The organism is Kitasatospora albolonga, assembly GCF_039535905.1.
GTDB lineage: Bacteria > Actinomycetota > Actinomycetes > Streptomycetales > Streptomycetaceae > Kitasatospora > Kitasatospora albolonga.
The window spans coordinates 1-56,299 of record NZ_BAAAYB010000136.1; the positions used below are offsets into that span (position 1 = coordinate 1).

53 protein-coding genes and 1 pseudogene (1 of these 54 cut by a window edge) are annotated in these 56,299 nt (G+C 73.0%); 30 read left to right on the plus strand and 24 right to left on the minus strand.

Translation table 11 applies throughout. The annotated features are described in order from the left end of the window. Positions 1 to 354: 354 nt before the first annotated feature. The 5 genes and pseudogenes from ABD946_RS32890 (at position 355) to ABD946_RS32910 (ending at position 3,035) form a co-directional block, all read left to right on the plus strand. A complete protein-coding gene (locus tag ABD946_RS32890; protein ID WP_345289307.1) occupies positions 355 to 528 on the plus strand; it encodes a hypothetical protein in 174 nt (57 codons plus the stop codon). Further along, positions 525 to 665 carry a hypothetical protein gene (locus ABD946_RS32895; protein WP_345289308.1) on the plus strand — a complete coding sequence of 47 codons (141 nt, stop codon included), beginning with the start codon at positions 525 to 527 and terminating at the stop codon, positions 663 to 665. The genes ABD946_RS32890 and ABD946_RS32895 overlap by 4 nt, the downstream gene beginning before the upstream one ends. Positions 666 to 733: 68 nt before the next feature. Next, positions 734 to 892, plus strand: a complete 159-nt coding sequence (locus ABD946_RS32900) for a hypothetical protein (protein WP_345289309.1) — start codon at positions 734 to 736, stop codon at positions 890 to 892. A 330-nt stretch (positions 893 to 1,222) separates the two neighbouring features. Beyond that, a pseudogene (locus tag ABD946_RS32905) lies at positions 1,223 to 1,923 on the plus strand (glycerophosphodiester phosphodiesterase). Positions 1,924 to 2,087: 164 nt separating this feature from the next. Further along, on the plus strand, positions 2,088 to 3,035 hold the full coding sequence (locus ABD946_RS32910; RefSeq protein WP_345289310.1) for a phospholipase D-like domain-containing protein: 948 nt from the start codon (positions 2,088 to 2,090) through the stop codon (positions 3,033 to 3,035). A 287-nt stretch (positions 3,036 to 3,322) separates the two neighbouring features. Here ABD946_RS32910 and ABD946_RS32915 read toward each other — a convergent pair whose 3' ends face one another. From ABD946_RS32915 to ABD946_RS32925, 3 genes are read right to left on the minus strand one after another with little or no spacing between them, the layout of a single operon-like run. Then, a complete protein-coding gene (locus ABD946_RS32915; protein WP_345289311.1) occupies positions 3,323 to 4,192 on the minus strand; it encodes an alpha/beta fold hydrolase in 870 nt (289 codons plus the stop codon). Then, positions 4,189 to 5,118, minus strand: coding sequence for a GNAT family N-acetyltransferase (locus tag ABD946_RS32920; protein ID WP_345289312.1), 930 nt, complete (start codon positions 5,116 to 5,118; stop codon positions 4,189 to 4,191). Before ABD946_RS32920 ends, ABD946_RS32915 begins: the two co-directional genes overlap by 4 nt. Positions 5,119 to 5,153: 35 nt before the next feature. Beyond that, positions 5,154 to 5,330 (minus strand): hypothetical protein, encoded by a 177-nt coding sequence (locus tag ABD946_RS32925; RefSeq protein WP_345289313.1) that lies wholly within the window; start codon positions 5,328 to 5,330, stop codon positions 5,154 to 5,156. Positions 5,331 to 5,459: 129 nt separating this feature from the next. On the opposite strand from ABD946_RS32925, the gene ABD946_RS32930 reads away from it, so the two are divergent. Beyond that, positions 5,460 to 5,888 (plus strand): DUF6221 family protein, encoded by a 429-nt coding sequence (locus ABD946_RS32930; RefSeq protein WP_345289314.1) that lies wholly within the window; start codon positions 5,460 to 5,462, stop codon positions 5,886 to 5,888. A 67-nt stretch (positions 5,889 to 5,955) separates the two neighbouring features. Here ABD946_RS32930 and ABD946_RS32935 read toward each other — a convergent pair whose 3' ends face one another. The 3 genes from ABD946_RS32935 to ureA are packed head-to-tail and all read right to left on the minus strand — an operon-like array spanning position 5,956 to position 9,511. Continuing rightward, a complete protein-coding gene (locus ABD946_RS32935; protein WP_345289315.1) occupies positions 5,956 to 6,999 on the minus strand; it encodes an agmatine deiminase family protein in 1,044 nt (347 codons plus the stop codon). A gap of 45 nt (positions 7,000 to 7,044) precedes the next feature. Further along, positions 7,045 to 8,745, minus strand: a complete 1,701-nt coding sequence (locus tag ABD946_RS32940) for an urease subunit alpha (RefSeq protein WP_345289316.1) — start codon at positions 8,743 to 8,745, stop codon at positions 7,045 to 7,047. Positions 8,746 to 8,800: 55 nt separating this feature from the next. Continuing rightward, positions 8,801 to 9,511 carry an urease subunit gamma gene (ureA, locus tag ABD946_RS32945; RefSeq protein ID WP_345289317.1) on the minus strand — a complete coding sequence of 237 codons (711 nt, stop codon included), beginning with the start codon at positions 9,509 to 9,511 and terminating at the stop codon, positions 8,801 to 8,803. Between the two features lie 239 nt (positions 9,512 to 9,750). On the opposite strand from ureA, the gene ABD946_RS32950 reads away from it, so the two are divergent. The 3 genes from ABD946_RS32950 (at position 9,751) to ABD946_RS32960 (ending at position 13,573) form a co-directional block, all read left to right on the plus strand. Continuing rightward, positions 9,751 to 10,215 (plus strand): MarR family winged helix-turn-helix transcriptional regulator, encoded by a 465-nt coding sequence (locus ABD946_RS32950; protein WP_345289319.1) that lies wholly within the window; start codon positions 9,751 to 9,753, stop codon positions 10,213 to 10,215. 224 nt (positions 10,216 to 10,439) lie between these two features. After that, on the plus strand, positions 10,440 to 10,955 hold the full coding sequence (locus ABD946_RS32955) for an ATP-binding protein (protein WP_345289364.1): 516 nt from the start codon (positions 10,440 to 10,442) through the stop codon (positions 10,953 to 10,955). Positions 10,956 to 11,338: 383 nt separating this feature from the next. Further along, on the plus strand, positions 11,339 to 13,573 hold the full coding sequence (locus tag ABD946_RS32960) for a SpoIIE family protein phosphatase (protein WP_345289320.1): 2,235 nt from the start codon (positions 11,339 to 11,341) through the stop codon (positions 13,571 to 13,573). A gap of 285 nt (positions 13,574 to 13,858) precedes the next feature. On the opposite strand, the gene ABD946_RS32965 is transcribed toward ABD946_RS32960, so the two are convergent. The 5 genes from ABD946_RS32965 to ABD946_RS32985 form a co-directional block, all read right to left on the minus strand. After that, the gene (locus ABD946_RS32965) at positions 13,859 to 14,950 is read right to left on the minus strand and encodes a DUF2637 domain-containing protein (RefSeq protein ID WP_345289321.1); all 1,092 of its coding nucleotides are present in this window, start codon (positions 14,948 to 14,950) and stop codon (positions 13,859 to 13,861) included. Between the two features lie 171 nt (positions 14,951 to 15,121). Then, positions 15,122 to 15,958, minus strand: coding sequence for a (2Fe-2S)-binding protein (locus ABD946_RS32970; protein ID WP_345289322.1), 837 nt, complete (start codon positions 15,956 to 15,958; stop codon positions 15,122 to 15,124). A gap of 143 nt (positions 15,959 to 16,101) precedes the next feature. After that, positions 16,102 to 16,914, minus strand: a complete 813-nt coding sequence (locus ABD946_RS32975) for a hypothetical protein (protein WP_380148939.1) — start codon at positions 16,912 to 16,914, stop codon at positions 16,102 to 16,104. Positions 16,915 to 17,043: 129 nt separating this feature from the next. Beyond that, positions 17,044 to 17,898 (minus strand): hypothetical protein, encoded by an 855-nt coding sequence (locus tag ABD946_RS32980; protein WP_345289323.1) that lies wholly within the window; start codon positions 17,896 to 17,898, stop codon positions 17,044 to 17,046. Between the two features lie 140 nt (positions 17,899 to 18,038). Next, positions 18,039 to 18,629 (minus strand): nucleotidyltransferase family protein, encoded by a 591-nt coding sequence (locus tag ABD946_RS32985; RefSeq protein WP_345289324.1) that lies wholly within the window; start codon positions 18,627 to 18,629, stop codon positions 18,039 to 18,041. A gap of 216 nt (positions 18,630 to 18,845) precedes the next feature. Between ABD946_RS32985 and moaA the strand changes: the two genes are divergently transcribed. Next, positions 18,846 to 19,841 carry a GTP 3',8-cyclase MoaA gene (gene moaA, locus ABD946_RS32990; RefSeq protein WP_345289325.1) on the plus strand — a complete coding sequence of 332 codons (996 nt, stop codon included), beginning with the start codon at positions 18,846 to 18,848 and terminating at the stop codon, positions 19,839 to 19,841. Positions 19,842 to 20,002: 161 nt separating this feature from the next. Here moaA and ABD946_RS32995 read toward each other — a convergent pair whose 3' ends face one another. From ABD946_RS32995 to ABD946_RS33010, 4 genes are all read right to left on the minus strand, one after another. Beyond that, positions 20,003 to 21,601: an alpha/beta hydrolase gene (locus ABD946_RS32995; RefSeq protein WP_345289326.1), complete on the minus strand. Its 1,599-nt coding sequence runs from the start codon at positions 21,599 to 21,601 to the stop codon at positions 20,003 to 20,005. A 40-nt stretch (positions 21,602 to 21,641) separates the two neighbouring features. Continuing rightward, the gene (locus ABD946_RS33000) at positions 21,642 to 22,400 is read right to left on the minus strand and encodes an HNH endonuclease family protein (RefSeq protein WP_345289327.1); all 759 of its coding nucleotides are present in this window, start codon (positions 22,398 to 22,400) and stop codon (positions 21,642 to 21,644) included. Between the two features lie 162 nt (positions 22,401 to 22,562). Next, on the minus strand, positions 22,563 to 24,734 hold the full coding sequence (locus ABD946_RS33005) for an ArnT family glycosyltransferase (RefSeq protein ID WP_425558762.1): 2,172 nt from the start codon (positions 24,732 to 24,734) through the stop codon (positions 22,563 to 22,565). A gap of 225 nt (positions 24,735 to 24,959) precedes the next feature. Then, entirely contained in the window at positions 24,960 to 26,078 is a 1,119-nt protein-coding gene (locus tag ABD946_RS33010) for an alpha/beta hydrolase (RefSeq protein WP_345289329.1), read from the minus strand. 126 nt (positions 26,079 to 26,204) lie between these two features. Between ABD946_RS33010 and ABD946_RS33015 the strand changes: the two genes are divergently transcribed. Continuing rightward, entirely contained in the window at positions 26,205 to 27,221 is a 1,017-nt protein-coding gene (locus ABD946_RS33015; protein WP_345289330.1) for a LacI family DNA-binding transcriptional regulator, read from the plus strand. Between the two features lie 108 nt (positions 27,222 to 27,329). Here ABD946_RS33015 and ABD946_RS33020 read toward each other — a convergent pair whose 3' ends face one another. Then, positions 27,330 to 28,709, minus strand: a complete 1,380-nt coding sequence (locus tag ABD946_RS33020; RefSeq protein WP_345289331.1) for a hypothetical protein — start codon at positions 28,707 to 28,709, stop codon at positions 27,330 to 27,332. 174 nt (positions 28,710 to 28,883) lie between these two features. Between ABD946_RS33020 and ABD946_RS33025 the strand changes: the two genes are divergently transcribed. The 3 genes from ABD946_RS33025 to ABD946_RS33035 are packed head-to-tail and all read left to right on the plus strand — an operon-like array spanning position 28,884 to position 31,968. Beyond that, complete coding sequence (locus tag ABD946_RS33025) at positions 28,884 to 29,669, plus strand: sporulation protein (protein WP_345289332.1); 786 nt, start codon at positions 28,884 to 28,886, stop codon at positions 29,667 to 29,669. 30 nt (positions 29,670 to 29,699) lie between these two features. Further along, positions 29,700 to 30,578, plus strand: coding sequence for a polysaccharide deacetylase family protein (locus tag ABD946_RS33030; protein ID WP_345289333.1), 879 nt, complete (start codon positions 29,700 to 29,702; stop codon positions 30,576 to 30,578). 37 nt (positions 30,579 to 30,615) lie between these two features. Further along, positions 30,616 to 31,968 carry an acyltransferase gene (locus ABD946_RS33035; protein ID WP_345289335.1) on the plus strand — a complete coding sequence of 451 codons (1,353 nt, stop codon included), beginning with the start codon at positions 30,616 to 30,618 and terminating at the stop codon, positions 31,966 to 31,968. 75 nt (positions 31,969 to 32,043) lie between these two features. On the opposite strand, the gene ABD946_RS33040 is transcribed toward ABD946_RS33035, so the two are convergent. Together ABD946_RS33040 and ABD946_RS33045 are read right to left on the minus strand one after the other, a co-directional pair. Further along, positions 32,044 to 34,599, minus strand: coding sequence for a discoidin domain-containing protein (locus tag ABD946_RS33040; protein ID WP_380148833.1), 2,556 nt, complete (start codon positions 34,597 to 34,599; stop codon positions 32,044 to 32,046). Between the two features lie 359 nt (positions 34,600 to 34,958). Next, positions 34,959 to 36,185, minus strand: coding sequence for an ROK family transcriptional regulator (locus tag ABD946_RS33045; RefSeq protein ID WP_345289336.1), 1,227 nt, complete (start codon positions 36,183 to 36,185; stop codon positions 34,959 to 34,961). 163 nt (positions 36,186 to 36,348) lie between these two features. Here ABD946_RS33045 and ABD946_RS33050 point away from each other — a divergent pair, with 163 nt between their 5' ends. The 6 genes from ABD946_RS33050 to ABD946_RS33075 all read left to right on the plus strand — a co-directional run bounded on the left by ABD946_RS33050 (position 36,349) and on the right by ABD946_RS33075 (position 43,309). Continuing rightward, positions 36,349 to 37,659: an ABC transporter substrate-binding protein gene (locus ABD946_RS33050; protein ID WP_345289337.1), complete on the plus strand. Its 1,311-nt coding sequence runs from the start codon at positions 36,349 to 36,351 to the stop codon at positions 37,657 to 37,659. Positions 37,660 to 37,705: 46 nt separating this feature from the next. After that, on the plus strand, positions 37,706 to 38,740 hold the full coding sequence (locus tag ABD946_RS33055) for a carbohydrate ABC transporter permease (protein WP_380148937.1): 1,035 nt from the start codon (positions 37,706 to 37,708) through the stop codon (positions 38,738 to 38,740). Continuing rightward, the gene (locus tag ABD946_RS33060; RefSeq protein WP_345289338.1) at positions 38,733 to 39,575 is read left to right on the plus strand and encodes a carbohydrate ABC transporter permease; all 843 of its coding nucleotides are present in this window, start codon (positions 38,733 to 38,735) and stop codon (positions 39,573 to 39,575) included. Before ABD946_RS33055 ends, ABD946_RS33060 begins: the two co-directional genes overlap by 8 nt. A gap of 35 nt (positions 39,576 to 39,610) precedes the next feature. After that, the gene (locus ABD946_RS33065; protein ID WP_345289339.1) at positions 39,611 to 40,948 is read left to right on the plus strand and encodes a GH1 family beta-glucosidase; all 1,338 of its coding nucleotides are present in this window, start codon (positions 39,611 to 39,613) and stop codon (positions 40,946 to 40,948) included. A 136-nt stretch (positions 40,949 to 41,084) separates the two neighbouring features. Next, on the plus strand, positions 41,085 to 41,453 hold the full coding sequence (locus ABD946_RS33070) for an effector-associated constant component EACC1 (protein ID WP_345289341.1): 369 nt from the start codon (positions 41,085 to 41,087) through the stop codon (positions 41,451 to 41,453). Next, the gene (locus ABD946_RS33075) at positions 41,450 to 43,309 is read left to right on the plus strand and encodes a caspase family protein (protein WP_345289342.1); all 1,860 of its coding nucleotides are present in this window, start codon (positions 41,450 to 41,452) and stop codon (positions 43,307 to 43,309) included. Before ABD946_RS33070 ends, ABD946_RS33075 begins: the two co-directional genes overlap by 4 nt. 27 nt (positions 43,310 to 43,336) lie before the next feature. On the opposite strand, the gene ABD946_RS33080 is transcribed toward ABD946_RS33075, so the two are convergent. Next, positions 43,337 to 44,386 (minus strand): M4 family metallopeptidase, encoded by a 1,050-nt coding sequence (locus ABD946_RS33080; protein ID WP_345289343.1) that lies wholly within the window; start codon positions 44,384 to 44,386, stop codon positions 43,337 to 43,339. 215 nt (positions 44,387 to 44,601) lie between these two features. On the opposite strand from ABD946_RS33080, the gene ABD946_RS33085 reads away from it, so the two are divergent. Together ABD946_RS33085 and merB are read left to right on the plus strand one after the other, a co-directional pair. Further along, entirely contained in the window at positions 44,602 to 45,009 is a 408-nt protein-coding gene (locus ABD946_RS33085) for an effector-associated constant component EACC1 (protein WP_345289345.1), read from the plus strand. Positions 45,010 to 45,049: 40 nt separating this feature from the next. Beyond that, complete coding sequence (gene merB, locus ABD946_RS33090; protein ID WP_345289346.1) at positions 45,050 to 45,679, plus strand: organomercurial lyase; 630 nt, start codon at positions 45,050 to 45,052, stop codon at positions 45,677 to 45,679. A gap of 75 nt (positions 45,680 to 45,754) precedes the next feature. Here merB and ABD946_RS33095 read toward each other — a convergent pair whose 3' ends face one another. Beyond that, positions 45,755 to 46,141, minus strand: a complete 387-nt coding sequence (locus tag ABD946_RS33095) for an SHOCT domain-containing protein (protein WP_345289348.1) — start codon at positions 46,139 to 46,141, stop codon at positions 45,755 to 45,757. Between the two features lie 390 nt (positions 46,142 to 46,531). Here ABD946_RS33095 and ABD946_RS33100 point away from each other — a divergent pair, with 390 nt between their 5' ends. The 5 genes from ABD946_RS33100 (at position 46,532) to ABD946_RS33120 (ending at position 49,274) form a co-directional block, all read left to right on the plus strand. Beyond that, a complete protein-coding gene (locus ABD946_RS33100; protein WP_345289349.1) occupies positions 46,532 to 47,344 on the plus strand; it encodes an SDR family NAD(P)-dependent oxidoreductase in 813 nt (270 codons plus the stop codon). Positions 47,345 to 47,363: 19 nt separating this feature from the next. After that, positions 47,364 to 47,828, plus strand: a complete 465-nt coding sequence (locus tag ABD946_RS33105) for a hypothetical protein (protein WP_345289350.1) — start codon at positions 47,364 to 47,366, stop codon at positions 47,826 to 47,828. A 34-nt stretch (positions 47,829 to 47,862) separates the two neighbouring features. After that, entirely contained in the window at positions 47,863 to 48,567 is a 705-nt protein-coding gene (locus tag ABD946_RS33110) for a hypothetical protein (RefSeq protein WP_345289351.1), read from the plus strand. 105 nt (positions 48,568 to 48,672) lie between these two features. After that, complete coding sequence (locus ABD946_RS33115; RefSeq protein WP_345289352.1) at positions 48,673 to 49,026, plus strand: hypothetical protein; 354 nt, start codon at positions 48,673 to 48,675, stop codon at positions 49,024 to 49,026. Next, positions 49,023 to 49,274 carry a hypothetical protein gene (locus ABD946_RS33120; RefSeq protein ID WP_345289353.1) on the plus strand — a complete coding sequence of 84 codons (252 nt, stop codon included), beginning with the start codon at positions 49,023 to 49,025 and terminating at the stop codon, positions 49,272 to 49,274. Before ABD946_RS33115 ends, ABD946_RS33120 begins: the two co-directional genes overlap by 4 nt. Before the next feature lie 31 nt (positions 49,275 to 49,305). Here the strand turns inward: ABD946_RS33120 and ABD946_RS33125 are convergent, their stop codons facing one another. After that, positions 49,306 to 49,746, minus strand: a complete 441-nt coding sequence (locus ABD946_RS33125; RefSeq protein ID WP_345289354.1) for a DUF3052 domain-containing protein — start codon at positions 49,744 to 49,746, stop codon at positions 49,306 to 49,308. A gap of 148 nt (positions 49,747 to 49,894) precedes the next feature. Between ABD946_RS33125 and ABD946_RS33130 the strand changes: the two genes are divergently transcribed. Beyond that, positions 49,895 to 50,440, plus strand: coding sequence for a Uma2 family endonuclease (locus ABD946_RS33130; protein WP_345289355.1), 546 nt, complete (start codon positions 49,895 to 49,897; stop codon positions 50,438 to 50,440). Between the two features lie 107 nt (positions 50,441 to 50,547). After that, entirely contained in the window at positions 50,548 to 51,216 is a 669-nt protein-coding gene (locus ABD946_RS33135; RefSeq protein ID WP_345289356.1) for a hypothetical protein, read from the plus strand. 27 nt (positions 51,217 to 51,243) lie between these two features. Here the strand turns inward: ABD946_RS33135 and ABD946_RS33140 are convergent, their stop codons facing one another. Beyond that, positions 51,244 to 53,271: a CocE/NonD family hydrolase gene (locus ABD946_RS33140; RefSeq protein ID WP_345289357.1), complete on the minus strand. Its 2,028-nt coding sequence runs from the start codon at positions 53,269 to 53,271 to the stop codon at positions 51,244 to 51,246. Between the two features lie 19 nt (positions 53,272 to 53,290). After that, positions 53,291 to 54,772, minus strand: a complete 1,482-nt coding sequence (locus tag ABD946_RS33145; protein WP_345289358.1) for a peptide MFS transporter — start codon at positions 54,770 to 54,772, stop codon at positions 53,291 to 53,293. A 207-nt stretch (positions 54,773 to 54,979) separates the two neighbouring features. Here ABD946_RS33145 and nicT point away from each other — a divergent pair, with 207 nt between their 5' ends. Beyond that, positions 54,980 to 56,086 (plus strand): Nickel transporter NicT, encoded by a 1,107-nt coding sequence (gene nicT, locus ABD946_RS33150; protein ID WP_345289359.1) that lies wholly within the window; start codon positions 54,980 to 54,982, stop codon positions 56,084 to 56,086. 55 nt (positions 56,087 to 56,141) lie between these two features. Here nicT and ABD946_RS33155 read toward each other — a convergent pair whose 3' ends face one another. Next, positions 56,142 to 56,299, minus strand: the final stretch of a protein-coding gene (locus ABD946_RS33155; protein ID WP_345289360.1) for a helix-turn-helix transcriptional regulator. Its footprint extends 829 nt past the window's final position; 158 of the gene's 987 nt are visible here — the last part of the coding sequence; its start codon lies beyond the right edge, outside the window — the gene reads right to left on this strand; it ends in the stop codon at positions 56,142 to 56,144.

Consider the following 56,299-nt stretch of genomic DNA (forward strand, 5'->3'; position numbering starts at 1 on the left):
TGCACGTGCGAAGGGCTGCTGGCCCTCGCGTTCAGCTCGGTCCTGGCCCTGACGGCCGTCTCGACCACCGGTGCCACCGGCGCGGCCCTGCGGCCGGCAGCCGGGGCCTGGAGATCGCGGTGCCGGCGTACGTCTGGCCGGGCGACCCGATGACCCACGCCCTGCAGGGCACCTCGCCCGCCGCCTCGGTGGTGGTGCTCAACCCGGGCAACGGCGACAGCCCGTTCACCGCCGCCTGGCAGGCGCAGGCCGACGCGCTGCGCGCCGGGGTCACGCGACCGGCGCGCACACCAAGGTGCTCGGCTACGTGCACACCGGCAACGGCACCCGCTCGGCGGCCGCGTGAAGGCCTCGGTGGACAACTACCTGAAGACCGCCGACGGCAAGCTGCACGTGGACGGCATCTTCTTCGACGTGGTCAGCCGGGACTGCGGCGCGGGCAACGCGACCCGCGACCACTACCTGGCGCTGCGTCAGTACGTCCAGTCCACCGTCGAGTCGGTGGCGCCGGCACCGACGAGCTGGTGATCGACAACCCCGGCACCGCGATCGCCGACTGCTACCTGGAGCCCGGCCACCGCACCGCCGACACCTTCGTGACGTACGAGGGCACCTACGCCGGCTACACGGAGGCGGCTGGCTCGGCGGCAACGTCTTCAACCTGACGGCCGGCTACTACTCGGGCGCCTCCTTCGACCCGAGCGGTACGGCCTTCTGGCACCTGGTCTACGGCGTGCCCGGCCAGGTGGAGATGAAGAGCGCGCTGGACACCGCGTTCGCCCGGGGCGCCGGCTACGCCTACGCCACCGACGACACCCTGCCCAACCCCTGGGACGCGGCGCCGGGTTACGGCTTCGCCGCGCAGACCTCGTACGCCGCGACCATCGGCTGACGGAGCCGTCCCGCGGGCTGCCGGGAGCGGGCCGCCCGGCGGCCCGCCGTGGGCGTGCACGCGGGGTGAGCGCGCCGTCGGCGCTCACCCGTTCGTCTGATTGTCCGCCGGTTCCGGGCCGGGGAGGCCCTGACGGGTCATCACTGGACGCATGGGACGAACCGGTTACCGTGCTCCTCACCTCGCTGCTCGCGCTCGCGGCCAGCCCTGCCGATCTCCTCCGACGTGGTGCCGGCGGCCACCACGGGGGCGGGGGAGCGGGCCACCGCCTGCTCCCGGGTCCCCGTGGTGGGGCACCGCGGCGCGCCCACCGTCGCGGCCGAGAACACCATGGCCTCCTTCGAGGCCGCCCTCCGGGAGGGTGCCGACTGGCTGGAGACGGACGTCCTGGTCAGCAGGGACGGCGTCCCCGTGCTGATGCACGACCGACCGTGGACCGGGTCACCGGCGGCACCGGCCACGGCGCCGTCGCCGACCTGCGGATCGCCGAACTGGACCGGCTGCGCGTCACGGTGGGGCCCGGCGGCCCGCAGTCGATCCCGCACCTCACCGAGCTGCTGGACCGGCTGCACGGCACCGGGGTCCGGCTGCTGCTGGAGATCAAGGACGTCGGCAGCCGGAGGAGGGCCGCCCTGATCGGCCGGCTGGCGGGTGCCGCGGCCGCCTCCGGGACGGAGGTGGAGCTGTACTCCTTCCACCCCCAGTACCTGCGGGCCGCCCACGCCGCCGCGCCGGACCTCCCGGTCACCCTGCTCCAGGCCTCCTGGTCCGCCCGCGAGCCGGAGGAGCTGCCGCTCTACGCCGTCTCGCTGGAGCAGGTGCTCGCCACCCCCGAACGGATCCGGGCCGAGCACGCCGCCGGCCGCCGGGTCTACGTGTGGACCGTGAACGACCCGGACGGCTGGAGCCGTGCGGCCGAGCACGGGGCGGACGCGGTGATCACCGACACCCCCGGGGCCGCCCGTGCCCGGCTGGATCGCGACTGCCCGCGCGGCGGCCACCGGTGGCGGAGCCTGACGGCGCGTCAGTGAGCCGCGGGCTGGTCTAGAGTGGCCCGCCATGATCACCGAGAGACTGACCCTCAGGGCGCTCGGCGCCACGGCGCCGAAGGCCGCAGGCTGCTGCCCGCGCTGCTCTGCGGCCTGCTGCTGGCCACCGCCGTCCGACCGCCGCGGTCGCTGAGCCGACCACCTACGTGACCACCGGACCGGTCTTCAACAACCCGAAGGCGCCCGACACCGCGGGCCAGAACGCGATACTCGGCCACCTCGGCCGGCTCACCGGCGGGGCGCTGCCCGGCTCCACCGTCCGGATCTCGATCTACTCGCTGCGCTCCGACTGGTACGCGGGCAAGCTGGCCGAGGCGCACCGCAACGGCGTCAACGTCCAGGTCCTGGTGGACCACACCAGCATCGAGGCCGACGGCTCCGGGGCCACCCCCGGGTTGAAGGTGAAGAACACCTGGACGCCGCGTTCGCCGAGACCGCACCCGCCGGGAAGACCTACGGCACCTCCTGGATCCGGGTCTGCGCGCCGGACCAGGCTGCCTGGCGAAGACGCCGAGCAGTACGCGCCGTTCAGCAACAACCACAACAAGTTCTTCCTGTTCTCCCGCACCACCGGCAGCGGCTCGCCCACCCTGGGCGTCCCGCTGGACGACGTGACCGTCCAGTCCTCGGGCAACCTCACCGTCTGGGACCTCAAGTACGGCTGGAACGATGCCATGACGGTGGTCGGCAACGCCGAGCTGCACGCCGCCTACCGCACCTACTTCGAGAAGCTGACGGCCTCTCAGGCCGCCCCGGACGGCTCGCTCCAGACCAAGGACTACCCGTCGAGGTGCAGGCCGGGGCGGCCGGGCCTACTTCTTCCCGCGCGCCACCTCCGACCCGATCGTGGACCTCCTCAACACGGTGGACGACCCGATCGGCACTGCCCCGGTCTGCTACTGGCAACACCAGGACCGCCGAGAACCCCGAGGGCCGCACCGTCATCCGGATCGCCCAGCACCAGATCTCGCGGGCGGCCGTCGCGCAGAAGCTCTGGGAGCTGGCCGAGGCCGGCTGCTACGTGGACGTCGTCTACCGCCTGCTCAACGACTGGGACGCCCCCGGCCCGCAGCGCGACATCGGCTTCTGGCTGACCCGGTCCACCAAGAACGGCAAGATCTCGCTGCACCGCCTCAACAACGACACCCGCGGCGGCTCCGCCACCCACACCAAGTACCTGCTGGTGGAGGGCGGTTACCAGGGCCAGGCCGACCAGAAGCTCGTCTTCACCGGCAGCCACCCCTACACCAACATGGGCCTCACCGAGACCGACGAGGCCCTGCTGAAGTACCAGGACGCGGGCCGTCCACGACGCCTACCTGAAGAACTTCCGCGACCAGCGCGCCGCCGCGGTCGCCGAGGACGCGCTCGGCGGCGTGGCCTAGCCGGAGGTCTCGCCCGGAGCGGCGGCGGGTCCGCCGTCCCGGGCGAGGAAGTCCAGCAGTCGGCCGTCGAGCGCGCTCGGGTCGGCGGTCGGGATCGCGTGGTGCGACAGGCCGGGCAGCAACGCGACCTCGGCGTGCGGCAGTTGACGCCGGGCCCGGGCGGCGAGGGCGGCCGCGTCGTGGGTGCGGCTGCGTTCGGCGAACAGCACCAGGGTGGGGACGGCCGGGCCGGGTGGGCGGGTGGTGCGGCCGCTGACCGGGCGGCCGACCCTGGGTGCGGTGGCGCCGAGCACGTAGAGATCGGCCCAGGCCGGGTCGGGAGCCGAACTACCGGTCTCCCAGCGGAGGTAGTCGCGGACCCGGGTCTCGGTCGGGCGCAGCAGCACGGGCAGCGCGCGCAGCAGGTAGCCGGGGCGGAAGCCGCCGAACACCTGGGTCGGGTCGAGCAGGGCCAGCCTCGTCACCCGTTGCGGGGCGTGCCGTGCGAAGGTGACGGCCAGCCAGGCGCCGTAGGAGTGGCCGCAGACGGCGGTGGCGGAGAGCCCGAGGCCGTCCAGGACGGAGCCGAGCCAGGCGGTCAGGTCGGCGGGGCGGCGCAGCGGCCGGCCCGCGCGGACGCTGCGTCCGACGTCGCCGAGGATGTCCACGGCGTAGAGCCGGTGGTGCGCACCGAGCGCCGGCGCGTTGGCGTACCAGACGGTGCCGGTGGCTCCGCCGCCGTGCAGCAGGAGGAGCGGGGCGCCGTCCGGCGGGCCGTACGCGTGCACCCGGGTCGGCCCGTACGGGGTGGGGACGGTCAGTTCGGCCGTGCCGGCGGGCCAGCGGGCGAGCAGGGCGTCGTAGGCGGCGGCGAAGCGTTCGGTCACGGTCCCTCCGGGGTGTGGCTGATCTCCTTGCGGTGGACGGTGGAGCTGTGGCGGACCCGCATGCCGACGTGCAGGTAGAGGTCGAGGGCGCCGGTCTCGGAGTGGGTGCCGAGGATGGTGGTGGGGCGGCCCGCCCGGGTGAAGGCCTGGAAGGTGGCGGCCAGCAGGTGGCGGGCCAGGCCGCGGCGGCGGTGGGCCGGGTGGACGGCCAGCTGTTCGATCCAGCCCTCGTCCGGCTCGGGGGAGTCGAGGGAGACGGTGGCGCCGGTGAGGTGGCCATCGGTGAACGCGAGCAGGGTGGCGGCCGGGGCGAAGGACGGGTGGGCGAGGGTGTGGGCGGCCCACTCGTGGTAGCCGTGGCGGCGCTGCTGCCACTCGTCGAAGCCGTCCTGGACCAGGGCGTGGAGTGCCGGGCCGTCACCCTCCCGGTACGGGCGGACGGTGCTGCCGGGCGGTGCGGGCGGGAGGTCCGCAAGGGTCGCGGTGTGCTCCAACAGCCATTCGGTGACCCGGGGCCGGTACCCGCGCGAGCGGACCAGGAAGACGGCCGCGGCGTCGGCGTCCGGCACGACCTGGGTGATCTGCTCCCCGCCGGCCGCCCTGGCCCGGGCCTCGGCCCAGTCGAGCAGTGCCGCCCCGAGTCCGAGCCCCCGGTGCTCCGGATGCACCCGCACCACGGACCGCCGGTCCACCCAGGCCCAGCCCGCCACCGCCCCGGCCGTCTCCCGCACCACGACGGTGTCCAGCTCGGCGACCAGCCCCGGCCGCGCCAGGTCGGCCGTCACCTGCCCGGCGCCGTGGCCGGCCCTGCCGTACAACTCCTGTTCGCAGCGGGCCAGGAGGGCCTCGACCTCGGGTACGTCCTCGGGTCGGACGGGGTGGCTCCGGTACCCGGCGGGCAGCAGCGGTTCGACGTGTCCCGACATGCCGTCAGCCTAACCGGCCCAGGGTGGAGGGGAGTTCAGTCCCCGACGTAGATCTGCTGCTGCGGGTCGAGGTGCTCGGCGACCGGGGTGGTGTAGTTGGCGTAGGGGGTCACGCCGCTGAGGACGTGGGCCACCGAGGCGGAGGTGGCGTCGGTGAGGCAGGCCGCCATGGCGATGGCGGCCGCTGCTGCGGCCATGGCGCGGATGTTCATCGGGACCCCCGTGATCCTTCCAGCCCGACCGCACCGGTCGGGCTGGTGATCTTCGCAGGCCGACGTCCCGCCGCACAAGGGTGGTCCGAAACGGCCTGCGGTTGTGTCAGGTCAGGGGATGATGTCCGCATGACCGAGGACCTGCCCGCCTTCCTGCGGGCCCGCTTCGCCGAGGACCGGCAGGCCGCCCTGGAGGCGCACCCGCAGGCGGCGTCGGGGTGGTGGGCGGCCGACGCCGCGACGCCGGTCGAGCGGTACCTGGCCCGCTGGAGGCCCTCGCGGGTGCTGGCCGAGACCGCCGCCAAGCAGCAGTTGCTGGAGCTCGCCAACGCGGAGTGCGCACCCGCCTGCCGGGTGGAGCACGCCTTCGACGCCGGGTGCGGCCTGCGGTGGATGGGGCCGCTGCACGTCGAGGAGGACGGCGGCCGCTGGCTCCGGGACGACACCGGGGCCCGCTTCGCGCCGCCGCCGGTGACCCCGCTCGCGACCCTGCGCCTGCTCGCCCTGCCGTACGTGGACCACCCGGGTTACCGGCGGGAGTGGGCCCCGGGGCTCTGAGCTTCGAACGGCCGAGGGCCGTCCGGCACGTGGTGTGCCGGACGGCCCTCGTGGCTCTGGCGGGGCGTCAGGGCTTGGGCTGCTGCTGGGTGATGCAGTGGATCCCGCCGCCGTTGGCGAAGATCTCGCGGGCGTCGACCAGCTCGACCGTGCGGCCCGGGTAGGCCTCGGCGAGCAGCGCGGCGGCGACCTGGTCGCGCGGGTCGTCGAAGGCGCAGAGGACGACGGCGCCGTTGGCGACGTAGTGGTTGATGTAGGAGTAGTCGACCGGCTCGCCCTCCTCGTCCAACAGGACGGTGGGGGCGGGGAGTTCGATGACCTCCAGCTGCCGGCCCTGGGCGTCGGTGGAGGCCCGCAGGATGGCGACCAGCTCCTGGCAGACCTCGTGGTCCGGGTGGGCGGGGTCGGGCTGGACGTGGGCGACGACCACACCGGGGCGGACGAAGGAGGCGACGATGTCGATGTGGCCCCGGGTGCCGAAGTCGTCGTAGTCGCGGGTGAGTCCGCGCGGCAGCCAGACCGCCTTGGTGGTGCCGAGGTGGGCGTGCAGCTCGGCCTCGACCTGCTCCCTGGTCCAGTCGGAGTTGCGGCCCTCGCCGAGCTGGACGGTGTCGGTCACCAGCACGGTGCCCTCGCCGTCCACGTGGATGCCGCCGCCCTCGTTGATCAGGCGGGAGGCGAAGCGCTGCACCTCGGTGAGCTTGGTGATCTCCTCGGCGATGTGCTGGTCGTTGTCCCACCGGGCCCAGGACTGCGCGCCCCAGCCGTTGAACACCCAGTCGGTGGCCGCGAGTTCGCCGGAGCCGTTGATCAGGAAGGTGGGGCCGATGTCCCGCATCCAGGCGTCGTCCAGCGGGCGCTCGACCAGCTCGACCGCGCCGTCGACGTAGCGGCGGACGGCGTCCAGCTCGCCGGTGTTGACGATCATCGTGACCGGCTCGTAGCGGACGATGGTGTTGGCGACCCGGGCCCAGGCCTCCCGTGCGGCGTGCAGCTGCTCGGGGGTGTCGAAGGTCTGGTTGTCGGTGGGGAAGGCCATCCAGGTGCGGTCGTGCGGGTGCCACTCGGCGGGCATCCGGAAGCCGAGCTGGGCGGGGGTGGCGGCGGTCATGGGTGTGAAGTCCTCGGTGGGTGACGGGGGTTGGACGGGGGTTGGTCAGAGGAAGTAGAGGCGGCTGAGCGAGACGGAGTCGGCCGGGGCCGAGCGGATCGGTTCGCCGTCGAGCGTGACCAGGCCGGTGGTGGCCTCGACCTGGACGGTGCCGGTGCGGGCGTTGCGGACCATGTCGGCGGGGCCGATGCCCCGGGTGCCGCGGACGGCGACCCGGCGGCGCCGGGTGGGCATGGCGTCCCCGTTCTCGACGGCGGCCCGGGCCACGAAGGCCACCGAGAGGTCGGCGGCGGTGGCCCCGTGGGCGCCGAACTGGGGGCCCAGGACCAGGGGTTCGCAGCGGTCGGTGGAGGCGTTGGGGTCACCGGTGACGCCGTAGGCGGGGAAGCCGGACTTCAGCACCAGCTGCGGTTTGGCGCCGAAGTGGTCCGGGCGCCAGAGCACGATGTCGGCGAGCTTGCCCACCTCGATCGAGCCGACCTCGTGGGAGAGGCCGTGCGCGATGGCGGGGTTGATGGTGAGCTTGGCGACGTAGCGGAGCACCCGCTCGTTGTCGTCGCCGGCCTCGGTGGTGCCGAACCCGCCGTCCAGCGGCCCGAGTTCGAGCTTCATCTTGCCGGCCATGGCGAAGGTGCGGCGCACCGTCTCGCCCGCCCGGCCCATGCCCTGGGCGTCGGAGGAGGTGATGCCGATGACGCCCAGGTCGTGCAGCACGTCCTCGGCGCCCATGGTGCCGGCCCGGATCCGGTCGCGGGCCATGGCGGCGTCGCCGGGGAGGTCGACCTTGAGGTCGTGGGCGGAGACGATCATGCCGAAGTGCTCGCCCAGGGCGTCCCGGCCGAACGGGAGGGTGGGGTTGGTGGAGGAGCCGATGACGTTGGGGACCCCGGCCATCTTGAGCACGTTGGGGACGTGCCCGCCGCCGCACCCCTCGATGTGGAAGGCGTGGATGGTACGGCCGTCCAGGACGCGCAGGGTGTCCTCGACCGAGAGGCACTCGTTGAGGCCGTCGGTGTGCAGGGCGACCTGGACGTCGTGCTCCTCGGCGACCCGCAGCGCGGTGTCGAGCGCGCGGGTGTGGGCGCCCATGTCCTCGTGCACCTTGAAGCCCGAGGCACCGCCCTCGGCCAGTGCCTCGACCAGCGGGGCCGGGTCGGAGGACGAACCGCGGCCCAGGAAGCCGATGTTGACCGGCCAGGCGTCGAAGGCGTTGAAGGCGTGGCGCAGGGCCCAGGGGGAGTTGACGCCGACGCCCCAGACCGGGCCGAACTCCTGCCCGATGACCGTGGTGACGCCGGAGGCGAGCGAGGCCTCCATGATCCGGGGCGAGAGCAGGTGGACGTGGGTGTCGATCGCGCCGGCAGTGGCGATCAGGCCCTCGCCGGAGACGATCGTGGTGCCGGTGCCGACCACCACCTCGACGCCGTCCAGGGTGTCCGGGTTGCCGGCCCGGCCGATCGCGGCGATCCGGCCGCCGATCAGGCCGATCGAGGTCTTGCGGATACCGAGGACCGCGTCGATCACCAGCACGTTGGAGATGACGACGTCACAGGTGTCGCGCACGGCGGCGGGCTTGAGGTGCAGGCCGTCGCGGGCGGTCTTGCCGAAGCCGGCCAGGAACTCGTCACCGGGGGCCTGCGAGTCGGAATCCACCCGGACGATCAGCCCGGAGTCGCCGAGCCGGATCCGGTCGCCGGCCCGGGGGCCGTGCACAGAGACGTAGTCGTGCGGGGTGATGGCGGTCATCGGCCGGCCTCCTGGAGCAGGGCAGGGGCAGGAGCGGGGGCGAGCTCGGGCGCCGTCACGAGTCCAGCTCCGCGTCGTCGAAGCCGGTCAGGTAGCCGGTGGCCCGGGCCTTGGCGAGCGCGGCCTCGCGGGCGCCGGGGGCGTCCAGCGGGCCGTCCACCAGGCCGGCGAAGCCGATCGCCACCCGGGCCCCGCCGATCGGCACCAGGCCGACCTCGACGGTGGCGCCCGGGTCGAAGCGGACCGAGGAGCCGGCCGGTACGGCGAGGTGGGTGCCGTAGGCGGCGGAGCGGTCGAAGGCGAGCCGCGGGTTGGCCTCGAAGAAATGGAAGTGCGAGGTGACCGAGATCGGCACGTCCGAGGTGTTGTGCACCGGGAGCAGCAGGGTCTCCTCGATCGGGTCGTACCCCTCGCCGCTGCCCGGCAGCGCACCGCCGGGGGCCTCGTCGCCGAGCGAACCGGCGCCCCGGAAGGGGTCGTTGACCACGGCGAGGCGGGTGCCGTCGTCGAAGACCGCCTCCACCTGGACCACCGTCACCACGTCGGCCACGCCGGGCAGCACGTCCGCGGCGGAGAGCACGGTGCGGCCGGCCTCGACGGCCTCGGCCAGCCGGCGGCCGTCCCGGGCGGCCTCGCAGACGGCGTCGGCGATCAGGGCGGTGGCCTCGGGGACGTTCAGCTTCACGCCCCGGGCCCGCCGGGCGCGGGCGAGTTCGGCGGCCGTGAAGATCAGCAGCCGGTCCCGCTCGGTGGGGGTCAGTCGCACGGTGCCTCGCTCTCCTCGCCGTGGCGGCGGCCGCTCAACTTAGAACGCCGTTCAAACTCTCTGTCCGGCCATTGAACCCGGACGGCGCCGCCGTGTCCAGCCTTGTCCGTTCCGGGGTGTTCTGCGCGCCGGGCGTCGCAATCGTGTGGCGGATGCTTGCGGGAGGGCCGGACACCGCGGGTGGCGCGGGTCGATACTGGGGCCGTCCGTGCACAGCCCAGTGAATGGAGCCCCGGCTGATGAGTGCCGCCACCGACCCCGCCGTCCTGCTGGCCGGACCGAAGGGGGCGCGGCTCCGCCTCGGCCCCGCGATCAGGCAGGCCGAGCAGAGCGTGACGGCCGCCAAGGTGGAGGCGCTGCGGGGCCTCGGCCTGACCGTGCCGCAGTACGCCGTGCTGCTCCAGCTCGCCGAGCGGACCGACCGCTCCGGCGCCCAGCTCGCCCGGGGCGCCGCCGTCACCCCGCAGACCATGGCCGGTGTGCTGGCGAACCTGGAGACCAAGGGCCTGATCGAGCGTCAGCAGTCCGAGGTGCACGGCAAGGTGATGCTGGCCCGGCTGACCGAGGCCGGGGAGGGCCTGCTCGCCGAGGCCGACGACCGCGCGGTGGGGGTGGAGGCCGCGCTCTGGTCGGCCTTCGCCCCCGAGGAGCGCGAGCAGCTGTGCGCCCTGCTGCGGCGGGCGGCGACCGCCCTGCGCCCGTAGCGGTCCACCGGCAGGGGGCTGGTGGCGGTCCAAACCTCCCGGCAGCCCCGGAAAGGATCACTCGGAGCCCCCTGAGCCCCGCTTCACCACAGGTGACCGTCCGCACACTGTTGCGTGTCCCCGCCAGTGGGCATGAGGATGGTCGTCGGTATCGGGACAGTCCGCCAGCGGGGGACGCGACGCGGCCAACTGTCCGTGAGAAGGGCTGTGGGGGGCGTTACGTGATGGAAGGCAAGGCCAGGTTCCCGCGTCAGCGGACGGCTTCGAGCAGCACGGCGGCCGGCGGGGACTCCGCCCGCGCCAGGGGCCACGACCAGCACACCCACGAGGGGCGGGCGCCGCAGGAGCCGGGCTGCGCCCTGCACCGCAGGCTGCACGCGGCGCTCAGCCCGGCCGACCTGACCGGAGTCGGCGCCGTCCGCCGCCGCCTGCGGGCCGCCCTCGACCTCTGGGGCGTCCCCGAACTCGCCGACACGGCCGAGCTGTTGACCTCCGAGCTGGTGACCAACGCGCTGCTGCACACCGAGCGCGGCGCGGTGTTGGACGCGGTGCTCAGCCCCGAGCACCGGCTGCGGATCGAGGTCCAGGACGGCACCACCCGGCTCCCGGGCCGCCGGATCGCGAGCGAGACCGCCACCTCCGGGCGCGGCCTGCAGCTGGTCGAGGCGCTGGCCGACGACTGGGGCGTCCAGCTGCGCGGTGACGGCAAGGTCACCTGGTTCGAGCTCGGCGCCGCCTGAGCGGTTCCGCCCCGCCCCTCCCGGCCCGACCCCTCCCCGCCCGCCCCTCCCGGCCGACCCCGCGACCGTCCCCCGTGCATATGCCGCGTCACCGCCCGGTCACGAAATGCACCCGGCTCATTGCCCGCACCGCCGTCCTGTGCTCATCTGGTCCTGGCCTTTCGGGTACGTCCCGCGCGTGCGGCCGGCCCCGTCACCCGAAAGCCCGCTGGTGAGGCGGTACTAGTAATCTTTCGGCAGGATAGTGAGAATGTGTGCCCGGGAAGGCAGCGGGGAGATCCGAGCCTCGACTGACCGCCCTCGACCCGAGCACCGCCCACCCACTCGGCACACGGCTGTCACGGTCCGCCCGGACCGGACGGCACGGCAGCGGCAGGAGAAAAATGGCGACTGAGCCCGAGTCCGCGGGGCCCGCACGCCGCACCCCGCCTGCCCAGTCGGCCCGCGGCACGGCCGGCCACGGCCGGTCGGCGGTCAACGCGCTGCGCCCCGCCGCCGCCGGCAGCGGGCTGGCGGCCGGCCGGATCGCCCCGGTGGTCCCGCGCGGCCTGCCCACCAGGACGGGCGACTCCACCCCCGACTGGCTCGAACCCGCGATGGCCGCCAACGGCATCGGCTCCTTCGACTGGGACATCCGCCGCGACGTGCTGGAGGGCGATCCGCGCGCCTGCGCCATCCTCGGCCTCGACCCGGGCCGCTTCGACCGCAGCGCGGCCTCCTTCCTGGCGATGCTGCACCCCGAGGACGCCCCGGTGGTCCGCCGCCGGGTCGAGCGGGCCGTCGCCGAGCTCGGCCAGTGCGGCGCCTACTACCGCACCGTCTTCCCCGGCGGCGAGCTGCATGCCGCCCGCTTCCGCGGCCGGGTGCTGGCCGACGCCTTCGGGCGGCCGTCCCGGATGGTCGGCTTCGTCTGGGACGCCACCGTCGAGCTGCACAAGCGCGAGCGCGCCGGGGCGATGGCCGCGCTGCGCGAGGAGCGCTCGCGGTTCATCAAGGAGGCGGCCAGGGCGCTCTCCGAGGCCGTCACCGTCCGGGACGTGGCGCGGGTCTTCACCGAGCTGCCGCTGCCCGGCCTGCCGCCGGACGGCCTGATCCTGGCCTCGCTGGAGGCCGGCCGGTTCCAGGTGCTCGGCGCCAGCGGCTACCGCGACGGCGACCTGCGCCAGTACGACCGCGCGCCCGTCCCGCCCGGCCACCCGGCCGCCGAGGCGATCCGCAACCGCGCCCCGGTCTTCATCTCCAGCCGCGAGGAGTACCGCGAGCGCTACCCGGACGCCTACCCGCAGATGGCCGAGAACGGCCAGCGCAGCGCCTGGGCCTTCCTGCCGCTGGTGGCCAGCGGCCGGGTGACGGGCGTCTGCGTGGTCGGCTTCGACGACGACCGCGAGCTGGACGCCGACGAGCGCACCCTGCTCTCCACCCTGGGCGGCCTGGTCGCCCAGTCGCTGGCCCGGGCCCGGCTGCACGACGCCGAGCACGAGCTGGCGGCCGGCCTGCAGCGGGTGATGCTGCCGCGCACCGTGCCCTCGGTCTCCGGCGTGACCACCGCCGTCCGCTACCTGGCGGCCGGCTCCGGCCTGCAGATCGGCGGCGACTGGTACGACGTGGTGCCGCTGCCCGGCGGCCACGTCGGCCTGGTGATCGGCGACGTGCAGGGCCACGACGTGCACGCGGCGGGGATCATGGGCCAGCTGCGGATCGCGCTGCGCGCCTACGCGGCCGAGGGCCACCCGCCCGCCGCCGTGATGGCCCGGGCCTCCCGCTTCCTGGCCGACCTGGACACCGACCACTTCGCCACCTGCACCTACGCCGAGGTGAACGTGGACTACGGCGTGGTCTACGCCGTCCGGGCCGGCCACCTCGACCCGGTGGTCCGCCGGGCCGACGGCACCGCCACCGCCGTCCCGGTGGCCGGCGGGCTGCCGCTCGGCGTCTCCCCGGACGAGGAGTACCGGGTCACCCGGTTCTCGCTGGATCCGGGGGAGACGGTGGTGCTCTGCACCGACGGCCTGGTCGAGGCCCGCGACATGGACCTGGACACCGGATACGCCCGGCTCTGCGACACCGTCGCCCGCGAGCTGCCCGGCCGGGGCGAGGGCCCGCGCGACCCGCTGGACGAACTGGCCGACCGGATCGCCTCGCTGGCCGCCGACTCGACCGAGCGCGAGGACGACATAGCGCTGCTGCTGCTCCGCTGGGACGGCCCGGCGGGCGGGCTGGCCGCGCAGCAGCTGCGCCGCCGGATCGGCCAGGCCGACCTGGCCCGGATCTCCGAGCTGCGCGGCGAGCTGCGGGACGCGCTGCGCCGCTGGGGCGTGGCGGAGCTGGTGGACTCGGCCGAGCTGCTCGCCTCCGAGCTGGTCACCAACGCGATCCGGCACACCGACCGGGACGCCATGTTCACCGCCCGGCTCTACCGGGAGGGCTCCGGGGAGGGCCGGGCCCGGCTGCGGGTCGAGGTGGAGGACGAGTCCGACCTCTGGCCGACCAGGCGCACCCCGGGCGAGCAGGCCTCCTCCGGGCGCGGCCTGATGCTGGTGGAGGCGCTGGCCGACGCCTGGGGCGTGGAGCCGCGCGGCAGCGGCAAGCGGATGTGGTTCGAACTCTCCGCCGACTGAACCGGACGGACCGTCAGGCGGCGGCCGCGGCAGGACCGGGCCGTGGCCTGATCGGTCCGGTCAAGGGTTGCGCCGGGGGCGTGGGGGGCCAACCACGCGCCGCTGCCCGACGCCCCGCGGCCTAGGGGCTGTCTCCTTGGTGGGGCCGGGCGGCCGCCGCCGGGGCACGCACCTCGCCACCTTCTCGGTCAGTCGCCGATGCTCCGCATGGACTCCTTCCTCGGCGGCGCCGAGCCACGCACCCCAGCGACGCCCGCTGATCCGACCCCACCAAGGAGACAGCCCCTAGCCGCGCCCGGCCGGAAGGTCCGTCAGCCGAACTGCTGCTCCAGGTCCTTGAGCTTCTGCTCCAGGGAGTCCAGCCGGGGCAGCGGCATGGTCTCCTCCTCCGGCGTCAGGTCGATGCTGCGCCGGACCGGCAGCGCGCCCTCGGTGGCCGGAGCGGCGGGGGCTGTCGCCCCGGAGCCCCGGGAGTTCGGGGAGCTCGGGGAGCTCGGCGATCCCTGCGAGTTCTGCGACGGTTCTATGACGGGCTCCGAACTTCCCGGCGTCAGCTGCCGGTTGGCCCCCCCGGGCCCGCCAGGCACTGCCGGGCTGGCGCCCGATGGCGCGGATCTCGGCCCGCTCCCGGCGGCTGGCCATCCGCTGGCGCTCGCGGTCCAGTGCGGCCTGCCGCTTGTCGTCGCGGACCTCCTCGACCGCCTCGTCCAGGCTGCGCACGCCCTCCAGCAGCATCAACGACCAGGCGGCGTACGTCTCCAGGGGCGCCCGCAGCCAGCGGACCACCCGGATCTGCGGCAGCGGCCGCGGCACCAGGCCCTGCTCGCGCAGGGCGGCCCGGCGGGTCTGCTTCAGCGCGCGGTCGAAGAGGATCGCGGCCGAGAGCGACATCCCGGCGAAGAACTGCGGGGCGCCGACGTGGCCGTAACCCCTGGGCGCGTGAACCCAGTTGAACCAGGCGGAGGCGCCGGCGAACAGCCAGACCAGCAGACGGGAGCCGAGCGCGGCGTCACCGTGGCTGGCCTCGCGGACGGCGAGCACCGAGCAGAACATCGCGGCGCCGTCCAGGCCGAACGGCACCAGGTACTCCCAGCCGCCGGAGAGCCCGAGGTTCTGCACCCCGAAGCCGACCAGGCCGTGGAAGGAGAGGGCCGCCGCCACGCCCGCGCAGCAGAAGAGCAGCGCGTAGGCGGAGACCCCGTACATCGACTCCTTGCGGCGGCGGCGCTCCTCGCTGCGCTCCCAGGAGTCCGTCGCACCGGTGGCGGCCGCGGCGGCCGCGGTCCTGGTGCGCAGGAAGGTCACCAGGACGGCGACCGCCACCAGACCGGCCACGCCCGTGACGGCCCAGCCCAGTGGAATATCGGACAGTTTCATGGCCGGAACCAGCCTCGCTTTCCCGCCTTGTGATGGCGAGTCACCACTATGGCCGATGACTGACGGCCTTTCGGCCGATTCCGGGCCAATGCACCGAGGAGAGGGAATTCCGAAGTCGTTGAATCCATACGGTCATATGAAATGGTCGAGCTGATTCCGACCCGGAACGCGCTATTCCGGACAGCTCCGCGGGCAGGTGAGACAGGTTTCTTCCGGACGCACCGTGTAGAACAGGCAGCAGCTCACCCGGGTCCTGGTCCGGGCGGCCGGGCCGTCCGTCAACCGCCTGAAGTCCGCCCCGCCGACGAACGGGCGCTCGGACGGGCCGGGCAGCAGTTCGGTCACCGCGGCGGCAGCCCGCTCCTCCTCGCCGAGCAGACCCCCGAGGAACCAGAGCCCCTCGATCACGTCGTCGGTGGCCATTCCCCACAGGGTGCGCGAGCCGCGTCGCATGGCCGGGCGGAAGGCGTTCAGCGTCGGGGTGAGCAACTCGGTCAGCGCGGAGCGGAGTTCGGCCCGCAGGGCGGCCTCGTCCGGCACCACCCGGGCGCCCGGCAGGTGGGCCGCGGGATCGTCCGGCAGGCAGGCGAAGCCGTCCGGGTCGACGGCGAGCTCCCCGGCCGCGCGGTCGATCGCCACCCGGTCGGCGGGCAGCCGGGGCACCCGGCGCTCCAGGAACCACGGCAGGGTGAAGGCCAGTGCGGCGGGCCAGACGAAGCGGTGCAGGCAGAAGCCGGCCGCCACGTCGGGCCGCAGCAGCTGCCCGTAGTCGGCCAGGGCCAGTGACTGGTCGTGGGCGATGAGCTCCTGGCGGACCGATTCCTCGCCGACCAGCGCGGTGGCGGAGACCCAGCCCCGGCCGGTGGGCAGCGGGCCCGCGAGGATCCGCAGGGCCGGGAAGACCAGGTGTTGGCGGGCGTAGCTGCCGAGCAGCGGCGGGCCGTCGGCGAGGGGGCCGGGGCCGGGGCCGGGGCCGGTGGGGCGGGCCTCGGTGCTGCTGGCGGTCATGCGGGCCCCCGGAGGTGGGCCGGCGCTCGGGGAGCCCGGGACGGCGGTACGGGCCGGCCCGCACGGGCGAGCCGGACCTGCCCGGGGTGGGTCCCACCGGGCAGGTTAGGCTCACCTTAGCTGATGCCCCTTCCGACGTCCCGTCAGCTTCCGCCGTCCGGGGGAGTCGCCGGAGCGGGCACGGTGTCCAGCCGCCGCGCGAGCCAGACCGGCACGCCGCCGAGCGCCTGCACCAGCCGGGCGGCCTCCGCCCGCAGCCGGGCCGCCTCGGCCGGCTCCGAGACCTCGGCCAACGCGGCCAGGGCCGGTGCCACCCCCACGGTGAAGCCGAGCTCCTCACGGATCGTCAGCGAGGCCCGGAAGCCCTCCCGGGCCTGTTCGGCGTCGCCCGCCGCGAGCGCCAGCGAGGCCAGGTGGCGCCAGGTGTAGGAGCGCAGGAGTTCGTCACCTCGCTCGGCCGCGCCGTCGTGCGCGCGCCGGTACGCGATCCAGGCCGCCTGCCGGTCGTGCAGCAGGTTCTCCGCCACCAGGCCGCGCCGGAAGTCCAGCAGGGGACGCCCCGGGGCGTCCGGCGGGAGCAGGGCCGAGGTCCGGCCGAGCGCGGCCTGGGCCTCGTCCAGCCGGTCCCGCGGGCCCAGCACGCTGGCCACGTAGGCCAGGAAACCGCGTGCGCAGGCGGCGGCGGCGCGCTGGTCGGGGGAGGCGGCCAGGGCCTCCGCCGCGCGCAGCGCCTCCTCGCCCTGCTCCCAGTGCGCGGCGGTGAACATGCACTGCTCGATGAGGAGTTCGGCCCGGGCCAGGGCCGTCGAGGGGTCGTCACGGGCCGCCGGCAGGAGCAGTTCGGCGGCCTCCTGCCAACATCCCCGGGACCGTAGCCGCCAGACCGCGTCCGTCTTGCTGCCCCCCAGGGCCGTTCCGTGCTCCGACAACGCCACCTCCTTGTGCGCGGTGTCCAGCGAGCGGGCGTGGCCGCTGTGGCGGCAATTCAACACGGGGGTGAGCTTGTGCACCAGATCACGAGCGCGAGATGATCCGGAATCAGCTCCTCCTGATCGACTGGTCCAGACCGCCGGAGCGGCGGTGGATCAGGAGGTCCACCCCGTCTCCAGCAGGGCCTCCGCCGCTCCGTTGGCCGGCTGCGGGATGCCGGACTCGTCGAGGCGGAAGAGCGCCACCAGCAGTTGCTCGCCCCGCACCAGCGCCTGCTGGGTGAAGCCCGAGCGGCTGAACAGTGCCGCCGCGATCTCCTCCGCGTGCAGGGTGCGCAGCCAGAGGCACTCCACCGTGCGGAGGTCGGCCGGCGCCCCGGAGCCGTCCACCTGGGCCACCATCCGGCCGCCCAGCAGGGTGACCAGAGAGGTCTCCTGATCCTCCGTCATCTCCAGGTCGTCGAAGCCCAGCCAGCGGAGGTAGCGGGCGGCGGTGAGCACCGCGTCGTCCTCGGAGCGCACCGGGTGCGGGCGGAACGGCGGCCGGTACTCCCAGGCGGACGGCCCGCCCTGGACCGGGACGCTGGGCCGCCGGTCGGCCGGCAGTCCGTCCAGCCCGTCGAGCGCGCGGCTGTCCAACGGCCGGTGAGCGGCCGGGCGTTGGTGCCCGGGGCCGGGGCCGGCGCTCTGCAGCCGGGGTGCCCGGTCCACCGGGAGGCGGACGGTGGCGCCGCAGTTGCAGGTGAACTCCGGCTGGGGCCACTGGTCGTCCCGGCCGCAGTGCGGGCAGCGCATGCTCAGCCAGGAGTCCTCCCAGGAGCGGAAGCGGATCTGCACCGGTATGCCGCCGCGCAGCAGCGGCACCCGCAGCCGGGCCCCGCAGGGGCAGGGCAGGCTCGGCGGGTCGTACAGGTGCTCGCGGCGGCAGGCCGGGCAGCGGATCGGGCTCGCACCGTGCGGCCGGTCCGCCGCCGGCTCGTCGAAGTCGTCGGGCAGCGGTGCTCCGGGCATCGTGCACACCGTCCGTTCTGGTCGCCTGGCCTGGTCGGTCCCATCGTCCCCGATCCGACCGGCCGTCGGCCCGGATATCGGCAATCCTCAGGGAGAGACCAGGGGCACGTCAGGGGCGCACGGTCCCGTCGGGCGGGGGTTCAGCCCGCGCCCCAGCGGGCCAGGTCCTCCGGGGTGTCCAGGTCGTCCGGGACGGCCACGTCGCCGCACTCGACCAGCTCGACCGGATGGGCGGCGAGCAGGGCACGGGCCCCGGCGTCGCCGACCGCACCGGCGGCCGCCTCGGCGAAGTGGCGGGCACCGATCAGCACCGGGTGGCCGCGCCGCCCGTGGTAACCGGCGGCGGCCAGGTCCGCACCGGCCGCGTGGGCGGCGAGCAGCCGGGCCACGGCCGCCGGCGTGACGCCCGGGGTGTCCACCAGCATCACCAGGGCGGCGGTGGCGTCCGGTGGCAGTGCGGCCAGCCCGGCGCGGAGCGAGGAGCCCATGCCGCCCTCCCAGTCGGGGTTGTCCACCAGGACGCTCGCCCCGGTGTCCACGGCGGCCCGGACCTGCTCGGCGGCGGCACCCAGCACCACCACCGCTCCGGCGCAGCCGCCCTCGCGGACCACCTTCAGCGCGTGTGAGAGCAGCGGGCGCCCCTGACGGGTGATCAGCGCCTTGGGGCGCCCGCCCAGGCGGCGTCCGCCGCCCGCCGCGAGGACCAGTGCCGGGACGTTCACGGGACTCATGCCGCTGCTCTCCTCCTACACTCGCCGCACCGCGTGGCGTGCCGTACGGCCCATCCTGCTCCACGGCGCACCCCCGGGGCCCCGTACGGAGAGTCTGGGGCCGGTGGGGAGGACGGGGCAGTTGTGCGATCGCACAGGGCGCCGCCGCAGGTCAGCGGGGTGGGCCGGTGCTTCCGCCGCTGGTGCTCGCCGGGGGGCGGGCCCTGTACTGGGCAGATGGACACCGCACCAAGCCCGCTGGTGGACCGCTTCGGCCGGGTCCACACCGATCTGCGGGTCTCGCTCACCGACCGCTGCAACCTGCGCTGCACCTACTGCATGCCGGCCGAGGGTCTGAACTGGCTGCCCCGGGCCGAGGTGCTCACGGACGACGAGGTCGAACGGCTGGCCCGGATCGCCGTCACCCGCCTCGGCATCACCGCCCTGCGGCTGACCGGCGGCGAGCCGCTGCTCCGCCGCGGCCTGCCGGGCCTGGTGGGGCGGTTGAGCGTGCTCGGGGCCGAGGTCTCGCTCACGACCAACGGCATCGGGCTGGCCCGCACGGCGGCCGACCTGAAGGCCGCCGGACTGCACCGGGTCAACGTCAGCCTGGACACCCTGCGGCCCGAACGCTACGCCGAGATCACCCGCCGGGACCGGATCGCCGACGTCTTCGCGGGCCTCGCCGCCGCCCAGGCCGCCGGACTGGCGCCGGTGAAGGTCAACGCGGTCCCGGTGCGGGGCGTCAACGACGACGAGATCGTGGAGCTGGTCGAGTTCGCGGCGGAGCACGGGTACCGGATGCGGTTCATCGAGTCGATGCCGCTCGACGCGCAGGGCGCGTGGGAGCGGGACCGGATGATCACGGCGGACGAGCTGCTCGCGGTGCTGACGGAGCGTTGGGAGCTGGTGCCGGTGGGGCGGCACGGCAACGCCCCGGCGGAGGAGTGGCGGATCGCCGGGACGGACGTGGTGGTCGGGGTGATCGCCTCGGTGACGCGGCCGTTCTGCGGCGGCTGCGACCGGGTCCGGCTGACGGCCGACGGGCAGCTGCGGAACTGCCTCTTCGCGACCGAGGAGTCCGATCTGCGGGCGCTGCTGCGCGGCGGTGCCGACGACGCGGCGATCGAACGCGCCTGGCGCAACACCATCGCCCGCAAGGGCCCGGGCCACGACATCAGCTCCGCCGACTTCGTCCAGCCCGCCCGCCCCATGTCGGCCATCGGGGGCTGACGGCGGACGCTCGGCAGGGTAGCGGCCTCAGGGGCGCGAGGAACTGCGCGGGTCGGAAGGCGGCGCACCGGCAACTGAACCACCGTCAGCCAGTTGCAGGTGCTGCCTTTCCACGGCGCGCAGTTCCTCGCGCCCCTGGCGCGCTGCCCTGCCGGCGGCGGTCAGTCCTTGCAGCGGGTGCCCGGGGCGGGGAGGGTGCCGGTGGTGAGGAAGGTGTTGACGGCGCTGGTGGTGCAGGGGTTCTTGTTGTAGCCGGTGTGGCCCTCGCCCTCGCGGGTGAGGAGGGTGGCGTTGCCGAGCTCGGTGGTGAGCTGCTCGGCCCAGGCGTACGGGGTGGCCGGGTCGCCGGTGGTGCCGACGACCAGGACCGGGGGTGCGCCGGGGGCCTTGGTGGGGGCGGGCTGCTCGGTGGTCCGGTAGGGCCAGCTGCGGCAGTCCGGGTCGAAGAGGTCCTCGTCGGTGTAGCGGGCCGAGATCAGCGGTGCCTCGTCGTGCAGCTTCTGCCGGGCGGCCGCGAACTGCGCCGCGGTGGGGACGTCCGCGCCCGGGTCCGCGCAGTGGATCGCGGTGTAGGCGTCGAGCATGTTGCTGTGCTTGCCGTCCTCGCCGCGGTCGTAGTAGTCGTCGGCCATCGCCTGCAGGTAGTCGCCCTTGTCGCGGAGCATCGCCCAGCCGAGGGCGTTGCGCAGGTACTCCCAGCTGGTGGCGTTGCCGTAGAGCATGCTCAGGGTGCCGGTCCAGGCGGAGGACGAGGTGAGCGAGCGGCCGTCGGTGGTGGTCAGCGGCTCCTTCTTCAGGCCGTCGAGGAAGGCGGCCAGCTTGGCGGGCGCCTGCTCGGGGTCCTTGCCGAGGCTGCACTGCTTCTGCTGCGCGCAGTCGGCGGCGAAGGCGCGCAGGGCCTTCTCGAAGCTGATGTTCTGCTGGACGGCGTGGTCGAGCTGACTGAGCGTCGAGTCCACGGCGCCGTCCAGGACGACCCGGCCGGCCTTGTCCGGGAACTGCTCCAGGTAGCGGGAGCCCAGGTAGGTGCCGTAGGAGAAGCCGAAGTAGTTGAGCTTGGCCTCGCCCAGGGCGGCGCGCAGGACGTCCATGTCGCGGGCGGCGTCGCGGGTGCCGACGTGGGGGAGCAGCGTGCCGGAGTTGGCCCGGCAGGCGTCGGCCATGGCCTTGCCGCGGGTGCCGTCCCGGGTGTCGGTGCTGTCGAAGGCGTCCCGGGCGCGGTCGTCCATGCAGTGCACGGCGGTGCTGGCGCCGACGCCGCGCGGGTCGAAGCCGACCAGGTCGTAGCTCTCGCGCAGGCCGTCCTTGCCGAAATCGGTGCCCCGTTGGACCATGCCGGCGCCGGAGCTGCCGGGGCCGCCGGGGTTGAGCACCAGCGAGCCGATCCGCTTGCCGTCCTGGGCGGTCCGGCGGCGGGACAGGGCGATCTCGATGGTCTCGCCGCCCGGGGCGGCGTAGTCCAGCGGGACGCGCAGGCGCGCGCACTCCGCGGTGGACTCGTCGAGCTTCGCGGTCTTCGGGTCGTCCGTGCAGGCGGCCCAGGCCAACTGCTGGCTGTAGTACGGCTTGAGCGCGGGATCGGCCTCGCCGGTCGGCTTCGGGGCCGGGCTGGGGCTCGCACTCGGGGTGGTGGTCTGGGTCGGGCTCGCGGAGCTGCTCGGCGCCGCCGTCTCGGTGCCGGAGGTGCACCCGGCGAGCAGGGCGGCCGCCAGGGCGACGGGGAGCAGACGGCCGGAGAGCCGGGCGGTGTCGGTGATCACCGCCCATGGCTATCATCCGACCGCCCTGGTGATCATCTCGTTATCCGCCGCAGAGGCCCAGCATGGTCTTCTTGTCGGCCGGGACCACCGGGAGTTGGTACTTGAGGGAGACCTGGGCGAAGCGGACCGCGTAGGAGCAGCGGACCGCCTCGTTGGCCGGGAGCCAGGCGGAGGGGCCGGAGTCGCCCTTGGAGGCGTTCTGCGAGCCGTCGGCGGGGATCAGGTTGAGCGGGTCGTTGGCGATCTGGACGCGCTTGGCCTTGGTCCAGGCGGAGGCGCCCTGCTTCCAGTCGTAGGAGAGCGGCATCACGTGGTCGATCTGGATCTTCGTGGCCTGCTGCTTGGTCCACTGCACCGTCTGCCCGGTGTAGGGGTCGTAGATGGTCATCCCGGTGACCACGCAGGCGGAGCCGTCCTTGCGGGCCACGGACCGGCCGTCGCGGGCGAGCAGGTCGTCGCGGGTGCCGCAGTCGTTGTGGCCGAACGGGACGCCGTCGACGTTGTCCGTCCACGGCGGGCCGAACTGGTCGCGGTCGTACCCGGCTTGGGAGCCGGGCTCGGCGGTGGTGACCTTGGCGATCAGGTCGCGGGCGGCCTTCCTGTCCGCGTCGGCGGTGATCGGGGCCAGGCCGGGCTTGGTGCCGTCCGGGTTCTGCAGCGGGTTGGTGCCCAGGGCGGCGCCGTCGGCGGAGGAGGGGGCCTTGTCCTGGGAGGAGCCGGAGGGGCCGCAGGCGGCGAGGGCCGGGGCGAGCAGCAGGAGCAGGGCGGTCGCGGTGAGTGTGGTCCTGCGGGCGCGCACGTTTCTTCCCCCGGGTCGGTGGTGCGGTCGGTGACGGTGCACCAGCACAGCAGCCGCCTCACGGGGGGTCAAGTCGGCGCGACGGCGCGTCGGAACGGAGTGTGCAAGCACACACGCGCCCCTCGGCGGGGGAGCCGCCGAGGGGCGCGTGGTGGTGGGCCGTCAGCCCTTGGGCTGGGCCGTCAGGTCGTAGAGCGTGGTGGAGCCGACGGTCTTGGCGGTGAAGTTCTCCGTCACCCAGGAGGCGATCTCGGAGGACCAGTTGGAGCCGCCCATGCCGCCGCCGCCCATCCCGCCGCCGCCGATGAACCAGTGCACCTTGCCGTCGGCGACGTACTGCTTGAACTGCTCCAGGGAGAGGGAGGGGTCCGAGCCGTTGAAGCCGCCGAGCGCCATCACCGGTTCGCCGCTGGCGAGTTGGTAGCTGGCCTGGTTCTGGGAGCCGACCGCGGCGGCCGTCCAGGTGTACTTGTCGGCGTCCTGCCTGAGCAGCTGGGCCACCTCGTCGCTGACCTTGGCGCCGTTGAGCAGGCCGCCCATGCCGCCGGTGCTGAAGCCGAACCGGGCCTCGCCGCCGCCGGGGAGCTGACCGGTGCCGCCGGGGAGCTGGCCGCCGCCCTGGGGGAACTGGCCGTTGCCGCCCGGGAGTTGGCCGCCGCCCTGCGGGAGCTGGCCGTTGCCGCCCGGGAACTGCCCCGTGCCGCCCGGGAACTGGCCGCGCCCGGTGCCGCCCTGCGGGAAGCCCCCGCCGTCGCCGTTCATCCGCATCCGGGGCCCGCCGCCGCCCGGCCCGAAGCCGTTGCCGCCCTCGACCCGGGGGCCGGCCGTCACGATGGAGCCGGTGTGCGGGGTCGCGACGGTCTCGACCGCGTAGGCCGCCGGACCGCCGAGGGCCGCTGCCAGGGCGGCCAGGCCGGCCACCGCGCCGAGCCGGGCGCCGGTGCGGCCGGGCAGGGTCAGCACGGGGGCGAGGGCCAGCACGAGCGCCGCCACCAGGCCGACGGCGAGCACGGCCCAGCGCAGCCACGGGAGGAACTCGGAGCTGCGGCCGAGCAGGACGTAGGCCCAGACCGCCGTGACGGCGACGGTCAGCGCCAGCAGGGTCGCGTACGGGACCCTGGCCCGGGCCCGCCAGAGGCCGTCCGCGCCCATGCCGACCAGGGCGGCGACCGCCGGCGCGAGGGCCACGGTGTAGTACTGGTGGAAGATCCCGGACATGAAGCTGAAGGTCAGGCCGGTGCAGAGCAGCCAGCCGCCCCAGACCAGGAAGGCGGTGCGGGCGCCGTCGGTGCGCGGTGCGCGGCGGGTGGCCCAGAGGCCGAGCAGCAGCAGGATCAGGGCGGCCGGCAGCAGCCAGGCGATCTGGCCGCCGATGTCGCCGTCGAACAGCCGGCTGATGCCGGTGCTGCCCCACATGCCGCCGCCCTGCCCGCCGCCGGGGCGGCCTCCGCCGCCGACGCTGCCGGTCTCCTCGCCGGTGATCCGGCCGAGGCCGTTGTAGCCGAAGGTGACGGAGAGGAAGTCGTTGTCCTGCGAGCCGCCGATGTAGGGGCGGGAGGAGGCCGGGACCAGCTCGACGACGGCCACCCACCAGCCGGCGGAGACGATCAATGCCAGCGCGCCGTAGAGCAGTTGGACCACCCGTCGGCCGAGACCGGTGGGTGCGACCACCAGGTACACCAGGGCGAGGGCGGGCAGCACCAGGAAGGCCTGGAGGGTCTTGGTGAGGAAGCCGAAGCCGAGCATCACGCCGACGAACACCAGCCAGCGGGTGCTCGCGGTCTCGGTGGCCCGGACGGTGCCGTAGGCGGCCAGCGTGAGCAGCAGCACCAGCAGCGCGTCCGGGTTGTTGAAGCGGAACATCAGCGCGGCCACCGGGGTGAGCGCCAGCACCGCCCCGGCCACCAGGCCGCCGAGCGGGGAGAACCGGCGGCGCACCGTCGCGTACACGGTGGCCACGGTGCCCACCGCCATCAGGACCTGGGGCATCAGCAGGCTGAAGGAGTTGAGGCCGAACACCCGGGCGGAGAGCGCCATCGGCCAGAGCGACATCGGCGCCTTGTCGACGGTGATGAAGTTGGCCGCGTCGGAGGAGCCGTAGAAGAAGGCCTTCCAGCTCTGCGAACCGGCCTGCACGGCCGCCGAGTAGAAGGAGTTGGCCCAGCCGTTGGCGGTCAGGTTCCAGAAGTAGAGGACCGCGGTCAGGGCCAGCAGGCCGAGCAGCGCCGGGCGGGCCCAGGCCGGGTCGTCGGGGCGGCCGCGCCAGGTGCGGGCCGGGAGGGTGGCCAGCCGGGCGGACCAGGTGGCCGGGCCCTTGGGGCCGGTGGCCGGCAGCGGGAGGGAGGGGAAGAGCGGGGGGGACCTCGGCCCGGGCCGGTGGCGTCGGGGCGGCGGGCGGCTCCGGCGGCGGGTAGTTCGCAGCCTCGGGCCACGGTTCGCTGGTCGGAGGTGGGGAACTGGTCGTGGTCATGGGGATACGCTCGGGCGTCCCCCTGAGATTCCGATGAGGGGCGGCTGTGAGCCGCTTTCAAATCCGGCCGCCCCGTTCCCCGGCGGGGCTCAGGCGGACTGAACCTGCGTCAGGTGCTTGCCGAGCCATTCCAGCGCGGGCGGGATCTCCCTGGTCCAGGTGTGGAAGTTGTGGCCGCCGCTGTCCAGGGTGATGGTCGCCATCCGGGTCGGCGCCTTGAAGTTGGCGACCATCTCCTTGGTGGCCTGGTAGTTGTACTCGTTGTAGCTGGTGGCCAGCAGCAGCGAGACCGCCGGGGCGGGCCGGTTCTTCAGCAGCCAGACCAGGTCGTTCTCCTTCTTCAGCTGCTCGTCCCCCTCGAACAGGTCGCCGGTGGTGGCGTCGATCGGGGTGGTGTAGTAGCCGGAGAGCGAGATCGCCGTGCGGTACGAGTCCGGCTTGCGCAGCGCGAACTTGAGGGCGCAGTACCCGCCGGTGGAGTTGCCGATCGCGACCCGCTGGTCGGGCTGGTCCGACACCCGGTAGGAGGCGGCGACCGCCTTCGGCAGGTCCTCGGTGAAGTACGTCTCCACCTGCGGGCCGCGCGGGACGTCGACGCACTCGGTGTCCCGGTTGCCGACCACGGTCGGACGCATCATCACCAGCACGGTCGGCGGCAGCTTGCCGGACTCGATCGCGGCCAGCGTGGAGGCCGGGTACTCCAGCAGCGAGATCAGCTTCTCGGCCGACCCCGGGTAGCCGGAGAGCACCAGCGCCATCGGGAACCTGCGGTGGTCGTAGTCGGTCTGGAAGTACTGCGGCGGCAGGTAGACGTAGGCGTCGCCGCTGATGCCGGACTTGGCGCCCTTGATGGTGACCTGTTGGATCACCCCGGCCCGCTCGCGGGAGGAGCCCTGCGAGGAGTACACCTTCTGCTCCCCGCGCAGCGCCACCGCCTTGCCGGGCTGCTGCTCCACCACCACGCCGGGGCTGCCGCTGGTGCCGAGCAGGTCGGTCCAGCTGGTGTAGAAGCCGAAGTAGGAGTTGGCCACCAGGCCCATCGCGGCCAGCAGGGCGACCTGCGCCACCAGGAAGGCGCCGATCCGCCCGGCCCAGGCCTTCCACCCCTTCCCCGCGAGCCGCGGCCAGAGCCACATGGTGAGCACGAACGCCACCACCGCGAGGACGACGGCGACGATCTGGATCGGGGTTCCGGTCAAGCTGGGCACTTGCTGATCGTAGATGAGAGATTCCTGTGTCCGGTGCTCCGGGGCCCCGGACTGCCCCGTTCCGCACCGGGTCTGCCCCCGCGATCACGCCGGGGCTGCCCTCCCGCTCGTGCTATAAACGGCCGCATGAGCGAAGCCCTGGCGCGGCGGCCCGCGACGCTGGAGGACGTGGCCCGGGAGGCGGGGGTCTCGCGATCGACCGTCTCACGGGTGATCAACAACATCCGGAACGTGGACCCCGAGCTCCAACAGGTGGTCCGGGACGCGGTGGCCGCCACCGGTTACGTCCCCAACGCGGCCGCCCGGGCCCTGGTGACCAGACGGGCCGGGGCGGTGGCGCTGGTCTTCTCCGGTGCGCCCGGGCAGGGCGAGATCTTCACCGACCCCTTCTTCGGACGGGTCGTCAGCGGAGTGATCGGCGCGCTGCGCCCGCTCGGCGTGCACCCCGTGCTGATGCTGGCGGACGACGCGGCGGCCCGCGAGGAGGTGCTCTCCTTCCTCCGGCAGGGCAACGCCGACGGCGCGATGCTGGTCTCCACCCGGGCCGGGGACCCGCTGCCCGGCCGACTGGTGGAGGCCGGGCTGCCCGTGGTGGTCTTCGGCAGCCCGCCGGAGGGCCTGGCCGACGGGCTGAGCTGGGTCGACCTGGCCAACGTCGAGGGCGGCCGGCTGGCCGCCGGGCACCTGCGGGACCGCGGCTGCCGCCGGATCGTCTCCATCGCCGGGCCCTCCGCGATCTCCGCCGGGCGGGACCGGGAGGCGGGGGTGCGCGAGGTGCTCGGTGACCTGCCGTCGGCCGAGGGCGACTTCGGACAGGCCAGCGGGGCGGCGGCGATGGCGCGGCTGCTCGCCGCGCACCCGGACCTGGACGGTGTGGTGGCCGCCAACGACCTGATGGCCCGGGGCGCGGTCGCGGTGCTCGCCGAGCACGGGCGGCGGGTGCCGCAGGACGTGGCGGTGGTGGGCTTCGACGACAGCAGCGCGGCCACCGGCGGGCTTCCGCTGCTGTCGACGGTCCGTCAGCCGGTGGAGCGGATGGCCGCCGAGATGGCCCGCATCCTGCTGGAACGCGTCGCCGACCCGGCCGCCGGGCCCGCCTCGGTGGTCTTCGAACCGGAGCTCGTGGTCCGCGAGTCCGCCTGACCGCCGAGGGCCGGAAGGGGAACGGCAACACGTGCAACTGGCTCACGTGCCCCGATCCCACGCCGGTCCGCCTTCCGGACTCGCGCAGTTCCTCGTGCCCCTGACGGGTCAGGTCACGCAGAAGCCGTAGGGGCGGGAGCCGAACTCGCGGCCGTCGGCCGTCCTCGCACGGACGTCGAGGTAGTGGTCGCCGCTCTCGGTGGGGGTCCAGGTGAGGGTGGCCCGGCCGTGATGGCGGGCCGGAAGGGTGTGCTCCTCGCCGCCGTCGACGGAGTAGACGTAGGAGACCACGCCGGGCGTGTGCGGGGTGAAGGTGAAGGTGCCCGGGGTGCCGACGCCGCCGCCGCACCGGTTCTCCGGGTAGACCGCCGAGCCGACGCCGGTGGCGACCGCCTCGCCGCTGAACCACCAACGCTCGTCGCTGATCCAGCCGTTGGCGCTCCGGCTGGACACCCGGAGGCTGGTCCCCTCGGTCAGCAGGACCGGAAGGACGGCCGTGCCGTCCTTCCTCGCCGCCACCTCGACCGTCCGGGTGTCGTCCTCCGACTCGATCTCCACCGCGTAGGAGACGATCCGGCTGACGGACTGCGCGTGCGCGTTCGGGGTCAGCCGCAGCGGCACGGTGGTGCCCAACTCGACCAGCGGCGGGACGGCCGCGACGGACGGGGCGGTGGACCGCAGGTTGAACTGGTAGGTCACCCGGGAGGACTGGTTCATGGACCGGTCGAGGGTCACCACCGTGAGGGTGTGGCGGGAGAACCAGCCGGCCGGCGGCAGCAGCTTGACGGTGGCCCGGCCGCCGAGCCGGTCGGCGCGGACGTAGTGGTCGGCGTCGGCGTACGGGTCGGTGGGCTTGGGGATGCCGTACTGGCCGATCGCGGTGCCGTGCACCGGCAGCTCGCCCCAGGAGAACTCGAACCCGGCCACGTCCCCCGTGCCGTTGGCGTCGAAGGTGAACTCGACCGGCTCGCCGCCGTCGCTCCACTTGCCCTCGGGGTAGTTCGAGGAGGTGACCAGCGGCGCGGTGGCCGGGCGGGTGTTGTCGACGGCGAAGTAGCACGGTGCGGACCAGCCGGAGACCTCGCTCCCGGCCACGCTGCGCACCGCCCAGCCGTAGGTGGGGCCCTCCGTGAGCGCCGCCATCGGCACGGTGACCGGGGCCTCGAAGCGGGTGCTCACCTCGGTGCTGGTGAGGGTGGCGGTCCGGGCCGGGTCCTCGACGGGCCAGAACCGGTACTCGGCGGCCAGGTAGGGGTGCCCGGTGGGGTCGGTGTGCTGCGGGACTCCCATCAGCTCGACCCCGTTGCCGCCCCACAGCCGGGTGGGGGCTCCGGGCGCGGTGGAGCAGAAGTTCAGCCCGTTGAACAGGTCGGTGGGAACGGCCGCGCCGGTGGTGGCACCGGCCGGAGGTGCGGTGAGCAGGACGAGGGCGAACGTTCCGGCTGAGGCCAGTGCCGTGCGCACCCTGGAACCGGTGAATCCGGGCATGTGTGATTTCCTCCCCCGTGGAAGGCCCGTTTCGGCGGGCCGGGGGAAATGTTAGGTGAATTCCCTTGCTGTTCAAGGGAATTGACCGTAACAATGCCGCACCGATGGGTCGGGACTTCCGACATTCGGGGATGAGGTGGGAGACTCGGGGCAGATCCGATGAGAGGAAGCGCGATGGGATTCAAGCGACTGCTGGCCGGTCTCGGGGCCGGTGGTGCCTCGGTGGAGACGGTCCTCGCCGACCCGAACGTGCTGCCCGGAGGCACGCTCCACGGTGAGGTGCGGATCCAGGGCGGCAAGGTGGACCAGCGGATCGAGGGGCTGACCCTCAGCCTCCAGGCCAGGGTCGAGGTGGAGAGCGGCGAGGGCGAGCACCACCAGGACATCCGCTTCCAGCCGACCCGGCTCGGCGGGGAGTTCGAGCTCAAGGAGGGCGCGCTGCACGCCGTGCCGTTCGCGATTCCGGTGCCGTGGGAGACGCCGGTGACGGCGGTCGGCGGGCAGCAGCTGCGCGGCATGGTGCTCGGCGTGCACACCGAGCTGGCGATCGACCGCGCGGTGGACGCGGGCGACCTCGACCCGATCGTGGTCCACCCGCTCCCGGTGCAGCAGGCGATCCTGGACGCGTTCGGCCGGCTCGGCTTCGGTTTCCGGAGCGCGGACCTGGAGCGCGGCCACATCCGCAACACCCGCCAGCGGCTGCCGTTCTACCAGGAGATCGAGTTCTTCGCGCCGCAGCAGCAGTACCCGGGCCTGAACCAGGTCGAGCTCTCCTTCGTGGCGGACGAGCACGCGGTGGACGTGGTGCTGGAGATGGACAAGAAGGGCGGCCTCTTCACCGAGGGGTCCGACACCTTCCGCTCCTTCACCGTCGCGCACGCGGACGTGAACGCCACGGACTGGGCCGGGTACCTGCACCAGTGGCTCCATTCGGTGGGCGGTCAGCGCGGCTGGCTCTGATCCGACCGGTCCCGCGCCTACGGTGACGGGATGTCAGTGAGTCGCAGGGCGCTCCTCGGCGGGGTGACGGTGGGCCTGGTGGCTGCCTGCGGCGGCCCGGTGACGGCACCACCGTCACCCGCCGCGTCCTCGGCTCCGCCGTCCTCCGACCCGCTGAGCCCGTCGCCGAGCCCGTCGCCCTCCCCGACGCCCGCGCCCCCGCCGACCCGGGCGGAGGTGCTCGCCCGGTACGGCGGGCAGCCCGCCGGGCGCTGGGGGACGGACGTGCCCGGCGTGCTCGGCCGCCTGGAGGGGGAGGAGGTCGCGCTCACCTTCGACGCCTGCGGCGGCCCCGGGGGCAGCGGCTGCGACGAGGCGCTGCTGCGGACGCTGCGTCAGCACGCCGTGCCCGCCACCCTGTTCGTGAACGCGCGCTGGCTGGCGGCCGATCCGGGGCGGGCCCGGGAGCTGGCCGCCGATCCGCTGTTCGAGCTGGCCAACCACGGCACCGCGCACCGCCCGCTCTCGGTGGACGGCCGCTCCGCGTACGGGATCGCCGGGACCCGGGACGTCGGCGAGGTCTACGACGAGGTGGCCGCCAACCACCAGGGGCTGGCCGAACTGACCGGCCGTCCGCCGCGCTTCTTCCGCTCCGGCACCGCGCACTACGACGAGACCGCCGTCCGGGTGGTCGGTGAGCTGGGCGAGCGGGTGGCCGGGTTCACCGTGAACGCCGACGCGGGGGCCACCTTCAGCGCCGCCCAGGTGCGGCAGGCGCTGGCCGCGGTCGGCCCCGGGGCGATCGTGATCGCGCACGTCAACCGGCCCGGGCACGGCACCGCCACCGGCTTCGCCGCCGCGCTGCCGGAACTGCTCGGTGCCGGGCGGAGGTTCGTACGCCTCTCGAATGGTGTAGACCACCTGGGTTAGCCGCTATCGTGCCGGTCAACCACCGGGAGGGCCAGCCATGACCACCACCAGTACCACCACCGAGCGAGTGCGCACCGTCCGGGCCGGGACGGCCTCCGGCGAGGTGATCCGCTGCGGGGTCTCCGACGCGATGCTGGCCGAGCTGGCGGTCTCCGTCGTCTTCTTCTACGACCGCCCGCTGGACGAGCAGCGGCTCGCGGACGGCCTGGCGGTGGCGCTGGGCCGGGTGCCGATGTTCGCCGGACGGCTGCGGAGCACCGGTGCGGACCTGGAGATCGTCTGCTCCGACGCGGGCGTCCCGATGGTCTCGGCGGACGCCCCCGAGGCCCTGGGCGAGGCGCTCGGCCGGATGACCCTGGCGGCCTCCGGGTACGTCGACCACGTCGCCGCCCAGGCCGTTCACGAGGGCGAACTCCCGCTGTTCACCGTCCGGTTGACCCGCCTCGCGGACGGCGGGACGGCACTGGGGTGCTCCTGGCACCACGTGCTCGGGGACGTCCAGACCTTCATGACCCTGATGCGGGCCTGGTCGGCGGCGGTGGACGGCGCCGAGCTGCCGGAGGTGCTGCCGGTCGAGGACCGGGAGGCGTACCTGGCCTCGGTGCTGCCCGAGCGGGACTCCGGGCGGCTGGGGTTCAGGATCCCCGGGCCGGAGGAGGCGGAGCTGCTGGGCCGGGAGTTCGCGGTCGCGGCCCGGGCCAACCGCACCGTACAGGTGTACTTCACCGACGCCGAAGTCGCCCGGCTGCGGGACGGGTTCGAGGAGTCGGCGGGGCGCCGGCTGTCGGTCAACGACGTGCTCTGCGCCCATGTGGTCACCGCGGTCCGCCGGCTGGACGAGGACCACGAGGCCCGCACCCTGGTGCTGCCGGTGAACGTGCGCCGCCACCTGGGCCTGCCGGCCGGCGGTCTGGGCAACGTGCTGGGGGAGATCGTGCTGAGCTGCCCGGCCGACGCCGATCCGGCCGCACTGGCCGCCGAGATCCGGGCCGGGGTGGAGGGATTCCTCACCGACCACCTCAGCCTGCGGACCAACCGTGACTTCCTCGCCGGGCTCGGCCGGGAGCGGCTGCGCGAGTGCGTCCCGCTCGGCTTCGACCCGGAAGCCAAGACCTTCACCCTCTCCACCTGGTCCCGCTCCGGGGTCTACGAGCTGGCCTTCGAGGGGCACCGGCCGATCGCCTTCAGCCCGGCCGCCAGCGTCCAACTCCCCTGGGTTTCCTGGCTGGTGGAGGGCTTCGAGGGGAGCGGTCACCTGCTCACCGTCTCGCTGCCGGTCCGGCTGGCCGGCCGGCTGCGCACCGAGGCGGGGCAGGCCCTGCTGCACTCGCACCGGGCGGCCGACGAGCAACTCCCGGCGATCGCGCGGCAGATGAAGAAGCTGGCCTGACCACGGGCCGCAGGCCGCCGGCCCGCCCCCACCTCCGCCGAGGTGGGGGCGGGCCGCCGCGTCAGCGGGCCGGGGTCACGGGAAGGAGACCACGGTGGACGGGGTGGTGCCGGTGCCCGAGGTGGCGGCGCCGGTGGAGTTGACCACGTGGTTGTACTGGCCGTTGCCGCCCAGCGAGACCACCGAGAGGTCGTGGAACTTCACGCCCGGGCGGACCGGGGCCTCGAAGCCGTGCTCCTGACGGATGCTCGGGTCCACGTTGTAGTAGCAGTAGCTGCCCAGGCCCCAGCCCTCGTGGGTCTGGACGTCCGGGCCGACCCGGTAGGCGGCGTAGCCCTGGGTCGAACCGTTCTGCACCGCGGCCTGGTTGGGGGCGTCGTAGGCCTTCTCGTTCTGGAAGAAGATGGTCTTGCCGCGCTCGCCGAACCACTGGACGTCGTACTTGTTGAAGTGCTCGACGAACAGACCGCTGGTCAGCACGTCGTCGCCGTTCACGATCAGACCGTAGTCCGAGCGGTTGGTCTCCCAGCCGACGCCGTCACCGTGGTCGGCCCGCCAGAGCCAGGTGTGGTCCACGATCACGTCGTCGCTGTTGACCACGACGGCCGTGGTGGCCTTGCCGGCGCCCGCGCCGCCGACCCGGACGAAGACGTCCTGGACGGTGGTGGGGTTGGCGGTGTGGTCGGCCGAGGCGCCGGTGGGCCCGACCTCCAGCAGGGTGGGGGAGTTGACGGTGCCGGCGTCGATCAGGAAGCCGGCCAGCTTCACGCCGTCCACGTCGGCGACCTTCATCGCGGTGACGCCGTTGTCCGGGACGAGGGTGGCCAGGCCGAGGCCGAGCACCACGGTGTCCGGGCGGGTCACGTTGATCGTCTGGTCGACGTGGTAGACGCCGGGCGTGAACAGCAGGTTGAGGCCCTGGGCCAGCGCCGCGTTGATGGTGGCGGCGGTGGCGCCGGCCTTCACCACGTAGAACTGGGAGAGCGGGATGGAGCTGCCCTGCGGGGTGCCGTTGCCCCAGCTGGTGCCGCGCGCGTCGGTGCGCTTGGCCGGGACGAAGACCTTGTAGTCGGCGCCGTCCAGGTAGAGGAAGGGCTTCTCCCGGGAGACCGGGGTGGTGTCCAGGGTGGTGTAGGCGGGGTTCGGGAAGCTCTGCGCGGGAGCGCCCTGGACGCCGGAGAAGACCTGGTTCCAGACCGAGTTGGAGAAGCCGCCGATCGAGCTGTCCCGGGTGTACCACTGCTGCTGCGAGTAGTTGCCGATCTGGCCGTCGATCTTGCTGTCGGCGATGTACCCGCCGCTGGCCCAGCCGTAGCCGTTGGGGGCCAGGTTGAGGCCGCCCTTGACGTGCATCCGGCGGAACGGCGCGGCCTGGGCGACGGCCCAGCGGTCGGTGCCGCTCACCGGGTTGAGGGCCAGGTTCTCGGTGGAGCGCCAGAAGTTCTGGGTCGCGTTGCCGTTGAACCAGCCGGCGTCCACGGTGACGTCACCGTTGATGGTGGTGTCGTCGGGGGAGAGGCCGAGGCCGCTGACCGAGGTGTAGAAGCCGACCTGGGCGTTGAGGTTGTTGTACGTGCCCGGCTTGAAGAGGAACTGGTAACGCCCGCTGCCGAACTGGGCCGACTCCTGCTGCTGGAAGACCTGGTCCAGCTTGGCCTGGATGTTCGGGGTGGACGGGTCGAAGACGATCACGTTGGGGCCGAGGTCGCCACCGCCCTGGATCGGGGGCAGGCCGGTGCCGGTGTTGACCTTGAAGTCCCAGAGCGAGTAGCCGTACCCGGTGCCCCGGGTCAGGCCGTTCATCCGGACGTAGCGGCCGGAGCCGGAGACGTCCAGGGCCTCGGTGCCGCCCGCGCCGTTGGTGGTGCTCTGGATGGTGGTCCAGGCGTTGCCGTCGGCCGAGGTCTGGATCTGGTACGACTTCCCGTACGCGGCCTCCCAGTTGAGCACCACCCGGCAGAGCTGCTGGACCGAGCCGAGGTCCACCTGGAGCCACTGCGGGTCACTGGCCGCCGAGGCCCAGCGGGTGCCGGAGTTGCCGTCGGTGGCGGCCGAGGCCGGGGTGCCGCCGTTCTCGGTGGAGGAGGCGGTGGTGGGGCGGCCCTGGGCGGCGTCGGTGGTGGAGCAGGTGGAGCCGCCGGTCTGGGTGCCGAAGACCTGGAACTCCCAGAGCGAGTAGCCGTACCCGGTGCCCCGGGTCAGGCCGTTCATCCGGACGTAGCGGCCGGTGCCGGTGACGTTCAGGGTCTCCACACCGCCGGTGCCGTTGGTGGTGGTGTGGATGGTGGTCCAGGCGTTGCCGTCGGCCGAGGTCTGGATCTGGTACGACTTCCCGTACGCGGCCTCCCAGTTGAGCACCACCTTGCTGATGGTGGAGCTGGCGCCGAGGTCGACCTGGAGCCACTGCTGGTCGCTCGCGGCGGAGGACCAGCGGGTGGCGGTGGAGCCGTCCACGGCGAGGGCCGCGGCGGTGCCGCCGTTCTCGGTGGAGGAGGCGGTGACCGTCTTGCCCTGGGAGATCAGGGCGTCGGCGGCGTGGGCGGTGGTGCCGGGCAGGGCGAGCAGTGCTCCGGAGAGCAGTGCCAGCGTGGTGGCGGTCGCGGCCGTGCCGCGTGCCGAGGTGAGCCTCACGGGCTTCTCCTGCGGTGGGTGGGGGGGTGGGGGTCGGGAGGCGCGGGCGGTGGACACTACACACCGGCGGATCTTCGGAGAGCGCTCCCCGGTGGGAGTCTGGAGGGCCCAACTCGCGGCTGTCAAGCACCCGGTGGAAACCTGACGGAAACCGGGAAGACCCGACGTGTACGCCCAAGTGCGGGCTCCTGGAAGGGAGTTCGCGCAGGTGGGGGACCCTGCGCGTACCCGTGCGGACGGCCTCCGGAGTTCGCCGTGCCGCCGCCCCTCGCCCCGTCCGGATCTCGCCCCGTCCCGCTCCCGCGTCTCGGGCCGGAGATCCGCCGGAGGCGGCGACTCCGGTCGGCAGCCGGTTCCCGCTACGCGGGGGCGAGCCGGCGGAGCTCCCCGCCCGAGGTGAGGAAGTGCGTCAGCGGCAGGGTGGCCGCGCCCACCGTGACGGCGTCCGGGCCCAGCCGGCCCAGGGTGATGGTGGTCTGGGCGCGCGGGAAGCGCAGGGCGTACTCGGTGGCGGCGGCCTCGATGCCCGGGAGCAGCCGCGGCCCGAGCAGCAGCCCGGCCCAGCCGCCGATCACGATCCGTTCGGGGTTGAAGAGGTTGACCAGATCGGCGATGGCCGCGCCCAGGTACTCGGCGGCCTCGGCGAGCAGGGCCTCCGCCGCCGGGTCGCCCGTTTCGGCGGCGGCCAGCAGGGCGGCCAGGCCCTCCTTCTCCGAACTGCCGGGCGGCGCCGCGCCCCACCGCTCGACCAGCGCCTCCGCGCCGACGTACGCCTCCAGGCAGCCCTTGGAGCCGCACCGGCAGAGCCGCCCGCCGACGTGCACCTTGGTGTGGCCCCACTCGCCCGCGCTGCTGGTGGCGCCGCGGAAGCGCGAGCCGTCGGCGATCACGCAGGCCCCGACGCCGGAGCCGAACAGCGCGACCACCGCGTGCCGCGCACCCTGCCCGGCACCGAACCACATCTCGGCCTGCCCCAGGGTCTTGGCGCCGTTGTCCACGTAGAGCGGCAGGTCGGTGCCGGCCCGGAGCAACCGGCCGAGCGGCACGGCGTCCCAGCCGACGGTCTGGCTGTGCACCACCACGCCGTACCCGTCCGAGTCGGGCTCGCCCTGCTCCACGATGCCGGGCACGCCGATGCCGACCCCGAGCACGGTGCCGCGGTCCACTCCGGTGCGCTCCAGCACCTCGCCGATGCCGGTGAGCATCAGCTCGACCACGTGGTCCACGTCGTGACCGTGGTCGGAGAGCGGGTGGTCGCTGGCGGCCAGCTCGGTCAGCGCCAGGTCGAAGAGCGCGACCCGCACCTGGGTCTCGCCCACGTCCACCCCGATCAGGTGCGCCCGGTCGGGGGTGACCTGGAGCAGGATCCGCGGGCGGCCGCCGTCCGAGTCGACCGAGCCGCACTCCTCCACCAGCCCGTCGGCGATCAGTTCGCCCACCACGTTGCTGACCGAGCCGCCGCTCAGGCCGCTGATCCGCCCCAACTCCTGTCTGCTCAGCGGACCTTCGAAGTACAGCCGGTGCAACAGGGTGGAACGGCTGCCCCGTCGCAGGTCACGGACGGTCTGCTTGCCTCGCTCTGCCATCTGGTCTCCCTCCTGACTCGAATCTATCGCTGCGCGGACTCTTGACGCCAGCTTTTCTCACACGTTAAATCACGGTCCGAAGTAAGCATCTGAGCTCGCGGTTCCACGGCGGCTCACACTTCCCCCGAATCCCACCACCCACTCGTCCGAGAGGGACACGGTCATGCGCTTCCACCGTCTCGCCGCAGCCACCGCTCTGGTCTCCGTCCTCACCCTGACCGCCACCGCCTGCGGCGGCGGGTCCTCCTCCGAGGGCGGCGACAACAGCGCCCCGAAGGAACTCACCTACTGGGCCAGCAACCAGGGCACCAGCCTGGAGAACGACAAGCAGGTCCTGGAGCCCGAACTGAGAAAGTTCGAGCAGCAGACCGGGATCAAGGTCAAGCTCGAGGTCGTCCCCTGGTCCGACCTGCTGAACCGGATCCTGGCCGCCACTGCGTCCGGCCAGGGCCCCGACGTGCTGAACATCGGCAACACCTGGTCCGCCTCGCTGCAGGCCACCGGCGCCCTGCTGCCGTTCGACGAGGCCACCTTCGGCAAGATCGGGGGCAAGGACCGCTTCACGCCGTCCACCATCGCCTCCGCCGGCGCGGCGGGCAAGGACCCGGCGGCCGTCCCGCTGTACTCCATGGCCTACGGCCTCTACTACAACAAGAAGCTCTTCCAGCAGGCCGGCATCGCCCAGCCCCCCGCCACCTGGGACGAGCTGCTGACGGACGCCCAGAAGCTCACCAAGGACGGCAAGTTCGGCCTCGCCATCGAGGGCGGCAACGTCTCGGAGAACGTCCACCACGCCTTCGCCTTCGGCAAGCAGCACGGCGCCGACTGGTTCGACGCCTCCGGCAAGCCCGCCTTCGCCACCCCCGAGGCGGTCGCCGCGGTCAAGCAGTACGTCGACTTCATCGCCAAGGACAAGATCGTCGCCCCCGGCAACGCCGAGTACGCCGCCAACCAGTCGGTGACCGACTTCGCCAGCGGCAAGGCCGCGATGCTGATGTGGCAGGCGGCCGGTGCCTCGCTCAAGTCGCACGGCATGGCCCCCGAGGACTACGCCGTCGCGCCGATCCCGCTCCCGGCGGGCGCCACCGGCGCCAAGGCCACCACCTCGATGGTCGCGGGCATCAACCTGGCGGTCTTCAAGAACACCAAGAACACCGACGGCGCGCTGCAGTTCGTGAAGTTCATGACCAGCAACGAGGAGCAGGTCCAGCTCAACAAGACCTACGGCTCCATCCCGCCGGTCAAGGAGGCCCAGGCCGATCCCGCCTTCTCCACCCCGGAGTTGAAGACCCTGGCCACCGTGCTGCAGACCAGCGCCGCCCCGCTGCCGCAGGTGGCGAACGAGAGCCAGTTCGAGACCCTGGTCGGCACGGCGGTGAAGAACCTGCTGGCCGCGGCCGCCTCCGGCAAGCCGGTCACGGACGAGTCGGTCAAGGCCGAACTCACCAAGGCCCAGCAGCAGATGCCGGCCTAGAGCTCCCGGCTGTTGGGGGGCGGCGTCACGACGCCCGGGCTGTCGCCTGGACGGCTTCTCCTCAGTCGCCGCAGCTCCGCTGCTACTCCTTCGTCGGCGCCGCCCAGACTCGGCCCGGACGCCGCTCCTTCTCCCACCCCCCAACAGCCGGAAGCTCTTTGATCTGATGCGACAGCGATTCGGCCGACGTGCCCTGCCCTACCTGCTCCTGCTCCCGGCGCTCGCCCTGGAGCTGCTGATCCACCTGGTCCCGATGGTGGTCGGCATCGCGATGAGCTTCAAGCAGCTCACCCAGTTCTTCATCCGGGACTGGTCGGCCGCGCCCTGGTCCGGCCTCGCCAACTACCGCGTGGCGGTGGACTTCGACGCACCGATCGGCCGATCGCTGCTGCACTCGTTCTGGGTCACCTGTACGTTCACCGCCCTGGCGGTCGGGCTCTCCTGGCTGCTGGGGACGGCGGCGGCGGTCTTCCTCCAGCAGGAGTTCCGGGGGCGGGGCCTGCTCCGCACCCTGTTCCTGGTGCCGTACGCGCTGCCGGTCTACGCGGCGGTGATCACCTGGTCGTTCATGTTCCAGCGGGACACCGGCCTGGTGAACCACTTCCTGGTGGACCAGCTCCACCTGCTGGACGAGAAGCCGTTCTGGCTGATCGGCGAGAACAGCTTCTGGGCCCTGGTGGTGGTCGCGGTCTGGAAGACCTGGCCGTTCGCCTTCCTGACCCTGATGGCCGGCCTGCAGAACATCCCGCGCGAGCTCTACGAGGCCTCCGCGATCGACGGGGCCGGGGTCTGGCAGCAGATCCGCCGGATCACCCTGCCGTCCCTGCGGCCGGTCAACCAGGTGCTGGTGCTGGTGCTCTTCCTCTGGACCTTCAACGACTTCAACACCCCCTACGTGCTGTTCGGCAAGTCCGCCCCCGAGCAGGCCGACCTGATCTCCATCCACATCTACCAGTCCTCCTTCGTCACCTGGAACTTCGGCTCCGGCTCGGCCATGTCCGTGCTGCTGCTGCTCTTCCTGCTGCTGGTGACGGCGGTCTACCTGTTCGTCGGCTCGCGCCGGAGGGACGCCGATGCTTAAGCCTCCTTCGTCCTTCCGCTGGGCCCGCCGGGTGTTCCTCACCCTGCTGACCGCCTTCGTGCTGGCGCCGGTGCTGGTGATGCTCAGCTCCTCGCTCAAGCCGCTGCGCGACGTCCAGGGCCCGTTCCGCTGGATCCCCAGCGAGCTGACGCTCCGTCCGTACGTCGACATCTGGACGACCGTCCCGCTGGCCGACTACTTCGTCAACTCGCTGATCGTGTCGGTGAGCGCGACGCTCTGCTCGGTGGCCATCGCGGTCTTCGCCGCCTACGGCGTGAGCCGCTACCGCTTCCGCGGCCGCAAGCTCTTCACCGTCACGGTGCTCTCCACCCAGATGTTCCCCGGCATCCTCTTCCTGCTGCCGCTCTTCCTCATCTTCGTGAACCTCGGCAACGCCACCGGCATCGCCCTCTACGGCAGCCGGGGCGGGCTGATCCTCACCTACCTCACCTTCTCGCTCCCGTTCTCGATCTGGATGCTGGTCGGCTACTTCGACTCCATCCCGCGGGACTTGGACGAGGCGGCGGCGGTGGACGGCTGCGGCCCGCTGCGCACGCTGCTGCGGATCGTGGTCCCCGCGGCCACCCCCGGCATCATCGCCGTCTCGGTCTACGCCTTCATGACCGCCTGGGGCGAGGTGCTGTTCGCCTCGGTGATGACCAACAAGACCACCCGCACCCTGTCCGTCGGCCTCCAGGGGTACGCCACCCAGACCGACGTGTACTGGAACCAGGTGATGGCCGCCTCCCTGGTGGTCAGCGTCCCCGTGGTCGCCGGATTCCTCCTGCTGCAGCGCTACCTGGTGGCCGGCCTCACCGCCGGCGCCGTCAAGTGACCCTCCTCTCCGTCCCCTTCGAAAGGCAAGCTGACATGGAACTCCGTTCTCTCCCCGACGACTTCGTCTGGGGCGCGGCCACCGCCGCCTACCAGATCGAGGGCGCCGTCGCCGAGGACGGCCGGGCCCCGTCGATCTGGGACACCTTCTCCCACACCCCGGGCAAGGTCGACAACGGGGACACCGGTGACGTGGCGTGCGACCACTACCACCGCTGGCCGGAGGACCTCGGCCTGGCCTCCCGGCTGGGCCTGGGCGCCTACCGCTTCTCGATCGCCTGGCCCCGCGTGGTGCCGCAGGCCGACGGCGTGGTCAACCCGGCCGGGCTGGACTTCTACGACCGGCTGGTGGAAGCCCAGTTGGAGGCCGGCCTCACCCCCTTCCCGACCCTGTACCACTGGGACCTCCCGCAGGCCCAGCAGGACCGGGGCGGCTGGGCCGAGCGCGCCACGGCCGAACGCTTCGCCGAGTACGCGGCCGTGGTGGCCGAGCGCCTCGGCGACCGGGTGACCAACTGGGCCACCCTCAACGAGCCGCTCTGCTCCGCCTGGATCGGCCACCTCGACGGCAACATGGCCCCCGGCATCAAGGACCTCACCACCGCCGTCCGGGCCTCCTACCACCTGCACCTCGGCCACGGCCTCGCCGTCCAGGTCCTGCGGGAGTCCGTGCCGGGCGCGAAGATCGGCATCGTCAACAACCTCAGCACCATCGAGCCGGCCTCCGGCTCGGCCGCCGACCTGGCCGCCGCCGTCCGCGCCGACGGCCACATCAACCGGTGGTGGCTGGACCCGGTCTTCGGGCGCGGCTACCCCGAGGACATGGTCAAGCTCTACGGCGTCGAACTCCCGGTCCGGGAGGGCGACATGGAGCTGATCGGGGCCCCGCTGGACTGGATCGGCCTGAACTACTACTTCCGGCAGTTCGTGACCGACGACCCGTCCGGACCGGCGCCCGGCTTCCGCCAGGTGCGCGGCCCGAACGCGGAGCACACCGCGATGGACTGGGAGGTGCACGCCCCGGGCCTGGAGGAGCTGATCCTCCGTCTGTCGAACGAGTACGGCGCCTCGAAGATCTACGTCACCGAGAACGGGTCCGCCTACGCCGACACCGTCACCCCCGAGGGCGCCGTCCACGACCCCGGCCGCACCGCCTACCTGGAGCAGCACCTCGCCGCCTGCGACCGCGCCGTGGCCCAGGGCGCCCCGCTGGCCGGGTACTTCGCCTGGTCCCTGCTCGACAACTTCGAGTGGGCGTACGGCTACGACAAGCGCTTCGGCCTGGTCCACGTCGACTACGAGACCCAGCGACGCACCGTCAAGACCAGCGGCCTGCGCTACGCCGAGCTGATAGCGGCCCACCGCAGCCGCTGAGCGGAACCATCTGAGGCCGGCCGGGGGACCACCCCGGTCGGCCCTTCCACGTCCGGCCTCCGGTCGTAGACTCCGTGGAGTCCGGAGGCGAGGAGGGGCAGTGGAGGCATGGATCTCCGTACTGGGTGGGGACCCGGTGCGCGAACTTCAGGAACTCGACGGGTGGTTGAACGAGGAACCGGAGCTGCGGGGGAAGGTGCGGCCGCGGGCCGCCCGGCCGGGGCACGGTGAACTCGGCGCGCCGTACGACGTGTTGATCGCGGCGATCGGCAGCGGCGGGGTGGTCACCGTCCTGGCCGGATCGCTGCACGGCTACCTGACCCGCCCGCGCGGCGCCGACGTGCGGATCTCGGTCTCCTCGCCGGACGGGCGGAGCGTCGAGCTGGAGGCCCAACGGGTCGAGGACGTCGAGGCCTTGCTGCGCCAGGTGATCGCCGCCACGGAGGAGCCCGGCAGGGCCGGGGCCGAAGTCGAGGGCGGGGGACGGGGCGAGGTCGAGGCATGAGCCGGGCGGTCGACCCGGGGCGGTCGCGGGTGGTGCTGATCGGTACGTCGGCCTACCGCGACGAGCGGCTGCCCGATCTGGGGGTGGTCGCGGCCGGAGTCGCCGATCTGGAAAGGGTGTTGACCGATCCCGGGCTCGGCGGCTTCCCGGCGGAGCACTGCCGCACCGTGCCGCCGGACGCCGACCTGGCCCGGGTGGGGGAGGAGTTGGCGGCCGCTGCCGAGGAGGCGGAGGACCTGCTGCTGGTCTACTTCGCCGGGCACGGCCTGATCGACCGGCGGGGCAAGCTCCACCTGGGTCTGGCCGGCACCCACGTCGACCGGCTCCCCTACACCGCCCTGCCCTTCGAGGCCGTCCGGGAGACCTTCCTGGACAGTCGGGCGGAGAACCGCGTGCTGATCCTGGACAGCTGCTTCAGCGGCCGGGCGGTGGGCCGTCCGATGGCGGAGTCGTCGCAACCGCACCTCGCCGAGCTGGAGGTCTCCGGTGCCTTCACCCTCACCTCGGCCCCGGCCAACCGGGCCGCCCTGATGCTGGACGGCGAGCCGCACACCGCGTTCACCGGGCGGCTGCTCCGGCTGCTGGAGGAGGGCAGCCCGCAGGCCGGGCCGATGCTCACCCCGGCGGACCTGTTCCGGCACCTCCGTGCCCAACTCGCCGCCGAAGGGCTCCCGTTGCCGCAGCACCTCGGCACCGACACCGCCGGTGAGCTGGGACTGGTCCGCAACCGGCAGGCCGGGACGGGCCATCGGCCGCCGGTGGGGCAGGCGCTCCCGGTCCTGGTGCACGCGGCCGTCACCGGGCCGGCGTCGCCGGTTCGGGAGGCGGTACCCGAGGTCGCGGAGCGGGCGGTCGAGGAGGCGCTCCGGCACACCGCGCGGGCGGACACCAAGCAGCTGCGGCGCATCCTCCTCGCCGCCGTCGCCCCGGTGGTCGCCAAGGCCTCGGTCGAGCAGGCCCTGGGCATGGCCGCCACCGTCTCCGACCCGGACCGACGACAGTCGATCACGGCGGACATCGCCGTGGTGCTCGCCGCCGAGGACCCCTTCAGGGCCATCGACATGGCACAGAGCCTCTGGGAGCCCTACCGGAGCGAGGCCATCATGGAGAGCGCCCGGGTCGACGGCCACCGCGACCGGGCCGACGGACTGTACCTGCTGGACACCTACTTCCTGTCCGACAAGCGTCCGAGCCGGAAGAGTTCGGTCCGCTGGGAGGACGTGGTGCGCTCGGTCGCCGCCTTCGCGCCGGACCGCGCGGAGGAGCTCGCCGACGCCCTGCCGGAGGGCTACTCCCGCACCGTGGCCCGCGCCCGCGTCGCCCTGGCCCTGGCAGCCGCGGACCCCGGCCGCGCCCTCCGGCTGCTGCCCGACCACTGCAGGCCCTGGGAGACGCTCTCCGTCGCCGAGGCCCTGGCGGCCGTCGACCCGGACCGGGCACTGGCCTTCCTCGCCCCCCATGCGGACCAACAGGCCTACCCCCACGCCCTGGTGGGCGTCTGCCGGGCGGTGGCCGCCACCGATCCCGGGCGGGCCGCCCGCCTCGCCGACACCATCACCGATCGCTCCCGCCGCGCCGAGGCCCTGGCCGCCGTGGCCGTCGTGGCCGGTGCCGCCGACCCGGGCCGTGCCCTGGAGATCACCCGCACCATCGGCGACCCCGAGGCCGAGCAGGCCGCCCGCGCCGATCTGGCCCCCGTCCTGGCCGCCACTGACCCGCAAGGCGCGATGGCCCTGGCGGGCACCGTCACGGACAGCCCCTGGACGGTGTACGCCCTCACCGGGATCGCCGCCGTCCTGCTCGGCGCCGGCCACCGCCGGAGCGGTGCCGCCGCCCTCGCGGCAGCCCTTCGCTGAACCACGGGGACGGCGGCACCGCACCGGCTACAGGCCCGGGATCTGCCGGGCGGCGAAGGCCTGACGGACCGTCGCCGCCGCCTGGTCGCCGTACATCGCCCGGGCGGTGGCCACGGTGGCCTGGGCCGCGGCGGAGAAGGAGGTGTCGGGGGCGAAGGAGAACTGGGCGTTGACGATCACGCGGTCGGCGGTGCGGGCGCCGAGCGCCTTGCGGACGTCGTACAGCGCCCGGGACCAGATCTCGCCGTCCGCGTGCACCTCGCCGACCCGGTCGGCGTAGGTCTTGCCGGTGTCGAGGCGGCGCAGGCAGTGCGGCGTGGTGGTGGTGTAGGCGGTCGAGTCCCAGTCGCCGACGCAGGCCTCCTCGGCCCGGCCGGTCCAGCCGTACCGGGTCTGGGCGGCCTGACCGACCGCCAGGGCGAGGTAGTCGCCGAAGGCCTCGCCGATCGATCCGGCCTCCACCGAGCTGCCGAAGCCGGGCACCTGGGCCTCGTGCACCGCGTGACCGTACTCGTGCACGATCACCTCGGCGTCCTCGGCGTCGTCCACGCCGCCCTTGCCGAGGCGGATCTCGTTCTTCTTGTCGGTGAAGAAGGAGTTGTCGGATCCCCACTGGTTGAGCCGGACCTGCTGGACCTTGTCGTTGGCCCCGCGCAGCTCGCCGCCGAAGCCCAGGCCCTGGAGGTACTCCTGCGCCTCGTTGACCCAGAAGTACGCCATCACCTGCTCGAACCGGTCGTCGCTGCGGGTGTACCGGAAGTCCCCGGCGGCCGACCGCGCGGGGGTTCCGGTCTCCGAACGGACCGCCGCCCAGCGGCCGGAGAGGCCGCCGCTCGCGTCGAGGTTGCGCAGTGCCACGGTCGCGTAGGCGGAGGCCGGCACGGCGGAATCGGCGTCCTTGGCGTCGGTCAGCGACTGGTCCCCGGTCGCCTGCACGGGGTTGACCCGGAAGACCTGGCCGGTGGGAACGGCGGGGGCGGCGGGGGCGGCCACGGCCGGGGAGACCGGGACGGCGAGGGTGGCCAGGGCGGCGGCGGTGGCCAGGGCGAGGCGGGAAGCACGGGTGGTACGGGACAAGGCTCCTCCAGGGCGGGCTGGTGGCGGACTGCGGCGGCCCGACCGATCGGTCGGGTCCGACGGCGGGGATCATGTCGCATCGCCACGGGAATGGACAGGGCCCGGACCGAACCCGTCGGAACTCCTAACACCGTGATCCGGCGGCCCCGTTAGGGGGTTGCCAAACCGTTTTCCGGCCGCCGAGACTCCAAGGAAGGCGGAGCGGAGGAGGGGCAGTGGAGGCTTGGCTTTCGGTGCGGGGCGGCGACGCGGTGTGCGAACTGCGTGAACTGGAGCGGTGGTTGGAGATCGATCCGCTGCTGTGCGGCCGGATCCGGGCGCGCGCCGCGCGGCGCTGGCGCGGTGAGCTCGGCCTCCCTTACGGAGTGCTGGTCGTGGCGGTCGGGCACGGCGGGGCGGCGGGCGCACTGGCCGGGGCGCTGCACGGCTTCCTGACCCGGCCGGGTGCCGGTGGGGTACGGATCTCGGTCTCCTCGCCGGACGGTCGGAGCGTACGCCTGGCCGACCAACGGCCCGAGGAGGTCGAGGCCCTGGTGCGCGACGTGCTCACTGCCCCGACGGAGGACGAGTTCGAGGACGAGTACGCGGCGTGGCTGGCCGGGAGCGGGGCCCTCGCTTCCTAGAGTGGGCCTCCCGCTCGCTGTTGCTTCCGGAAGGCTGCCCGTGTCCTCCTCCGCCGACCGTGTCCAGCAACTCTCGGACGGGCTGGCCGCCAAGTGGACCTCGCCCCGGGGCGTCGAGCTGATGGCGGCTGGCGCCACGGTGGTGGCGGGCCTGCTCCGTGAAGGGCCGCTGGCGGTAGGGCGGGCGGGCGAGCTCCTGGGGTGGCCGGGCGAGGAAGTGCTCGACCGCTTCCGCGCGATGGACTTCGAGTTGGAGACGGACCCGGCGGGCAGGGTGACCGGCGCCGGGGTCTCCCTCGACCTCCGGCGGCCCCACCTGATGGAGCTCCAGGGGCAGCGGGTGGCCGGCTGGTGCGCCATGGACGTCCTGATGTTCCCCCTGGTCCTCGGCGAGGCCGCGAGCGCCGTCGTCTCCCGCTGCGCCGCCACCGCCGACCCCGTCTCCCTGACCGTCACCCCCACCGGCCTCCACACCGTCAGCCCGGCGGGCACCGCCGTGACCCTGGCCCCGGCCACCGGAGCCGACATCCGCGAGGTCTTCTGCGACCGCGTCTCCTTCTACCGCTCCCCGGCCGAAGCCGACCTCGCCGTCGCCCGTGACCCCGACCTTGCCGCCTGCACCGCGGCCGAGGCCTGGTCCGTCGCCCGCCGCCTCGCCGACCTGTTCTGACGGGCCTCGCGGGATAGGTGGTGGCGGCTCTTGCGGGATGCTCGTCAGCCAGCTGCTCGGCCGCAGGCGCTGGAGTCAAATGCTGCGGATGATCTCCTGGCGCTGGGCCTGGAACTCGTCTTCAGTGATGAGGTCCTGGTCCCGGAGATCCTGAAGCTCCCTCAACCGGGCTGCACGGTCGGTGGGAGGCACCGGCGGCACCGGGTACGGAGGGGGCGCCGGGTACTGAGCCTGCTGCGGGTACGGCGGCTGCGCCGGGTACTGCGGTGGCTGCACGGGATGCGGGTAGTACGGCGGCGGCTGCACAGGGTAGGGCTGCGCCGGGTACGGGGGCTGCGGCTGATGGACCGGGTAAGGCTGAGGCGCTACGTGGACGTTCTGCTGTACGACCATGGCAGTGGACTCGTGGAGCATCTGGAGGTGGCCGCATGCGCGGCACTTGCGGGCCACCAGCTCCGACATGCCCATGGTCATCGTGGCAGCGCCGGCCCGACCGGCCGCGCGGCCCGCATTGCCGACCACGGATCCGGTGCACTTCGAGCAGTTCTGACAGCCTGTCTGAACCCTTTTCGCCACGGCCTCGTCCCTTTTCCGCTCGCAGATGGAGGAATCGTATGCGCTTCGGTCGCGCAGCGTGAGGCCCTTTCGCCTTGAGCCTGATGCCGGTGGGCATCCCAGCCGGGAACGCGTGAGGGTCGCAACGGTGTTCCGTGCTGGGCATGGTGGAAGGTGAACGGGCCAACTGCCTTCGTGGAAGATGGCGTTGAGTAGCACCGTGGGCGCAGCGGAGGCAGCCGCAGGGCGGGGTTCGTATGATCGGCGGACGAGGCCGGTCGGGGGAGTGGGGGAGTCGTGGGCGGGAAGCGGGTCGTGGTCGTCACCGGGGGCGGGACGGGGATCGGGGCGGCGACCGCTCGGGTGTTGCGGGAGGCCGGGCACGAGGTGGTGGTGTCCGGGCGGCGGGCGGAGCCGTTGGCGGCGGTGGCGCGGGAGACCGGGGCGGTCGCGCACGTGGCGGACACCACGGATCAGCGGCAGGTGGAGGGGCTGGTCGCGGCGACGGTCGAACGGTTCGGGCAGCTGGACGGGCTGGTGCTGAACGCCGGGATCGGGCGGCCGGGAGCGGTCGGGGAGCTCGCGGTGGAGGACTGGGAGGCGGTGCTGCGGACCAACGTCACGGGGCCGTTCCTGATGCTGCGCGCCGCGCTGCCGCACCTGTTGGCGGCGGAGGGCGGTGGCGCGGTGGTCGGCGTCGCCTCGGTCTCCGCGATTCGCAGCGGGCACGGCAACGCCGCGTACGCCACCTCCAAGGCCGCGCTGCTCCAGCTCTGCCGCTCGGTGGCGGTCGACTACGGCTGGCAGGGCGTGCGGTCCAACGTGGTCTGCCCCAGCTGGATCCGCACCGAGATGGCCGACCGCCCGATGGGGCGCCTCGCGCGGCTGAGCGGGCACGAGGACGTGGAGGCCGCGTACGAGGAGGCGACCCGGCTCAACCCGCTGGGACGGGCGGGGGAGGCGGCCGAAGTCGCCGAAGCCGTCGCCTGGTTGCTCTCCCCGGCCGCGAGCCTGGTCAACGGTGCGGTGCTCAACGTCGACGGCGGCATCAGCGCGCTGGACCCGGGGACGGTGCCGTTCCCCTTCCGGGTGGAGCGCCGGGAGGGCTGATCTGCTTGCATGGGGCTCCATGAGCGCCATACTCACCAGTGTCATAGCCGTGTTGGGGACCCTGTTCGGCTCCCTGCTCACCCATCTGTTCCAGCAGCGTTCGGCCCGGCAGGCGGAGTGGAGCGCACGGGCGGAGCGGCACCGGCAGGAGCGGATCGAGGCCTTCGGGGCCTTCGCCGGGGTGCTGGTGGAGCTCCGCCAAGCGCTGCTGCACCACTGGCACTGCGTGCACGAGGGCACCGACGCCGCCGAGGAGCCCACCCTCCGCAACCGCTCCTTCGAGCTCCGCTCCCGCGCCCAACATGCCCTCTTCCAGGTCCAGTTGACCGCCAGGACGCCCGAGATCGCCGCCGTCGCGGCATCGGCCTTCGAGACGGTCGGCCGGATCGACCGGGCCACCGACCTGGCGGACGTCATCGCCCGGCGGGACGCCACCCGTCTGCTGATCGACGAGTTCGTGGCCACGGCGAGGCAGCACCTGTGAGGTCCTGACGTGGCTTCAGGGGATAATCGCAACCGTGACAGAGCACCGCGAATGGACCCATGACGGCACCGGACTCGCCTGGCTGTCGGCCCGGCTCGGACGGCCGGAGCCCGGCCCCGGGCACCTGGTGTCCCAGCTGCTGCCCGACGGGTACCAGGCGTACGTCCGGATCTTCCACCGCTTCGAGAGCCTCGACGGCGCCGTCCAGGGCCCGAGTTGGCGGGAGTGGGCGGAGCGGTCGGGCGTCCCGTTCCTCCCGGAGCTCTCGCACCGCTGGCTGAAGGACGGGCTGGAGACCCAGGACGAGGACGGCGAGGTGACCACCGTCCGCTGGGTGGCGGAGGACGGGGCGCTGGACGCGGCGAGCCGCCGCGCGCTGGCCGGCGCACTGGAGACGGTGACGGGGGATCAGCCCGTGCACTACGCCTGGGACCTGGCCGCCGTCACCAACGGCCTCGACGCCCCGCTGCTGCGCACCGCCCCGCTGGCCGGGCTGGAGGCCGTGCGCACCGAGGCGGCCGCGCTCGTCGGCGACTCCGGCCCGGAGTACTGGTGGCCCGAGGACCGCACCTGGGTGGTCTGCACCGACTACGACCTGCTCTCCACCTACGTCGCCTGCGACACCCCCACCGCCGCCCTCCTCCTCGCCACCCCGTCCCTGGAGACCATCCAGGCCACCCCGCACACCCGCGTCGACTGGTCCACCGAACCCCCGCACGCCGAGGCTCGGCCCCACTGACCACACCGGTTGGTGGGAGGAGAGAGACGTCGTGCCGGCCGAACCGGAGGATCAGTGGTCCTGCCGCGTTGTAGCGTGGTAGCGGCCTACCTGTACGGAGGAGACGTGACCGCGCAACCGGAGCACCGTGCCGAGGAGCTGATCCCGCGCCCTGAGCGGACCATCACCGCCCTCAGGGCTGCCCTTGCTGTCGTAGCCCCGGACCGCCTGCTGGAGATGCAGACCGAGCAGGCCGAAGCGATCACCAAGGCCATCGACTCCGACACCCTCGATCCTCTCCGCGGGTTCCTCCTGCGATGGGCGGTCGTGGTCGAGATCGAGCGGTATCCGGCGACGGCCTCCAAGCTTCGCCGAGCCGAATACCTGATGCAGGTGGCAGCGGAAGCGGATGACTCCCGTCGTCATGCGCTCGTTGCCGCCGAGATCGTCCGAGCCGCGTACCGAGCGCTGGGCACATGACCTGGTCCTGGGAGTACCTCCCCAGCGAGGAGTACGTGATCAGCGAGGTGCCGCCGGCCTTCGTCGCCGAAGTCGAGAAGAAGGCCGACGAGCTGGTTCGAGCTGCGGAGGCCCTCTACCTGGACGGGGCCTCGTATCGGGGCGAGAACCCCAGGAGCAGGACGGCCGACGTTCCGGGCGGCATGTTCGAGTACCTGACCGTGGTGCGGCACGAGCAGATCTACATCGTCCAGGTCACGTACCTGTAGGCCACGACGAGCCCGTCCGTGCCACCTGCCGCTACGGGGAGCCGCGGTTCTCCCTGCGCCGGACGAACTTCAACCCCGACCAGTCGTCCCCGAGGGCGGCCACCTTCACGTCGACGACGCCGAGCGGCAGGAACAGCTCCCGCAGCCCGTTCTCCGTGATGTCGCTGTCGTGCCCGGCCGCCCGCCGGGGCCAGGCGATCCACAGCATCGCGTGATCGTCGAGCTCCCCGACCAGTTCGGCGGCCTCCGCGGCCAGTACGGCGAACGACCGGTGGAAGGCGAGCGCCACATCGGCCCCCCGCGGACCGCCGGCCGCGACCGTGCTCCCCTCGGGCAGGTCCGGGACCTCCCACCCGCCGGGCCGGTGCGACACCCGCACCTGGTCGCCCGCCCTGATGCCGATCTTCTTGGCGAGCGGAGTCCCGGAGTACCCTCCCGCCGGCGCCCCGGAGCCCTGCCCCCGGTCACCCACGTCGAATCCTTTCGGCAACGGTCAGTGCATCAACGCTTGGACCAATGATTGGCGCACTCCGCCGCTCCTGCTGGGTCGGCACCCTCTTGGCGGACCCCGCGCGAGACGGCGGCCCCATATCCTGAGGGGCGACAGGAAGGAGCCCTTGATGAGCGTCGACGAGGTCATGCACACCAAGTTCCCCGCTGGGTACGTGGTCTTCTTCGGTACCGACGGGAAGGTGGTCATGACTCCGCAGAGCTTTGAGCACTCCAGCACGATCAAGTCGATGCAGATCGACTCGCTCTCGCTCGGCCGGCACGCGAAGACCGTCTCCGACGTCTACCTGGACTTCCCGGCCGACGAGAACTCGGCCCCGGACTTCGCGATCCTGCGGGAGGACGCACAGCGGCAGGGCAAGCGCTACGGCTTCGACGACGTGCTGCTGATCGCCGAGGTGGTGTCGGTCTCCTCCGCGCGCAAGGACTACGACGACTGCACGGCGAAGTACGGCCGCTACGGCATCCCGGTCTACGTGGTGGTCGACCCGTACACCGCCGAGGTCGTCGTCCACTCTCAGCCCACCGGCTCCGGCTACATCGCGGCCCACACCCACAAGTACGGGACGGGCAAGCTGCCCATCGAGCTGGCCGACGGACGCACCTACACCCTCGACCTGGACGAACTGCCCCGGCCGGAGACGGACGCCGGCTGATCGCACCGCCCAGCTCGTCGGTCATCGACGATTCCCCGGGTCGGCCTGCCGAGGCGCGCCGTATTCTGACGGTGCGTCGGCGACGGCGTGGGGCGGGAGGAGCGGGGATGGCGAGTCAGTCGGCGTCCGGCGGGGCGACGTTCGCGATGTCGAACGACTTCGCGGCCATCATCTGTGCGGTGCTGGCCGCGTTGCTCGTGGTGGCGGCGCTGGAGGCGGTCAACGGGTTCCGGGACAGCCGGCAGCGCAACGAGGAGCTGTTGCTGGAGTACGCCGAGCCGATCAGGCGGACGCTGCTCGCCCGGAGTACCGGCGTTCCGCTCCTGCCGGCCGAGCAGGGTGCCGTCGACAAGGAACTGCGGCGGTTCTGGATCCGCAAGCACTCGCTCCAACGGACCCGGATGTTCGCGGCGCTGTACATGGGCAGCAGTGCGCTCCTGGTCTGCGGCATAGCGGCGGCGGTCCGCTGGGCGGCCCTCAAGCAACCCAGTGCCGGGTACGCCACCGCTGAGTTCTGTCTGCTGGTGGCGGGACTGTCCACCGTGATGCTCGCCGTCGGACTGGCGCTCAGGCTCTCCGTGGACCGCAAGTACCGGCGGCACCGCCTCCAGATCGAGCTCTCCCGCCAACTCGGTGAGCCGAACGCTACGCTGGCGCACCGTCAGCTGCTGGACTGGACGCTGGAAGCGGGCAACGGCTCGATCATCGAGATCGCCGGGCAGCGCTTCGTCCACCCGTGGAAGTCGGGTCGGATGTCCAGGACGCCTCTCGATTAGCCCCCGGCCCGACCGAGGAGACGGACGCTAGCTCGCGGTGCGCGGGATGCGGCGTTGCCAGTCCCGTTCGAAGACGACGTCCCCGCCCTCCAGGGCGGTGAGGTGGTTGTGGACGGTGAAGTGGTGGGCGTCGCAGGTGATTTCGGAGCGGGTGCGGACGGTGGTGTCCCAGCCGAGGTCGGGGCGTTGGAGGCGGACGGTCCAGTCGGAGCGGGTGGTGGCGGAGAGGGGGGAGTCGGCGAGGACGGCGTAGGACTCCAGGGCGTGTTCGTCGTAGACCAGGCCGTCGGGGTAGATCCGGGTGCCGCCGTAGTTGGGGTCGACCTCCAGGCGGTGTTCGCCGGTGGCGACGTCGCGGATGAGCAGGCGTTCGGGGCGGGCGGTGAGGGGTTCGGGGTAGGTGACGTCCAGGCCCTCGGACTGCTCGGGGGGTTCGAAGGTGACCGGTGGGGAGCCGGCGTCGGCGGCCAGGTGGCGGACGGGGAGGGTCAGGCGGCTGTGGCCGGGGTCGACCTCGAAGCCGGTGGGGTCGGGCTGGGGCCAGATCCAGGGCCAGTAGGCGGAGGAGAGGGCGAGCCGCAGGCGGTGGCCGGCGGGGAAGGCGTGGGCGATGGAGACGAGTTCGAAGGTGACGTCCTCGACCTCGCCCGGGGTCCATTCGACCACCCGGTCGCGGCCCTGACGGGAGCTCAGGTTGAGCACGCCGCGGGTGACCAGGGTGGAGGAGCCGTCGGGGGCGACGTCGCAGAGCCGGGCGACGACCTGCCCGCGCCGGGCCCGGCTGCGCACCCGCAGCCGCACCGAGGCCCGCCCCAGGACCTCCACCGGCTCGGGCAGCGGCAGTGAGTCGAAGCAGACCGAGCGCCCGTCCTCCTCGCGCTGGTCCGGCGGGAGGTCGGAGGCGTTGCCGAAGGGGAAGAACCGCCCGGCGTCGATGCCGGTGTGCTGCGGGGAGCGGACCTCCACGTAGCGGTCGGCGGAGGTGCCGGCGGTGCGCAGCGCGTCGTCGAGGCCGTAGCCGACCTCGCGGACGTCGGGGGAGGGCCAGGTGTCGTCGCCGACCCAGCGGCCGGGCCGGTTGGCGTACACGGTCGCGGGCGGGACCGACTCGTTCATCCAACTGCGCAGTGCGGGCTCGGACATGACGCCGTTGTCGACGCCCTTGAGCCAGTGGTCCCACCAGCGCAGGGTCTCCTGGAGGAAGCCGATCGCGGGGCCGGGCGGCAGGCCGCGGTCGGGGTACTGGTGCGACCAGGGGCCGATGATGCCGCGCACCGGTGCGTCGAGGTGTTCCAGCAGTCGCAGGACGGTGTCCCGGTAGGGGTCGGCCCAGCCGCCGACGGCGAGCACCGCGGCGGTGATCGCGCCGTAGTCCTCGCAGACGCTGCCGTGCCGCCAGTAGTCGTCCCGCACCTGGTGGGTGAGCCAGGGGTGGACGAAGGGTTCGACGGACTCCAAGCGCGACAGCCACATCCGGCGCCAGTCCTCGCCGACGTACTTCGGGTCCGGCGGGCGGGCGACGAAGGCCAGCATGGTGGCTGACCAGGCGTGCATGTCGACCGCGAGCAGTGAACCGCCCATGTAGTGCACGTCGTTGTCGTACCGGTCGTCGGTGGAGCAGACGGTGACGACGGCCTTGAGCGGCTCGGGGGCCAGCGCGGCGATCTGGAGGCTGTTGAAGCCGCCCCAGGAGATGCCGAACATGCCGACCTTCCCGCTGCACCAGGGCTGCGCGGCCAGCCACTCCACCACCTCGACGCCGTCGGCCAGCTCCTGCGCGGAGTACTCGTCGCCGGGCAGGCCGCCGGAGTTGCCGTGCCCGCGCACGTCCACCCGGACCGAGGCGTAGCCGTGGCCGGCGTACCAGGGGTGGCGCTGGGCGTCGCGCGGGGCGGTCCAGTCGGTCAGCCGGTACGGGAGGTACTCCAGCAGGGCGGGCACCGGCTCGTCGGTGACGGGGCGCCAGATCCGGGCGTACAGCTCGATCCCGTCGGAGAGCGGGATGCGCAGGTCCTGGCGCGTGGTCCCGTACGGGTACTGCGACGGGTGCTGCATCGGGGTCCTCCGGGAGGGATCAGTGGACGGGGTGCATGGTCCGGCGCATCCAGGGCAGGGCGAGGTACAGCGCGACCCCGGCCGCCACCGCGAGGGCGCCGAGCCAGCCGTAGTAGGCGGCGTCGGAGACCTCGCCGTAGACCTTGGTGAGCTGGGCGGCGATGCCCTGGGAGAGGGCGAGCGAGAGGAACCAGACGGCCATGGTCTGGCTGGCGAAGTGACGGGGCGCCAGCTTGCTGGTGGCGGACATGCCGGTGGTCTCCAGCAGGATGTCGCCGACGCCCATGAACAGGTAGCAGCCGAGCAGCCAGAGCCCGGCGATCCGGTAGTCGCCGCTCTTCCCGGCGGTGGCCGGGACCAGGATCAGGAAGGACGCCCCGGCGGCGAACAGCGAGTAGGCGATCTTGCGGGAGGCGTGCGGCTGGCGGTGGTCCATCCGTACCCAGAGGGCGGCGACCACCGGGGCCAGCAGCACCTCGATGGCGCCCAGGATCGAGGTCCACCAGCTGGACGGGAAGTGCCAGCCGAAGATCGAGTTGTCCACGTGGTCCACGGCCAGCAGGGCCAGTGTGGTGTACGAGGAGAAGAGCACCAGGTTGAAGACCACCGAGGCCAGGAAGAGCACCACGTAGGGGCGCAGCCGCCCGCGCTCCTCCCGGCTGACCTCGGGGGAGCGGAACATGACGGCGAAGTAGGCGATCGGGGCCAGCACCGAGACCAGGGTGATCAGGTCGACGGTGCGGTCCATGGTGAGCCAGCCGACGGCCCACAGCAGCAGCCCGACGGCGGCCACCGCGGCCGCGCCGATCAGCGCGCCCCTGGTCCAGCGGACGCGTTCGGCGGGGGCGAGCGGGTGCACCGGGCCCTGCTCGCGCCGCAGGGTGGAGCGGCCGAGCACGTACTGGACCACGCCGAAGGTCATGCCGATCGCGGCGGCCGAGAAGCCCCAGTGCCAGCCCACGTTCTGACCGAGCCAGCCGCTGACCAGCGGGCCGGCGAAGGCGCCGATGTTGATGGCCATGTAGTAGAGGGCGAAGCCGGCGTCCCGGCGGTCGTCGTCGGTGGCGTAGAGGCCGCCGACCAGGGTGGCCGCGTTGGGCTTGAGGAAGCCGGTGCCGATCACGATCAGACCGAGACCGGCCCAGGTCATGGTGGCGGTGGGCACCGACATCGCGTAGTGGCCGCAGGCGATCAGCACCCCGCCGTAGAGCACCGCGCGGTAGGAGCCGAGCATCCGGTCGGCGACCCAGCCGCCGACCACCGAGGTCAGGTAGACCAGCGTTCCGTAGGCGGAGACCACCGAGGCGGCGGTCCCCTGGGCCATGCCCAGTCCGCCGTCGGCCACCGAGTCGGCGAAGTAGAGGACCAGGATGGCCTGCATGCCGAGGAAGGAGAACCGCTCCCAGACCTCCAGGCCGGAGAGGGTCAGCAGCCCTCTGGGGTGCCCGAAGAAGGAGTGGTCGAGGAGGGAGGGGTCCTTGCGCTCGGTGTCCGTGGTCACAGGAACAGACAATAAGGGACATTTATGTCGATTTCCTGACGGGGTGTGAGCTGGGCGGCCGTCAGGGCGCCGCCGGGCGCTGCCGAGTGAGCCCGTGCGCCGGGGTGGCGCAGTTGCGAACGGCTTGCAAGTGGGAGTCATCAGGGGGAAGGATGGCCCAGCTCAGCGCACTGGGCATCTCGTACGACTTACCTGGAGGACCACCGGATGGCTGCGCCCGCGAGACTGCGCGACCGGCTCACCCGCGAGGAGTGGATCAGGCTGGCCGGCATGGGCGGCTTCGTGCTGGCCCTGCACGTCGTCGGCTGGTTCACCCTGATCGCCCTGGTCGCCCCCGAGAAGTACGACGTCGGCGGCCAGGTCTTCGGCGTCGGCATGGGCCTGACCGCCTACACCCTCGGCATGCGGCACGCCTTCGACGCCGACCACATCGCGGCCATCGACAACACCACCCGCAAGCTGATGGGCCAGGGCCAGCGCCCGCTCTCGGTCGGCTTCTGGTTCTCGCTCGGCCACTCCTCGATCGTCTTCGGCCTCTGCGCGCTGCTCGCCTTCGGCATCCAGTCGCTGGCCGGGCAGGTCGAGTCGGACGACTCCACCCTGCACGACGTCACCGGCCTGATCGGGGTCAGCGTCTCGGGTGTGTTCCTGCTGCTGATCGGCCTGATCAACCTGGGCGCCTTCAACGGCATCCTCAGGGTCTTCCGCAAGATGAAGGTCGGCGAGTACGACGAGGCCGAGCTGGAGCGTCAGCTCGACAAGCGCGGATTCCTCAACCGGATCCTCGGCAAGGTGACCCGGGCGGTCACCAAGCCCTGGCACATGTACCCGGTCGGCCTGCTCTTCGGCCTCGGCTTCGACACCGCCACCGAGGTCTCGCTGCTGGTGCTGGCCGGCGGCGCGGCCGCCTTCCAGCTGCCCTGGTACGCGCTGCTGGTGCTGCCGGTGCTGTTCGCGGCCGGGATGAGCCTGCTGGACACCATCGACGGCTCGTTCATGAACTTCGCCTACGAGTGGGCGCTCTCCAAGCCGGTCCGCAAGATCTACTACAACCTGACCGTCACCGGCCTCTCGGTCCTGGTCGCGCTGGTGATCGGCACCATCGAGCTGGTGGGCCTGCTCGGCGAGAAGCTGGAGATCACCTCCGGCCCGGTGGCCTGGATCGGGGCGATCGACCTCGACCTCGTCGGCTACGCCATCGTCGGCCTGTTCGTGCTCACCTGGGCCGCGGCGTACGGCTACTGGAAGCTCGCCCGGGTCGAGGAGCGCTGGACGGCCGCGATGGCCAAGGGCGCCGCCGCGGCCCGCGACTGAGCCACCGTCACGGCAGGAGGACCCCCGGGCGGCTGCCCGGGGGTCCTCGGTGCGTTCAGAGCCAGCCGCGCTGGGCCGCCTTGAGGCCGGCCTCGAAGCGGCTGGCGGCGTCCAAGCGCTCCATCAGGGCGGCCATCTGGCGGCGGACGGTGCGGACCGAGACGCCGAGGCGCTTGCCGGCGGCCTCGTCGGTGAGGCCGGTGGCGAGCAGGC

Coding starts and splice junctions, on each gene's coding strand:
- ABD946_RS33075 (WP_345289342.1), top strand. CDS start 41,450: ATGAGCCGGGCGGTCGACCCGGGGCGGTCGCGGGTGGTGCTGATCGGT.
- ABD946_RS32920 (WP_345289312.1), bottom strand. CDS start 5,118: ATGTCGGGACACGTCGAACCGCTGCTGCCCGCCGGGTACCGGAGCCAC.
- ABD946_RS32935 (WP_345289315.1), bottom strand. CDS start 6,999: ATGACCGCCGCCACCCCCGCCCAGCTCGGCTTCCGGATGCCCGCCGAG.
- ABD946_RS32925 (WP_345289313.1), bottom strand. CDS start 5,330: ATGAACATCCGCGCCATGGCCGCAGCAGCGGCCGCCATCGCCATGGCG.
- ABD946_RS33065 (WP_345289339.1), top strand. CDS start 39,611: ATGGAACTCCGTTCTCTCCCCGACGACTTCGTCTGGGGCGCGGCCACC.
- ABD946_RS32985 (WP_345289324.1), bottom strand. CDS start 18,629: ATGAGTCCCGTGAACGTCCCGGCACTGGTCCTCGCGGCGGGCGGCGGA.
- ABD946_RS33130 (WP_345289355.1), top strand. CDS start 49,895: ATGAGCGTCGACGAGGTCATGCACACCAAGTTCCCCGCTGGGTACGTG.
- ABD946_RS32955 (WP_345289364.1), top strand. CDS start 10,440: ATGGAAGGCAAGGCCAGGTTCCCGCGTCAGCGGACGGCTTCGAGCAGC.
- ABD946_RS33050 (WP_345289337.1), top strand. CDS start 36,349: ATGCGCTTCCACCGTCTCGCCGCAGCCACCGCTCTGGTCTCCGTCCTC.
- moaA (WP_345289325.1), top strand. CDS start 18,846: ATGGACACCGCACCAAGCCCGCTGGTGGACCGCTTCGGCCGGGTCCAC.
- ABD946_RS32940 (WP_345289316.1), bottom strand. CDS start 8,745: ATGACCGCCATCACCCCGCACGACTACGTCTCTGTGCACGGCCCCCGG.
- ABD946_RS33135 (WP_345289356.1), top strand. CDS start 50,548: ATGGCGAGTCAGTCGGCGTCCGGCGGGGCGACGTTCGCGATGTCGAAC.
- ABD946_RS32950 (WP_345289319.1), top strand. CDS start 9,751: ATGAGTGCCGCCACCGACCCCGCCGTCCTGCTGGCCGGACCGAAGGGG.
- nicT (WP_345289359.1), top strand. CDS start 54,980: ATGGCTGCGCCCGCGAGACTGCGCGACCGGCTCACCCGCGAGGAGTGG.
- ABD946_RS33020 (WP_345289331.1), bottom strand. CDS start 28,709: ATGCCCGGATTCACCGGTTCCAGGGTGCGCACGGCACTGGCCTCAGCC.
- ABD946_RS33015 (WP_345289330.1), top strand. CDS start 26,205: ATGAGCGAAGCCCTGGCGCGGCGGCCCGCGACGCTGGAGGACGTGGCC.
- ABD946_RS33095 (WP_345289348.1), bottom strand. CDS start 46,141: ATGTCGGAGCTGGTGGCCCGCAAGTGCCGCGCATGCGGCCACCTCCAG.
- ABD946_RS32960 (WP_345289320.1), top strand. CDS start 11,339: ATGGCGACTGAGCCCGAGTCCGCGGGGCCCGCACGCCGCACCCCGCCT.
- ABD946_RS33060 (WP_345289338.1), top strand. CDS start 38,733: ATGCTTAAGCCTCCTTCGTCCTTCCGCTGGGCCCGCCGGGTGTTCCTC.
- ABD946_RS33025 (WP_345289332.1), top strand. CDS start 28,884: ATGGGATTCAAGCGACTGCTGGCCGGTCTCGGGGCCGGTGGTGCCTCG.
- ABD946_RS32980 (WP_345289323.1), bottom strand. CDS start 17,898: ATGCCCGGAGCACCGCTGCCCGACGACTTCGACGAGCCGGCGGCGGAC.
- ABD946_RS32970 (WP_345289322.1), bottom strand. CDS start 15,958: ATGACCGCCAGCAGCACCGAGGCCCGCCCCACCGGCCCCGGCCCCGGC.
- ABD946_RS32965 (WP_345289321.1), bottom strand. CDS start 14,950: ATGAAACTGTCCGATATTCCACTGGGCTGGGCCGTCACGGGCGTGGCC.
- ABD946_RS33030 (WP_345289333.1), top strand. CDS start 29,700: ATGTCAGTGAGTCGCAGGGCGCTCCTCGGCGGGGTGACGGTGGGCCTG.
- ABD946_RS33045 (WP_345289336.1), bottom strand. CDS start 36,185: ATGGCAGAGCGAGGCAAGCAGACCGTCCGTGACCTGCGACGGGGCAGC.
- ABD946_RS33105 (WP_345289350.1), top strand. CDS start 47,364: ATGAGCGCCATACTCACCAGTGTCATAGCCGTGTTGGGGACCCTGTTC.
- ABD946_RS32930 (WP_345289314.1), top strand. CDS start 5,460: ATGACCGAGGACCTGCCCGCCTTCCTGCGGGCCCGCTTCGCCGAGGAC.
- ABD946_RS33035 (WP_345289335.1), top strand. CDS start 30,616: ATGACCACCACCAGTACCACCACCGAGCGAGTGCGCACCGTCCGGGCC.
- ABD946_RS33120 (WP_345289353.1), top strand. CDS start 49,023: ATGACCTGGTCCTGGGAGTACCTCCCCAGCGAGGAGTACGTGATCAGC.
- ABD946_RS33140 (WP_345289357.1), bottom strand. CDS start 53,271: ATGCAGCACCCGTCGCAGTACCCGTACGGGACCACGCGCCAGGACCTG.